The sequence below is a fragment of the Bacillus cereus group sp. BfR-BA-01381 genome, assembly GCF_022663555.1.
GTDB classification, from domain to species: Bacteria; Bacillota; Bacilli; order Bacillales; family Bacillaceae_G; genus Bacillus_A; species Bacillus_A pacificus.
Genome location: NZ_JAKUFR010000025.1, coordinates 1 through 55,604, shown reverse-complemented (window position 1 = coordinate 55,604; position 55,604 = coordinate 1). Strand labels below are relative to the sequence as shown.

Sequence of the window (55,604 nt, the reverse complement as noted above, 5' to 3'; positions counted from 1 at the left end):
ATACACCGCGTGCTAAAAAGGTTATTGAGTTGTCTATGGATGAAGCTCGCAAATTAGGCCATTCTTATGTTGGAACAGAACATATCTTACTTGGTTTAATCCGCGAAGGTGAAGGGGTAGCAGCACGTGTTTTAAATAACTTAGGTGTTAGCTTAAATAAGGCAAGACAACAAGTATTGCAACTTCTTGGAAGTAATGAAGCAAGTTCAGGTCATCAAGGTGGTTCTTCAACAAATGCAAATACACCAACACTTGATAGCTTAGCACGTGATTTAACAGTTGTTGCACGTGAAAATCGTTTAGATCCTGTTATTGGACGTGGTAAAGAAATTCAACGTGTAATTGAAGTTTTAAGTCGTAGAACAAAAAACAACCCTGTATTAATTGGGGAGCCTGGTGTAGGTAAAACGGCAATTGCAGAAGGATTAGCACAACAAATCGTAAATAATGAAGTTCCTGAAACTTTAAGAGATAAGCGTGTTATGACACTAGATATGGGTACAGTGGTAGCCGGAACGAAATACCGTGGTGAATTTGAAGACCGTTTGAAGAAAGTAATGGATGAAATCCGCCAAGCAGGAAATATCATTCTATTTATTGATGAACTTCATACATTAATTGGTGCAGGTGGCGCAGAAGGTGCTATTGACGCATCGAATATTTTAAAACCATCTTTAGCTCGTGGGGAATTACAATGTATTGGGGCGACAACGTTAGATGAATATCGCAAATATATTGAAAAAGACGCAGCTTTAGAGAGACGTTTCCAACCAATTCACGTTGATGAGCCAAGTTTAGATGAATCAACTCAAATTTTGAAAGGTTTACGCGATCGTTATGAGGCACATCACCGCGTATCTATTACGGATGATGCAATTGATGCAGCTGTAAAGCTTTCAGATCGTTATATTACAGATCGTTTCTTACCAGATAAAGCAATTGATTTAATTGATGAAGCTGCTTCAAAGGTTCGCTTACGCTCTTATACAACACCACCAAATCTAAAAGAGCTTGAAGTGAAGCTTGAGGAAATTAGAAAAGAGAAAGATGCAGCTGTACAAAGTCAAGAATTTGAAAAAGCTGCTTCGTTACGTGATATGGAACAACGCTTACGTGAGAAGTTAGAAGATACGAAGCGTCAATGGAAAGAGCAACAAGGAAAAGAAAACTCAGAAGTGACAGTAGAAGATATTGCAAATGTCGTTTCTACGTGGACTCGTATCCCGGTTTCTAAACTTGCACAAACAGAGACTGATAAATTATTAAACTTAGAATCGATTCTTCACGATCGTGTTATTGGTCAAGATGAAGCAGTAGTAGCTGTAGCGAAAGCTGTTCGTCGTGCTAGAGCAGGCTTGAAAGATCCGAAACGTCCGATTGGTTCATTTATTTTCTTAGGACCAACAGGTGTAGGTAAAACGGAGCTAGCAAGAGCGTTGGCAGAATCTATGTTCGGTGATGAGGATGCAATGATTCGCATCGATATGTCTGAGTACATGGAGAAGCATTCTACTTCTCGTTTAGTTGGATCTCCTCCAGGATATGTTGGATATGAAGAAGGTGGACAATTAACAGAAAAGGTTCGCCGTAAGCCATATTCAGTTGTCTTATTAGATGAAGTAGAGAAAGCTCATCCTGATGTGTTTAACATTTTACTACAAGTATTAGAAGATGGTCGCTTAACAGATTCTAAAGGGCGTACAGTTGATTTCCGTAATACAATTGTTATTATGACATCTAACGTTGGTGCAGAAGCGTTAAAACGTAATAAACATCTTGGATTTAACGTACAAGATGAGAGCCGCGATTATTCAGATATGAAAGGTAAAGTAATGGATGAGCTGAAAAAGGCATTCCGTCCAGAATTCTTAAACCGTATTGATGAAATTATCGTGTTCCATATGCTTGAGAAAAAACATATTCAAGAGATTGTAACACTTATGGTAAATCAGTTAGTAAATCGCTTAAAAGAGCAAGAAATTGAATTGCATTTAACAGAAGGAGCGATTTCGGCTATTGCTGATAAAGGGTTTGACCGAGAGTACGGTGCTCGTCCGCTTCGTAGAGCAATTCAGAAACATGTAGAAGATAGACTATCGGAAGAACTTTTAAAAGGTGCTATTGAGAAAGGACAAAAAGTTATCTTTGATGTTGAAGGAGAATCATTTGTCATTCATAGTGCTGAAAAGGTAAAATAAGTATAGACAAACTAAGAGGGCTACGAGATAGCCCTCTTTCTTGTACGACAAGGATAAATTGTTTATAGATGAAAGTGAAGTGAGATATAAAACGATATGGCTAAAAAGAAAACAAAATTCACATGTCAAGAGTGTGGGTATCAGTCGCCAAAATATATGGGGAAATGCCCTGGATGTGGTCAATGGAATACGCTTGTTGAAGAGATGGAACCGGTTGTATCATCAAGGCGCCTTAATTATGCCAATGCAATTCAAACAGAAGTAACAAAACCAAGACGTCTAACAGAAGTGGAAACAAAGTCTGAGGCGCGTATTGAAACAAAATTTCAAGAATTTAACCGTGTACTTGGTGGCGGGATTGTAGATGGATCCTTAGTACTGATTGGTGGAGACCCCGGGATTGGAAAATCAACGTTACTGTTACAAATATCATCGCAATTAGCAGATTCTTCATATGATGTCCTATATATATCGGGTGAAGAATCAGCAAAACAGATTAAACTGCGTGCGGATCGTTTACATGTAAATGGTAGTAATCTATTTGTTGTATCAGAGACGGATTTACAGCGAATTGCAACACATATTGAAGAGGTGAACCCAGCCTTTGTTGTTATTGATTCTATTCAAACAATACATCTACCTGAAGTAACATCAGCGCCGGGAAGTGTGGCACAAGTTCGTGAATGTACAGCGGAATTAATGAAACTTGCAAAAACGAAAGGAATCCCTATTTTTATCGTTGGACATGTGACAAAAGAGGGAGCGATTGCAGGACCTCGTATGTTAGAACATATGGTCGATGCAGTTCTTTACTTTGAAGGAGACCGTCATCATACATACCGCATTTTGCGAGCAGTAAAGAATCGTTTTGGTTCTACGAATGAAATGGGTATTTTTGAAATGAAAGAGCTTGGCCTTGCAGAAGTATTAAACCCTTCTGAAATTTTTCTTGAGGAAAGACCAGTTGGGGTTGCAGGATCAACAGTGGTTGCCTCAATGGAAGGAACAAGACCAGTTTTAGTAGAAATACAAGCATTAATCTCCCCTACTAGTTTTGGAAACCCTCGAAGAATGGCAACGGGAATTGATCATAACCGTGTATCGCTTATTATGGCAGTGCTAGAAAAAAGAACAGGCTTATTATTGCAAAATCAGGATGCATATTTAAAAGTAGCAGGTGGTTTGAAGTTAGATGAACCAGCAATTGATTTAGCTGTCGCTTTAAGTATAGCTTCAAGTTTTAGAGATAAATCTACGGCACCAACCGATGCGGTAATAGGAGAAGTAGGATTAACTGGAGAAATAAGAAGAGTATCAAGAATTGAACAACGTGTACAAGAAGCAGCTAAATTAGGATTTCAACGCGCTATTATTCCTAGAAAAAATTTGGGAGGATGGACAATTCCAGATGGGATTGAGGTAGTTGGTGTATCTAATTTAGGAGAAGCGCTTCGTTTGACATTAGGAGGCTAGGCTATGGAAGAAAACAAGCAACGTGTCAAAAGTATGATTAATATTTTACAACTTGTGGCCCCAGGAACACCACTGCGCGAAGGGATAGATAATGTACTTCGCGCACAAACAGGGGGATTAATTGTTCTTGGATATAATGAGCAGATTAAAAGTATTGTTGATGGAGGTTTTCATATTAATTGTGCATTTTCTCCGGCTAGTTTATACGAATTAGCAAAAATGGATGGGGCACTTATTTTAAATGAAACTGGAAGTAAAATTTTGATTGCGAACGCACAGTTAGTTCCAGAGTCATCTATCGACTCTATTGAGACAGGTATGCGCCACCGAACAGCGGAGCGTGTAGCAAAGCAGACTGGTAGCCTTGTTGTGGCTATTTCACAAAGACGTAATGTAATTACACTATACCAAGGGAATTTACGTTATACACTAAAAGATATAGGTGTTATTTTAACAAAGGCAAACCAGGCTATTCAGACGTTAGAAAAATATAAGGCTGTATGGAATGATGGGATTACGAATTTGGGCATTCTAGAATTTGAAGAGGTTGTTACAATGTCCGAGGTGGTTCATGTTTTACATAGTGTTGAAATGGTACTACGTATTAAAAATGAAATATTGAGCTATATTCATGAATTGGGAACAGAAGGTAGGTTAATTCGTTTGCAACTTACGGAACTACTAGCCGACTTAGAAGCAGAGGCAGCGCTATTAATTAAAGATTACTATCAAGAAAAAACACAAGACCATCATCAAATTTTGAAAAAGTTACAAGAGCTTGCGAATACACAACTTCTAGAGGATAGTGATTTAGTTAAATTGCTCGGATATCCGGGACAAACGAGCTTAGAAGAAAGTGTGACGCCGAGAGGATACCGAATCACAAGCAAAATTTCGCGTGTTCCACCACTTATCATTGAAAATTTAATTAATCGATTTAAAACCTTGCAGGGTGTTTGTCGTGCAACTATTAATGAATTAGATGATGTGGAAGGAATTGGAGAAGTCAGGGCGAAGAAAATACGAGAAGGCCTAAAAAGAATTCAAGAGCATCTCTATATGAGTAGACACAATTAAGAATATTACATTGATTCCATAATATAACGACACTAGAACATTTTTGGTATATGATATGATATATTGGTAAATAAAACTATTTATAAAAAAACACGTCCGCTTTTGCATTCGGCGTTTTGATTAGCGAAACAATGGTTAATAATGAGTAGGAGGTGGTTGGATGTTAAAACGGATTGTACAGCTCTTCTTTTTAGTAATCGGGGGAGCGTTAGGGATTTACTTAATCCCAAAAGTTATTAATGTATTAGACATCGGTGCCGTTCCTTTATTGGAAGGATCGTATGTTCGTGCAATTATTGGTGCAATTATTTTATTTTTAACAACATTTTGGCTTGTAGATTATATTGTTCAACTTATTAAGCATATTGAAGAGGCTCTTGTAAAGGCGCCTGTAGCAGATGTTTTATTTGGTACATTAGGGTTAATCTCTGGGCTTATTGTTGCGTATTTAATTTTAATACCAATTCGTGAATTTACAATTCCAGTTATTAGTACAGTGTTGCAAGTGTTCTTTACTCTTTTACTAGGATATTTAGGATTCCAAGTAGGGTTTAAAAAGAGGAATGAATTGCTAGGATTATTTACATTACCACAACGTGGGAAGAAGAAAAATAATAATAGTGAGAATGAAGAACCAGAAAATGAGGTAGAAGAATCTTTAGCGCATTGGAAAATTCTTGATACAAGTGTAATTATCGATGGACGTATTGCTGATATTTGCCAAACAAAGTTTTTAGAAGGAACAATTGTCATTCCACAATTCGTGTTAGAAGAACTTCAACATATTGCCGATTCTTCTGATGCTTTAAAACGTAATCGTGGTCGTAGAGGATTAGATATTTTAAATCGTATTCAAAAAGAGATGCCGATTCCGGTAGAAATTTATGAAGGCGATTTCGATGATATTCAAGAAGTGGATAGCAAACTTGTAAAGTTAGCGAAAATCACTGGTGGAACGGTAGTAACGAATGACTTCAACTTAAACAAGGTCTCTGAATTACAAGGGGTAACGGTGTTAAACATTAACGATTTAGCTAATGCAATTAAACCTGTTGTACTCCCAGGTGAAGAACTAAGTGTTTATGTTGTAAAAGATGGAAAAGAACAAAATCAAGGTGTGGCATATTTAGATGATGGCACAATGATTGTAGTAGAAGATGGTAGAGAATATGTAGGCTCACAACTCGATGTACTCGTTACGAGTGTGTTACAAACATCGGCGGGGCGTATGATTTTTGCCAAACGTAAATTATTAGAAAAAGCATTATAAGTAGAGGATTATTAATATGTATACATTAATTATTCCAGCAGCGGGTCAAGGAAAGCGGATGGGTGCTGGCAAAAATAAGTTGTTCTTACTTATTAATGAAGTACCGATTATTGTGCATACGTTACGTGCTTTTGAAAAGGATAGAGCATGTAAAAATATTATTATGGCAATTAATGAAGAAGAGCGTCCGTATTTTGAAGAGTTAATGCAGAAGTATCCGGTTAAAAAGCCAGTGCAATTTATTCAAGGTGGAGCTGAAAGACAAGATAGTGTATATAACGCGATTCAGCATACGAGTGATGTTGAGTATGTTCTTGTACATGACGGTGCGCGCCCGTTCGTAACGAATAAAGTGATTCAAGATGTATTAACTGCAGCAGAAAAATATGGAGCTTCCATTTGTGCGGTGCCAGTGAAAGATACTGTTAAGAAAGTAGAGCAGGGTGTTGTTGTAGAAACAGTAGAAAGATCTCAGCTTAAAGCTGTACAAACACCTCAAGGGTTCTCTGTTTCTCTTTTGTTAGAAGCTCATAGAAGTGCGAAACAGAGTTGTTTTCTTGGTACAGATGATGCAAGTCTGGTAGAACGTATCGGGAAGCAAGTAGGTGTAGTAGAGGGGAGTTACTATAATATTAAGGTGACGACTCCAGAGGATTTACTAATTGCTGAAAGTTTTCTTCACGTTCAAAAGAAATGATAGCAATGATTATAGCGAAGAAAAGCTCGGCAACAGCCGGGCTTTTCTTTATAAGGATAGCGATATAATATAGAATCATAAAGCTCAGTAGTTTAGCTCGAGGAGGATGTAAAAAATGTTTCGAATTGGACAAGGTTTTGATGTACATGAATTCGCAGAGGGTAGACCGTTAATTATTGGTGGGGTTACAATTCCTCATGAGAAAGGATTAATCGGTCACTCCGATGCAGATGTATTGTTACATACAATCGCGGACGCATGTTTAGGTGCAATTGCAGCAGGAGATATAGGAAAACATTTCCCTGATACAGACCCTGCCTTTAAAGATGCTGATTCAGCTGTATTGTTGCAAAAGGTTTGGGAATTTGTGCGTGAACAAGGTTATGAATTAGGGAATTTAGATTGTACAATTATTGCTCAAAAGCCAAAAATGGCACCACATATTGAAAGTATGCGTAAACGCATTAGTGAACTATTAGAAACGTCTATTGATAATATCAATGTAAAGGCAACAACAACAGAAAAATTAGGATTTACAGGTAGAGAAGAAGGAATTGCTTCTCAAGCAGTTGTTTTATTACATAAAAAATAATGGTTTTTAATTCGTAAGATGGATAATCACATTTTTTTGGTGTACAATTATAGAATGTGTTGACATTAAGAATGGAAGGTGTACCAATTATGGAAAAGCAAGTGAGAGTGCGCTATGCGCCAAGTCCAACAGGACACTTACATATCGGAAATGCGCGTACGGCATTATTTAATTATTTATTTGCTCGTCATCAAGATGGTAAGTTTATTATTCGTATTGAAGATACTGATGTAAAACGTAATGTTGCTGGTGGAGAAGAAAGCCAATTAAAATACTTGAAATGGCTCGGTATGGACTGGGATGAAGGTGTTGATGTTGGTGGTGAATTTGGACCATATCGTCAAACAGAGCGTTTAGATATTTATAAAAAGTTATATGAAGATTTATTAGAGCGTGGTTTAGCTTACAAATGTTATATGACAGAAGAAGAACTAGAAGCAGAACGCGAAGGGCAAATTGCTCGTGGTGAAACACCTCGTTACGCAGGTAACCACCGTGATTTAACTGAAGCGCAAGTGAAAGAATTTGAAGCTGAGGGACGTATTCCAAGTATTCGTTTCCGTGTACCAGCTGACCGTGATTACACATTTAAAGATATTGTAAAAGATGAAGTTGCATTCCATTCAAATGATTTCGGTGATTTCGTTATCGTGAAAAAAGATGGGATTCCAACTTATAACTTTGCAGTAGCAGTAGATGATCACTTAATGGAAATTACACACGTGCTTCGTGGTGATGACCATATTTCAAACACGCCAAAACAAATGATGATTTATGAAGCTTTCGGTTGGGATATTCCACAATTCGGTCATATGACTTTAATTGTAAATGAAAGCCGTAAAAAATTAAGTAAGCGTGATGAATCTATTATTCAATTTATTGAGCAATATAAAGAGCTTGGATATCTTCCAGAAGCAATCTTTAACTTTATTGCATTACTAGGTTGGTCGCCAGTAGGAGAAGAAGAAATCTTCTCTCAAGAAGAGTTTATCAAAATGTTCGATGCAGCTCGTTTATCAAAATCACCTGCATTATTTGATTCTCAAAAACTAAAATGGATGAACAACCAATATATGAAAAAGCAAGATTTAGATACGGTGGTAGAATTAAGCTTACCGCATTTAGTGAAGGCTGGACGTATAGGTGAAACTTTAAGTGAACAAGAACAAGCTTGGATTCGTGATGTAATTGCGTTATATCATGAACAAATGAGCTTTGGAGCTGAAATTGTAGAGCTTTCTGAAATGTTCTTCAAAGATCATGTTGATTATGAAGAAGAAGGACAAGAAGTATTAAAAGGTGAACAAGTACCAGAAGTACTTCGTGCATTTGCTGGTCAAGTAGAAGCACTAGAAGCTATGGAACCGGCAGCAATTAAGGCTGCTATTAAAGCAGTTCAAAAGGAAACAGGTCATAAAGGTAAAAACTTATTTATGCCAATCCGTGTTGCAACTACTGGTCAAACACACGGCCCAGAGCTTCCTAATGCTATTGCACTTCTTGGAAAAGAAAAAGTTTTAAATCGTCTTCAAAAAGTAATTGGTTAACATTTTCTAGGTTTAGAAATATAATAAGTATACTTAAAACCTAATAAGGAAAAGCGACGAGAAGGAGAAGTAGAAAATCAGGCTTTTTACAGAGAGAACCACCTTAGGCTGGAAGTGGTTTATAAGCGGGTTTTTGAAATGCCCCTTCGAGTCTTCTGCTGAACAGCAAATGGTTTTGCGAAACGTCTTAGGACATAAAGTAAGCAGAAGCGGTGTACACCGTTATCAGAGATGAGTTTGAGGCTTTTTTTAGCCTAAACAGAGTGGAACCGCGCTTATAAGGCGTCTCTGTCAATATGACAGAGGCGTCTTTTTTTATACCGTAAAATTGGGTATGAGTGTAAGTTTTATCCACGTGTATAAAGATTTAGGGGGATAAGTAGGGAGTTAGTTCACTTGAAAAAGCAGCCCATAAAGGGGAGGGAACGTCGATGTTTAAGAGGCTTCGGGAAGATATTGAAGTCGTTTTTGAACAGGATCCAGCGGCAAGAAGTTATTTCGAAGTCATTTTGACTTACTCTGGATTACATGCAGTTTGGGCCCATCGAATTGCACATGCTTTTTATAAAAAGAATTTCTTCTTTATTGCACGTTGGATCTCACAAGTTAGTCGTTTCTTTACTGGCATTGAGATTCATCCAGGAGCAACAATTGGTCGTCGTTTTTTCATTGACCATGGAATGGGGGTTGTAATTGGAGAAACGTGCGAAATTGGTGACAATGTAACGATCTATCAAGGAGTTACATTAGGTGGTACGGGTAAAGAAAAGGGAAAGAGGCACCCTACAATTCAGGATAATGTATTAATTGCAACAGGTGCTAAAGTACTAGGTTCTATTACAGTTGGAGAGAATTCTAAAATTGGAGCAGGTTCTGTCGTATTAAAAGAAGTCCCTGCACATTCTACAGTTGTAGGTATACCTGGCCGAGTCGTTATTCAAAATGGAGTAAAGATCGGTCAAGAATTAAATCATTCCGACCTTCCAGATCCAATTTTTGATAAATTAAAGGTCATGGAAGTAGAACTTGATAAATTGAAAAAACAACTTGAAGTAAAGGTAGAAAGGAAGGATAAAAATGACTATTCACATTTATAATACGTTAACGCGTCAAAAGGAAGAATTTACTCCATTAGAAGAAAATAAGGTAAAGATGTATGTATGCGGACCTACAGTGTATAACTATATTCACATCGGGAATGCAAGACCACCTATGGTATTTGATACAGTGCGCCGTTATTTAGAATATAAAGGGTACGATGTGCAGTATGTATCTAACTTTACCGACGTAGATGATAAATTAATTAAAGCAGCAAATGAGTTAGGTGAAGATGTGCCGACAATTGCGGACCGTTTCGTGGAAGCGTACTTTGAAGATGTAACGGCATTAGGTTGCAAACATGCAACAGTTCATCCGCGTGTAACAGAAAATATGGATATTATTATTGAGTTTATTCAAGAACTTGTGAATAAAGGATATGCATATGAATCAGAAGGGGATGTGTACTTTAGAACGAAGGAATTCGAAGGGTACGGTAAGTTATCGCATCAACCGATCGCGGACTTACGTCACGGTGCGCGTATTGAAGTAGGAGAAAAGAAACAAGACCCTCTTGATTTTGCTCTATGGAAAGCTGCGAAAGAAGGAGAAATCTTCTGGGAAAGCCCTTGGGGTCAAGGTCGTCCAGGCTGGCATATCGAATGCTCGGCAATGGCGCGTAAATACTTAGGGGACACAATTGATATTCACGCTGGTGGTCAAGACTTGGCATTTCCTCATCATGAGAATGAAATCGCGCAGTCTGAGGCGTTAACAGGAAAAACATTTGCACGTTATTGGATGCACAATGGATATATTAATATTAATAATGAGAAAATGTCTAAGTCACTTGGGAACTTCATTTTAGTTCACGATATCATTAAGCAATATGATCCGCAGTTAATTAGATTCTTTATGTTATCAGTACATTATCGTCACCCAATTAATTTCAGTGAAGAGTTATTACAAAGCACAAATAACGGACTGGAAAGAATTAAAACAGCTTACGGTAATTTAAAACACCGTATGGAAAGTAGTACGGATTTAACAGATCATAATGAGAAATGGTTAGCTGATCTGGAAAAATTCCAAACTGCATTTGAAGAAGCGATGAATGATGACTTCAATACTGCTAATGCAATCACTGAGTTATATAATGTAGCAAATCATGCAAATCAATATTTACTGGAAGAACATACGTCTACAGTGGTAATTCAAGCGTACGTAAAACAACTTGAAACATTATTTGATATTTTAGGGTTAGAATTAGCGCAAGAAGAGTTACTAGATGAAGAAATTGAGGCACTTATTCAAAAACGTATTGAAGCTCGTAAAAATCGTGATTTTGCATTATCAGATCAAATTCGCGATGATTTAAAAGATCGTAATATTATTTTAGAAGATACCGCTCAAGGTACAAGATGGAAAAGAGGATAAGAATGATTGATGCAAAGCAATTAAACAGCTTAGCGTTAGCATATATGGGTGATGCGGTATATGAACAATATATCCGCTATCACCTACTTCAAAAAGGGAAGGTTCGTCCTAATCAGTTGCATCGATTAGGGACAAGCTTTGTTTCGGCAAAAGCACAGGCGAAAGTTGTTTATCATTTATTAGAGACAGCATTTTTAACTGAGGAAGAAGAAGCAGTACTAAGAAGAGGGCGTAATGCAAATTCAGGTACTGTTCCGAAAAATACAGATGTACAAACATATCGACATAGTACAGCCTTTGAAGCGTTAATTGGCTATCATCACTTATTAAATAATCGTGAAAGATTAGACGAAATTGTATATAAGGCAATTGCTGTTCTAGAAGAAAAGGAAGGGGGCATATCATCATGAGTAGTGAATATATTATCGGACGTAACCCTGTAATTGAAGCGTTACGATCAGGGAGAGATATTAATAAAATTTGGATCGCAGAAGGTGCTGCCAAAGGACAAGTACAAATTGTACTAGCACTAGCGAAAGAAAATAAGATTATTTTACAACATGCACCAAAAAAGAAGTTAGATCAATTAGTTGAGGGCAACCATCAAGGTGTAATTGCTCAAGTGGCCGCATATCAATATGCTGAGTTAGAAGATTTATTCAAAGTAGCAGAGAAGCGTAATGAAGATCCGTTCTTCTTAATTCTAGATGAAATTGAAGACCCGCATAACCTAGGTTCTATTATGCGTACTGCGGACGCAACAGGAGCTCATGGAATTATAATTCCGAAAAGAAGAGCTGTGGGACTTACTGCATCAGTTGCGAAAGCGTCTACTGGGGCAATTGAATATATTCCTGTTGCACGCGTAACGAATTTATCTCGTACAATCGATGAATTAAAAGAACGTGGACTTTGGATTGCTGGTACAGATGCAAAAGGGAAAACGGATTACCGTAATTTAGATGGTAAAATGCCAATTGGATTAGTAATTGGAAGTGAAGGAAAAGGTATGAGTCGTATTATTGGTGAAAAATGTGATTTCTTAATTACTTTACCGATGGTTGGTAAAGTTACATCCTTAAATGCTTCAGTGGCCGCAAGTTTGTTAATGTATGAGGTATATCGTAAACGTAACGAAATTGGTAAATAGAAAATGAACGATATTTTAATCGTTGACGGTTACAACATTATTGGAGCTTGGGGAGACTTGAAGAAACTACGGGATGTAGATTTGCAGTCATCAAGAGATGCATTGATTGATAAGATGGCGGATTACCAAGGTTACACAGGGACAAAGGTAATGATAGTTTTTGATGCTTATACAGTCCACGGTATTGAAAAAAAGATGAAACAATCGCGTGTGGAAGTTATATTCACGAGGAAGAATCAAACGGCAGATGAAAAGATAGAGCAACTTGCAATTGAACTTAGAAATATAAATACACAAATATATGTTGCGACTTCTGATTATACGGAACAATGGGTTATATTTGCTCAAGGTGCGCTCCGGAAATCTGCGCGGGAATTAGAGTTGGAAGTACAAGCGATGGAGCAACAAGTAAGAAGACGTACACAAGACACAAAAGAAAAGCAACCTGCCATGCGAAAGATATTTAGTAAAGATATTACAGAAAAGTTAGAAAAATTAAGAAGAGGAGAGCGTTGAAGCATTGACGCTCTTTGTCTTTTTACTGTATAATATTTCTAAATAAATAGCGGTCGGAGGGATCAAGGTGGAAGTAGGCTTCGTAAGTGTAGGCGACGTTACATTTCGTGATTTAGAAGATGAGGCAATCGTTGAGTTAGTTCGAAAAGGTAATACTGACGCTCTAGAATATTTGATTCACAAATATAAGAACTTTGTTCGCGCGAAATCGAGATCTTATTTCTTAGTGGGTGCCGATCGAGAAGATATTGTTCAAGAAGGTATGATTGGATTGTTTAAAGCGATTCGTGATTATAAGGAGGACAAGCTGTCTTCATTCAAAGCATTTGCTGAACTGTGTATCACTCGACAAATTATTACCGCTATTAAAACAGCAACCAGGCAAAAGCATATTCCGTTAAATTCATATGTGTCTTTAGATAAACCGATTTATGACGAGGAATCTGATCGGACATTATTAGATGTTATTTCGGAAGCGAAAGTAACTGATCCTGAAGAAATGATTATAAGTCAGGAAGAATATACAGACATAGAATCTAAAATATCTGAATTATTAAGCGATTTAGAAAGAAAAGTGCTTTCTTTATATCTAGACGGCCGTTCTTATCAAGAGATTTCGGAACAGTTAAATAGACATGTGAAATCTATTGATAACGCTTTACAGAGAGTAAAACGGAAATTGGAACGATATATGGAAATGAGAGAGAGTACCACTTTAAATTCATAACAAGTACTACAGGTGTAAAAAATCACCTGTTTTCTTTTTGTAGGGAGTACAAAAGGCATGACATTGACATTGTCTTTTATTGTATGATACATTTTTAGGGACATAATGTTACAAGGTTGGTGTAACTAATGAGGAAAAAAGTTGTACTCTCATGTGAAGAGTGTAAAAATCGAAACTACTCTACGATGAAAGATACGAGCTCAGTAGAGCGACTTGAAATAAAGAAATTTTGTAAAACATGCAATCAGCATACAGTTCACAAGGAAACAAAATAAATAATTGAAATAATACACTGGAGGTCCCGTAGATGCGTTTAACGAACTTTTTCGGCGATGTAGGTCGCGAAATGAAAAAAGTAAGTTGGCCTAAAAAAGATGAATTACTCCGTTCAACAGCGACTGTTATCGCTACAGTTGTCTTCTTTGCGATTTTCTTCGCAGTTGTTGATATGGGCATTTCTTCTTTAATTCGGTTAATTCTTGGTTAATTCTTGAATAAGAAGCACTTATCCATGATATAATGTTATTTATAAGAACTGTGTAAAAGCCCGGTGAACGGGTTTTTTCATTTGCGCAAAAAAATGTACGTCAGGGAGGGAAGGACGCTCGTCCTAAATGAATGGAAAAAAGTTGGTATGTTGTCCATACTTATTCTGGATATGAAAATAAAGTAAAAGCAAACCTAGAGAAACGTGTAGAATCAATGGGTATGCAAGATAAAATTTTCCGTGTTGTTGTCCCGGAAGAAGTAGAAGTAGAAATGAAAAACGGTAAAGAAAAATTAATGAAAAGAAAAGTGTTCCCAGGTTATGTATTAGTAGAATTAATCATGACTGATGACTCTTGGTATGTTGTACGTAACACACCAGGTGTAACTGGGTTCGTTGGTTCTTCTGGTTCTGGATCTAAACCATCACCTCTATTAGAAGAGGAAGTTGTTACCATTATGAAACATATGGGAATGGACAACGAAGTGGTTGATTTCGACTTTGAACTTCATGAGACAGTACGTGTAAATGAGGGACCATTCGCAGATTATACAGGTGCTATCGAAGAAATTGATGTGGAGAAGAAGAAGGTTAGCGTGCTTGTGGACATGTTTGGTCGCGAGACTCCAGTTGAACTTGACTTCCATCAAATTGAAAAATTATAAAATGAAACTTGAAATGAATTGTAAAAAGTGATAATATCTTTTAAGTCAGTACGTCTTCGTTATCGGAGACGTTTTTTGAAAGATTTTATCCTTAGAGATAAAATATGACGTGGGAGGGCAAATCACTGTCCAATTGACCACATCACGGACTTAAGGAGGTGTGTCTCGTGGCTAAAAAGGTAATTAAAATGGTAAAGCTTCAAATTCCTGCAGGTAAAGCTAACCCAGCTCCACCAGTTGGTCCAGCATTAGGACAAGCAGGTGTTAACATCATGGGCTTCTGTAAAGAGTTTAACGCTCGTACAGCAGATCAAGCTGGTCTTATCATCCCTGTTGAAATTACGGTATTTGAGGACCGTTCATTCACTTTCATTACTAAAACTCCTCCTGCTGCTGTTCTTCTTAAGAAAGTAGCTGGTATTGAGTCTGGTTCTGGTGAACCAAACCGTAATAAAGTGGCAACTGTTAAGCGTGATAAAGTACGCGAAATCGCTGAAACTAAAATGCCTGACCTAAACGCTGCTAGCGTAGAAGCTGCAATGCGTATGGTTGAAGGTACTGCACGCAGTATGGGCATCGTTATCGAAGACTAATTCGATTTGTTTTTTAAAAAAGGTTGCGGGTCTGGAATTCCAATTCGCAACCTTTATTATCGTAAATGATTATCGTTTTTAAATAAATGGGTGGCGCGCATCCTCAGGTTATACCTGAAAATAAGCGTAAACGTGGGAGGTTATTCCGCTAAAACCACATTCGAGGAGGAAATAAAAATGGCTAAAAGAGGTAAAAAGTACGTAGAAGCTGCAAAGCTTGTTGATCGTGCAGCTGCTTACTCTGCAACAGAAGCAGTAGAATTAGTAAAGAAAACAAACACAGCTAAATTTGATGCAACTGTAGAAGCTGCATTCCGTTTAGGTGTTGACCCTAAGAAAGCTGACCAACAAATCCGTGGTGCAGTTGTTCTTCCACACGGTACTGGTAAAGTACAACGTGTATTAGTATTCGCTAAAGGTGAAAAAGCTAAAGAAGCTGAAGCTGCTGGAGCTGACTTCGTAGGCGATGCTGATTACATCGGTAAAATCCAACAAGGTTGGTTCGATTTCGATGTAGTAGTAGCAACTCCTGACATGATGGGTGAAGTTGGTAAACTTGGTCGCGTATTAGGACCTAAAGGTTTAATGCCAAACCCTAAAACTGGAACAGTTACTTTCGATGTAACTAAAGCTGTTAACGAAATCAAAGCTGGTAAAGTTGAATACCGCGTTGATAAAGCTGGTAACATCCACGTTCCAATCGGTAAAGTATCTTTCGAAGATGCTAAATTAGTAGAAAACTTCAGAACAATCGCTGACACTTTACAAAAAGTTAAGCCAGCTGCTGCAAAAGGTACTTACATGAAGAACGTAACAGTTGCTTCTACAATGGGACCTGGCGTACGTGTAGACGTTTCTACATTAGCGTAAATTTTGGAAGTTGACTTCATAAAGAAGTTTTAATATAATCATTTATGTTGTGAATTTAATTAGTGTACCGTAGACAGTAGGTGTCAATAGACTTAATTCCCTACCTAGGTGTTAATATACGAAGCGGAATTTTTTTCTGTGACTATATGCCTCCATGTCTACAAGTTGGGCATGGAGGTTTTTAGTGCACTTTCGGTACATCTTCTATATAATCTACAGGAGGTGTAATAACATGAGCAAAGTAATCGAAACTAAACAACAAGTTGTAACTGAAATCGCGGACAAACTTCGCGCTAGTAAATCTACAATCGTTGTTGACTACCGTGGTTTAACAGTTTCTGAAGCAACAGAATTACGTAAGCAATTACGTGAAGCTGGCGTTGAGTTCAAAGTTTACAAAAACTCTCTAACTCGTCGTGCTGCAGAATCTGCTGAAATGGCTGAGTTAAATGAATTCTTAACAGGACCAAACGCAATCGCGTTCAGTAACGAGGATGTAGTTGCTCCTGCGAAAGTATTAAACGACTTCGCTAAAGATCATGAAGCTTTAGAAATTAAAGCGGGCGTAATCGAAGGTAAACTTGTAACACTTGATGAGGTTAAAGCTATCGCTACTCTTCCATCACGTGAAGGCTTACTTTCTATGCTTCTTAGCGTTCTTCAAGCTCCAATCCGTAACCTTGCACTTGCTACTAAAGCAGTTGCAGACCAAAAGGAAGAGCAAGGCGCTTAATTTTTTAAAAGATAATTACGTATTATCGATAAAACAATACAAACCTATTTAAGGGAGGATATTTACAATGACTAAAGAACAAATCATTGAAGCAGTTAAATCTATGACTGTATTAGAACTTAACGACTTAGTAAAAGCTATCGAGGAAGAATTCGGCGTAACTGCTGCTGCTCCTGTAGCTGTTGCTGGTGGCGCTGGAGAAGCTGCTGCTGAGAAAACTGAATTTGATGTGGAACTAACTAGCGCTGGTGCACAAAAAATCAAAGTTATCAAAGTTGTTCGTGAAATCACTGGTCTTGGCTTAAAAGAAGCTAAAGAATTAGTTGACAACACTCCAAAAGTAATCAAAGAAGCTGCTGCTAAAGAAGAAGCTGAAGAAATCAAAGCTAAACTTGAAGAAGTTGGCGCTGCTGTAGAAGTTAAGTAATTAACTTTTGATGCTTTAAAAAAAGCTCGCTCTCATGCGAGCTTTTTTTTTAACTGTAAAGAAAAGAGGTGGCCATATGGCAGACCATTATTTTTCTAACGACCCTTCTAGTAAAAGTGATCGTAAGCGATGGGAATTTGCGCTTCGTGGATCTCAATTTACTTTCTTATCTGACCGTGGGGTGTTCTCGAAAAACGAAGTGGACTTTGGTTCTCGTCTTTTAATTGAAGCGTTTCAAGTGCCAGATATTAAAGGTGATATATTAGACGTAGGTTGTGGATATGGACCAATTGGTTTATCGTTGGCGAAAGAGTTTCAAGACCGTAAAGTTCACATGGTGGATGTGAATGAAAGGGCACTTGAGCTTGCGAAAGAAAATGCCGCTAACAACAGAATTGGAAATGTGCACATTTTTCAAAGTAGCGTCTATGAAAATGTAGATGGTATGTATGCTGCTATTCTATCTAATCCTCCAATTCGTGCAGGTAAAGATATCGTGCATGAGATTTTAGAAAAAGCTGTAGAACATTTAGTTCCAGGCGGAGAGTTGTGGATTGTTATTCAAAAGAAACAAGGGGCACCATCTGCGCTGAAGAAACTAGAAGAAGTATTTTCTGAAGTCGAAGTTGTAGAAAAGAAAAAAGGATATTATATCATAAAATCAAAAAAACGTTGACGGTTATTTTTGGCTATGTTAACATTATACAATGCCAATATATGATTTTCTGCGTTGAGAAAGATGTATATTTTTGTTTCTCTTGGAAAAGATAGTAAAATCAGCAGATTATGAAACAGAATGATGGTTTTCTTATAGAAGCCATTTTTCTTTTTTGAACAGGTAGAAAGACTCAACGTATTTATCTTTAAGAGAAAAAAGACTACGCTAAATAGCAGTAGTTGTATTTATTTGTGATTTTGCACAAATTTTTTTGTGCATTTATAATACTCATGATTTGAGGGGTGAAGCAGTTGACAGGTCAACTAGTTCAATACGGACGCCACCGCCAACGAAGAAGTTATGCCCGTATTAGTGAAGTATTAGAGTTACCAAATCTTATCGAAATTCAAACCTCTTCTTATCAGTGGTTTCTTGATGAGGGTTTGCGAGAAATGTTCCAAGACATTTCTCCGATTGAAGACTTTACGGGAAATCTATCGCTTGAATTTATCGACTACAGCTTAGGTGAACCTAAATACTCTGTAGACGAATGCAAAGAGCGTGATGTGACGTATGCAGCACCACTTCGTGTAAAAGTGCGTCTAATCAACAAGGAAACTGGTGAAGTAAAAGAACAAGATGTGTTCATGGGAGATTTCCCACTCATGACAGAGACTGGAACATTCGTAATTAACGGTGCAGAACGTGTTATCGTTTCCCAGTTAGTTCGCTCTCCAAGCGTATACTATAGTGGCAAAGTGGATAAAAACGGAAAACGTGGTTTTACTGCTACTGTAATTCCAAACCGCGGAGCTTGGTTAGAGTATGAGACAGATGCTAAGGATGTTGTATATGTGCGTATTGACCGTACGCGTAAACTTCCTGTAACTGTTTTGTTACGCGCATTAGGGTTTGGCTCTGATCAAGAAATCACCGAGCTTTTAGGTGATAACGAATACTTAAGCAACACATTAGAAAAAGACAACACAGATAGCACAGAAAAAGCATTGCTTGAAATTTATGAGCGTCTACGTCCTGGTGAACCACCAACAGTAGAAAATGCTAAGAGCTTACTTGTGTCTCGTTTCTTTGATCCAAAGCGCTACGATTTAGCAAATGTAGGTCGCTACAAGATCAACAAAAAGTTACACATTAAAAACAGATTGTTTAATCAACGTTTAGCTGAAACATTAGTGGATCCAGAAACTGGTGAAATTTTAGCGGCAGAAGGAACAATCTTAGATCGTCGTACACTTGATCGCATTTTACCTTACTTAGAGAAAAACATTGGATTCAAAACAGCGAAACCAATGGGTGGAGTGGTAGAAGGCGATGTTGAGCTGCAATCTATTAAGATTTATGCTCCTGAGTCAGAAGGCGAGCGCGTAATTAATGTAATTGGTAATGCAAACATTACTCGTGATGTAAAACACATCACACCAGGTGATATCCTTGCTTCTATCAGTTACTTCTTCAACTTACTATACAAAGTAGGGGATACAGATGATATCGACCACTTAGGAAACCGTCGTCTGCGTTCTGTTGGAGAACTATTACAAAATCAATTCCGTATCGGTCTTTCTCGTATGGAACGTGTTGTTCGTGAGAGAATGTCGATCCAAGATACAAATGCAATTACACCACAGGCATTAATTAATATTCGTCCTGTTATTGCATCTATTAAAGAGTTCTTCGGAAGTTCTCAGTTATCTCAGTTCATGGACCAAACAAATCCATTAGCAGAGTTAACTCACAAACGAAGATTATCTGCATTAGGACCTGGTGGTTTAACGCGTGAGCGCGCAGGCTTTGAAGTACGTGACGTTCACTACTCTCACTATGGTCGTATGTGTCCGATTGAAACACCAGAGGGACCAAACATCGGTTTGATTAACTCATTATCTTCGTTCGCGAAAGTAAATGAGTTTGGTTTCATTGAAACACCATACCGTCGTGTTGACCCAGAAACTGGTCTTGTAACAGGGCATGTTGATTATTTAACAGCAGATGAAGAAGATAATTATGTTGTAGCCCAAGCGAATATGAAATTATCTGAAGAAGGAGAATTCCTTGATGAAGATATCGTAGCTCGTTTCCGTGGTGAAAACATTGTCACAAATAAAGAACGTATCGACTACATGGATGTATCACCAAAACAAGTAGTGTCGGCAGCGACAGCTTGTATTCCGTTCTTAGAAAACGATGACTCTAACCGCGCACTTATGGGAGCGAACATGCAACGTCAGGCGGTTCCGTTAATGAATCCGGAATCTCCGATTGTAGGTACAGGTATGGAGTACGTATCAGCAAAAGACTCAGGTGCTGCAGTAATCTGTAAACACCCTGGTGTTGTTGAACGCGTAGAAGCACGTGAAGTTTGGGTACGTCGCTATGTAGAAGTTGACGGTCAAACAGTAAAAGGCGACTTAGATCGCTACAAAATGCAAAAATTCATTCGTTCTAACCAAGGAACTTGCTACAACCAACGTCCAATCGTAAGTGTTGGAAATGAAGTTGTAAAAGGTGAAATCCTTGCGGATGGTCCTTCTATGGAATTAGGTGAACTAGCACTTGGACGTAACGTGCTTGTTGGCTTCATGACTTGGGACGGTTATAACTACGAGGATGCAATCATTATGAGTGAGCGCCTTGTAAAAGATGATGTGTACACTTCTATTCATATTGAAGAATATGAGTCAGAAGCTCGTGATACGAAGCTTGGACCAGAAGAAATTACACGTGACATTCCAAACGTTGGGGAAGATGCATTACGCAACCTTGACGAGCGCGGTATCATTCGCGTTGGTGCGGAAGTAAAAGATGGAGATTTACTTGTTGGTAAAGTAACACCTAAAGGTGTAACAGAATTAACAGCTGAAGAACGTCTATTACATGCTATCTTTGGAGAAAAAGCGCGTGAAGTACGTGATACATCACTACGTGTACCACACGGTGGTGGCGGTATTATCTTAGACGTAAAAGTATTCAACCGTGAAGATGGCGACGAATTGCCACCAGGCGTGAATCAACTTGTGCGTGCATATATCGTTCAAAAACGTAAAATTTCTGAAGGTGACAAAATGGCCGGACGTCACGGTAACAAAGGTGTTATCTCTCGTATTTTACCAGAAGAAGATATGCCTTACTTACCAGACGGTACGCCAATCGATATCATGTTAAACCCATTAGGGGTACCATCTCGTATGAATATCGGTCAGGTATTAGAGCTTCATCTTGGTATGGCAGCAAGATACCTTGGCATTCACATTGCAACACCAGTATTCGATGGTGCTCGTGAGGAAGATGTTTGGGGCACAATTGAAGAAGCTGGTATGGCAAATGACGCGAAAACAATCCTGTATGACGGACGTACTGGTGAACCATTCGATAACCGTGTATCTGTTGGTGTCATGTATATGATCAAACTTGCGCACATGGTTGACGATAAACTTCATGCTCGTTCTACTGGACCATACTCACTTGTAACGCAGCAGCCTCTTGGAGGTAAAGCTCAGTTCGGTGGACAGCGTTTCGGTGAGATGGAGGTTTGGGCACTTGAAGCTTATGGTGCTGCTTATACTCTTCAAGAAATCTTAACAGTGAAGTCTGATGATGTTGTTGGACGTGTTAAGACGTATGAAGCAATTGTTAAAGGCGAAAATGTTCCAGAACCAGGCGTTCCTGAATCATTCAAAGTATTGATTAAAGAGCTGCAAAGTTTAGGTATGGACGTTAAAATGATGTCTAGCGACGATACAGAAATTGAAATGCGTGATACGGAAGATGACGATGATCATCAATCAGCAGATAAATTGAATGTCGAAGTTGAGACAACTAAGGAATAATTGGGATAACCTGTAGACTAAAAGGGAGGTAGGCCCCTTGATAGATGTAAATAACTTTGAATATATGAAGATTGGACTTGCTTCACCTGACAAGATTCGTTCTTGGTCATACGGTGAAGTTAAGAAACCAGAAACAATTAACTATCGTACGTTAAAGCCTGAAAAAGATGGCTTGTTCTGTGAGCGTATTTTCGGACCACAAAAGGACTGGGAATGTCATTGCGGAAAATACAAACGTGTACGTTATAAAGGTGTAGTTTGTGATCGATGTGGTGTTGAAGTAACGCGTGCGAAAGTGCGTCGTGAACGTATGGGTCATATCGAATTAGCTGCTCCTGTATCTCATATTTGGTATTTCAAAGGTATCCCGAGCCGCATGGGACTTGTCTTAGACATGTCCCCTCGCGCGCTTGAAGAAGTAATTTATTTCGCTTCTTATGTTGTAACAGAAAGTGGAGATACACCACTTGATAAGAAGCAATTACTTTCTGAAAAAGAATACCGTGCATATCGTGATCGATATGGTAGCACATTCCAAGCTGCTATGGGTGCAGAAGCGATTAAAAAGCTATTACAAGACATCGATTTAGATAAAGAAGTAGACTTCTTAAAAGAAGAATTAAAAACAGCACAAGGACAACGCCGTACTCGTGCTATTAAACGTCTAGAAGTATTAGAAGCATTCCGTAACTCTGGAAATGAGCCATCTTGGATGATCTTAGATGTTCTACCAGTAATCCCACCAGAACTACGCCCAATGGTACAGTTAGATGGTGGACGTTTTGCTACTTCTGACTTAAACGACTTATACCGTCGTGTAATTAACCGTAACAACCGTTTAAAACGTCTATTGGACTTAGGTGCACCAAGCATTATCGTTCAAAACGAAAAACGTATGTTACAAGAAGCTGTAGACGCATTAATCGATAATGGTCGTCGTGGCCGTCCAGTTACTGGACCGGGTAACCGTCCATTAAAATCACTATCTCACATGCTTAAAGGTAAACAAGGACGTTTCCGTCAAAACTTATTAGGTAAACGTGTTGACTACTCTGGTCGTTCTGTAATCGTTGTAGGACCGAACTTAAAGATGTATCAATGTGGATTACCGAAAGAGATGGCGCTTGAACTGTTCAAACCTTTCGTAATGAAAGAGTTAGTTGAAAAAGGATTAGCACACAACATTAAGAGTGCGAAACGTAAAATCGAGCGTGTACAACCTGAAGTTTGGGACGTTTTAGAATCTGTGATTAAAGAACATCCAGTACTTCTAAACCGTGCACCAACACTTCACCGTCTTGGTATTCAGGCGTTTGAACCTACATTAGTAGAAGGTCGCGCAATCCGTCTTCACCCACTTGTATGTACTGCATACAACGCGGACTTTGACGGTGACCAAATGGCCGTTCACGTACCTTTATCATCAGAAGCACAAGCAGAAGCTCGTCTTCTTATGTTAGCGGCACAAAACATCTTGAACCCGAAAGACGGTAAACCAGTTGTTACTCCATCTCAGGATATGGTATTAGGTAACTACTACTTAACGCTTGAGCGTGAAGGCGCAATCGGTGAAGGTATGGTCTTCAAAGATGCGAACGAAGCATTACTTGCATACCAAAATGGATATGTACATCTTCATACACGTGTTGCAGTAGCTGCAAGCGCAGTAAACAACGCAACATTTACTGAAGAGCAAAAGAGTATGCTTCTATTAACAACAGTTGGTAAATTAATATTTAACGAAATCTTACCAGAGTCGTTCCCTTATATTAATGAACCAACAAATTCAAACCTTGAAAAAGAAACACCAGCGAAATATTTCGTTGAAAAAGGTGCGAACATTAAAGAGATTATTGCTAGTCGCGAAGAAGTGGCGCCATTCAGCAAGAAAATCCTTGGTAACATCATTGCGGAAGTGTTTAAACGTTTCAAAATTACAGAAACGTCTCGCATGCTTGACCGTATGAAAAACTTAGGATTCAAGTACTCTACAAAAGCTGGTATTACAGTTGGGGTATCTGACATTCTTGTATTAGGTGAAAAAGATGAAATTCTCCACGAAGCACAAGCAAAAGTAGATAATGTAATTAAACAATTCCGTCGCGGTTTAATCACGGAAGAAGAACGTTACGATCGCGTTATCTCTATTTGGAGTAATGCAAAAGATGTTATCCAAGGAAAACTGATGAAATCCTTGAATAAACGCAACCCAATCTTCATGATGAGTGATTCCGGTGCCCGTGGTAACGCATCGAACTTTACTCAGCTTGCTGGTATGCGTGGTCTGATGGCCAATCCATCTGGTCGTATCATCGAACTTCCAATCAAATCAAGTTTCCGTGAAGGTTTAACAGTACTTGAGTACTTCATCTCTACGCATGGTGCGCGTAAAGGTCTTGCCGATACAGCACTGAAAACTGCCGATTCTGGTTACTTAACACGTCGTCTTGTTGACGTTGCACAAGATGTAATCGTTCGTGAAGATGATTGTGGAACAGATCGCGGTTTATTAATTGGTGCGATTAAAGAGGGTAATGAAGTTATTGAGTCACTATATGATCGTCTTGTTGGACGTTTTGCAAGAAAAACTGTAAAACATCCTGAAACAGGTGAAGTATTAGTTGCTGAAAATCAATTAATTACTGAAGATATCGCTCATATCGTTGAAAATTCGGGTGTTGAAACTGTAAACATTCGTTCAGCGTTTACGTGTAACACTCGCCACGGTGTATGTAAGAAGTGTTACGGTCGTAACTTAGCAACTGGAACAGACGTAGAGGTAGGGGAAGCGGTAGGTATTATCGCAGCTCAATCTATCGGTGAGCCAGGTACACAGTTAACGATGCGTACGTTCCATACAGGTGGGGTTGCCGGAGATGATATCACTCAAGGTTTACCTCGTATCCAAGAGATCTTCGAAGCTCGTAATCCGAAAGGTCAGGCTGTTATCAGTGAAATCGACGGTGTTATCGCAGCGATCAACGATGTTAAAGATCGCCAAGAAGTGGTTGTACAGGGTGAAGTTGAAGCTCGTACGTATGCTATTCCTTACGGTGCTCGTCTGAAAGTAATTCCAGGACAGAAAATTAGCCACGGTAAAGAGTTAACAGAAGGTTCTATTGATCCGAAAGAATTACTAAAAGTAACGGACATTACGGCAGTTCAAGAATACTTATTACGTGAAGTTCAAAAAGTATACCGTATGCAAGGGGTAGAAATTGGTGACAAACACGTAGAAGTAATGGTACGCCAAATGTTACGTAAAGTACGTGTAAGTGATGCAGGTGAAACAGATGTATTACCAGGAACATTACTAGATATCCATCAGTTTACTGATGCGAATGCGAAGGTGTTACTACAAGGTAAACAACCAGCAACAGCTAGACCTGTTCTACTTGGTATTACAAAAGCTTCACTTGAAACAGATTCATTCTTATCTGCAGCATCGTTCCAAGAAACAACTCGTGTCTTAACTGATGCAGCGATTAAGGGTAAACGTGATGAGCTTCTAGGATTGAAAGAAAATGTTATTATCGGTAAACTTGTTCCTGCTGGAACAGGTATGAATCGTTATCGCAAAGTGGATCTTGTTAAAACAACACAAGATGACATGAATGTAGAAAACGATGAAGTTTATGTGGAACAGTAAAATTTTCCGTCGTAAATTTTGTATAAAAACAGTTAATCCTAGTTGACATTGTATGAGTCAAAATGTTACTATAAGCAAGGTTGCTCCTGAACGATGCTTTGGAGGATATTTATATGTCTTATCAAAAAGTGTCAAATGCTGAAAATGTGGTCGTTGGTCATAAACGCACATTGGAAGCAATCAAAAATGGTATAGTTAAAGAAGTTGTCATTGCAGAAGATGCTGATATGCGGTTAACCCATGTTATCATTCGTACTGCATTGCAACATAACATACCCATAATAAAAGTTGAATCAGTTCGTAAACTTGGAAAAGTTGCGGGGATTCAAGTGGGAGCTTCAGCAATAGGAATAATAAGTTAAAACTGTTTTTGTGAGGAGAGAGCATTTGCTCTCCCTTGCAAAAACTTTGTTTTCAACTAATAATGAACCACCTGGATATGTGGTCATACAAACATGCGAAGGGAGGATAATCAAATGCCTACTATTAACCAATTAGTGAGAAATGGTCGTACTGATAAAGTATGGAAATCTAAATCACCTGCGTTAAACAAAGGTTTTAACTCTTTAAAGAAAAAATCAACTGATATCTCTGCACCTCAAAAACGTGGTGTATGTACTCGTGTTGGTACAATGACTCCAAAGAAACCTAACTCAGCGTTACGTAAATATGCTCGTGTTCGTTTAACAAATGGTATTGAGGTAACAGCATACATCCCAGGTATCGGTCACAACTTACAAGAGCACAGCGTAGTATTAATTCGCGGTGGTCGTGTAAAAGACTTACCAGGGGTACGTTACCACATCGTTCGTGGTGCGCTTGATACAGCTGGTGTTGACAAGCGTATGCAAGGCCGTTCTAAATACGGTACTAAAAAGCCAAAAGCGGCTAAGAAATAATAACTTTTTAATGAAAGGAGGAACTCAATATGCCTCGTAAAGGACCTGTTGCAAAACGTGACGTGTTACCAGATCCAATGTACAATTCGAAACTAGTAACACGCCTTATCAACAAAATGATGGTTGACGGTAAAAAAGGTAAATCTCAAACAATTCTTTATAATGCGTTCGATATCGTAAGCGAACGTACTGGTAAAGAGCCAATGGAAGTATTCGAGCAAGCTCTTAAGAACATTATGCCTGTTCTTGAAGTACGCGCTCGTCGTGTTGGTGGTGCTAACTACCAAGTTCCAGTTGAGGTTCGTCCAGAACGCCGTACAACTTTAGGTCTTCGTTGGTTAGTAAACTACGCTCGTCTTCGTGGTGAAAAAACTATGGAAGAGCGTCTTGCTAACGAAATCTTAGATGCAGCTAACAACGCTGGTGCATCTGTTAAGAAACGTGAAGACACTCATAAAATGGCAGAAGCTAACAAAGCATTTGCTCATTACCGTTGGTAGGATTCAACGTAAAATAAATGTAAGCATAAACCGCTTTATTTGTCGCTTATGGAAGTGTGGAGAGGGAGAATGCCTCTCCCTTTCGTTGGGCGCTCGTTTTACATAATGAGAGTACTGGACATACTGACATGTGTAACAATATAAAGTGGCTTTTTTGCTACTTAAAATAAAAAATCCAATCCATATATGGAAGGAGCAAGACACCAAATGGCAAGAGAGTTCTCTTTAGAAAACACTCGTAATATTGGTATCATGGCTCACATCGATGCTGGTAAAACAACAGCTACTGAGCGTATTCTGTACTACACAGGACGTATTCACAAAATCGGTGAAACTCACGAAGGTGCATCTCAGATGGACTGGATGGAGCAAGAGCAAGAGCGTGGTATCACAATTACTTCTGCTGCAACTACAGCACAATGGAAAGGTCACCGTGTAAACATCATTGACACTCCAGGTCACGTAGATTTCACAGTAGAAGTAGAACGTTCTTTACGCGTACTTGATGGCGCGGTAGCAGTACTTGATGCACAATCTGGTGTAGAACCACAAACAGAAACTGTTTGGCGTCAGGCTACTACTTACGGCGTACCTCGTATCGTATTCGTTAACAAAATGGATAAAATCGGTGCAGACTTCTTATACTCTGTAGGAACAATCCACGATCGTTTACAAGCAAACGCACACCCAATTCAGTTACCAATCGGTGCTGAAGATGAGTTCAATGGTATCATTGACCTTGTTGAAGAATGTGCTTACATGTACGGTAACGATTTAGGAACAGACATTCAACGTGTTGAAATTCCTGAAGAGCATAAAGAACTAGCTGAAGAATACCGTGGAAAACTTATTGAAGCGGTAGCTGAGCTTGATGAAGAAATGATGATGAAGTACCTAGAAGGTGAAGAAATCACTGTAGAAGAGCTTAAAGCTGGTATCCGTAAGGCTACAACTTCTGTAGAATTCTTCCCAGTAATCTGTGGTTCTGCATTCAAAAACAAAGGTGTTCAAATTCTGTTAGACGCAGTTATCGACTACCTACCATCTCCATTAGATGTACCTGCTATTAAAGGTACTCTTCCGGATACAGATGAAGAAGTAGAACGTAAGTCTAGCGATGAAGAGCCTTTCTCAGCACTAGCATTCAAAATCATGACTGACCCTTATGTTGGTAAGTTAACGTTCTTCCGTGTGTACTCTGGTGTGTTAAACTCTGGATCATACGTGAAAAACTCAACTAAAGGTAAGCGTGAGCGTGTAGGTCGTATCCTACAAATGCATGCTAACAGCCGTGAAGAGATTTCAACAGTTTACGCTGGTGATATCGCTGCTGCTGTAGGTTTAAAAGATACTACTACTGGTGATACTCTTTGTGACGAGAAGAGTCTTGTTATCCTTGAGTCTATGGAATTCCCAGAGCCAGTTATCTCTGTAGCTATCGAACCAAAATCAAAAGCTGACCAAGATAAAATGGGTACAGCATTATCTAAGCTTTCTGAAGAAGATCCAACATTCCGTGCTCACACTGACCAAGAAACTGGCCAAACAATCATCGCTGGTATGGGTGAACTTCACCTTGATATCATCGTTGACCGTATGCGCCGTGAATTCAAAGTTGAAGCAAACGTTGGTGCTCCTCAGGTAGCATACCGTGAAACTTTCCGCGCTGCTGCGAAAGTTGAAGGTAAGTTCGCTCGTCAATCTGGTGGTCGTGGACAATTCGGTCACGTTTGGATTGAGTTTGAACCTAACGAAGAAGGTAAAGGATTCGAATTCGAAAACAAGATCGTCGGTGGTGTTGTTCCACGTGAATACATCCCAGCTGTAGGCGCAGGTCTTGAAGATGCACTTAAAAATGGTGTACTTGCTGGATATCCAGTAGTAGACATTAAAGCTGCATTAGTTGACGGATCTTACCATGATGTCGATTCATCTGAGATGGCGTTCAAAATCGCTGCATCTATGGCACTTAAAGCTGCGGTTTCTAAATGTAACCCAGTAATTCTTGAGCCAATGATGAAAGTTGAAGTTGTAATTCCTGAAGAGTACATGGGTGACATTATGGGTGACGTAACATCTCGTCGTGGACGTGTAGAAGGTATGGAAGCTCGCGGTAACGCTCAAGTTGTTCGCGCTATGGTTCCACTTTCTGAAATGTTCGGTTATGCAACGTCATTACGTTCTAACACTCAAGGACGCGGAACATTCTCTATGGTGTTTGACCACTATGAAGAAGTACCAAAGTCTGTTTCTGAAGAAATTATCAAAAAAAATAAAGGTGAATAATTGATTTTTATCGATTCTTCACGTATAACTACTTATGTAAGCTTAGAAAGTGGGACGCAAGTTTCACTTTCTAGCCTAAATATAAAATAACCTATATAAACTAAGGAGGAATTTAGAATGGCTAAAGCTAAATTCGAACGTTCTAAACCCCATGTTAACATCGGTACAATCGGCCACGTTGACCATGGTAAAACTACATTAACTGCTGCGATCACTACAGTACTTGCAAAAGCTGGTGGTGCTGAAGCACGCGGATACGATCAAATCGATGCTGCTCCAGAAGAAAGAGAGCGCGGTATCACAATCTCAACTGCACACGTTGAGTACGAAACTGAAACTCGTCACTATGCACACGTTGACTGCCCAGGTCACGCTGACTATGTTAAAAACATGATCACTGGTGCTGCTCAAATGGACGGCGGTATCTTAGTAGTATCTGCTGCTGATGGCCCAATGCCTCAAACTCGTGAGCACATCCTTCTTTCTCGTCAAGTAGGTGTACCTTACATCGTTGTATTCTTAAACAAATGCGACATGGTAGACGACGAAGAATTATTAGAATTAGTAGAAATGGAAGTTCGCGACCTATTATCTGAATACGGATTCCCAGGCGACGACATTCCTGTAATCAAAGGTTCTGCTCTTAAAGCTCTTCAAGGAGAAGCTGATTGGGAAGCAAAAATCATTGAATTAATGGCTGAAGTTGATGCTTACATCCCAACTCCAGAACGTGAAACTGACAAACCATTCTTAATGCCTGTAGAGGACGTATTCTCTATCACAGGTCGTGGTACAGTTGCTACTGGTCGTGTTGAGCGCGGTATCGTTAAAGTTGGTGACGTAGTAGAAATCATCGGTCTTGCTGAAGAAAATGCTTCTACAACTGTAACTGGTGTAGAGATGTTCCGTAAACTTCTTGACCAAGCTCAAGCTGGAGACAACATCGGTGCTTTACTTCGTGGGGTTGCTCGTGAAGACATCCAACGTGGACAAGTACTTGCAAAAAGCGGTTCTGTAAAAGCTCACGCTAAATTCAAAGCTGAAGTTTTCGTATTATCTAAAGAAGAAGGTGGACGTCACACTCCATTCTTCGCTAACTACCGTCCTCAGTTCTACTTCCGTACAACTGACGTAACTGGTATCATCCAATTACCAGAAGGTACTGAAATGGTAATGCCTGGTGACAACATCGAAATGACTATCGAACTTATCGCTCCAATCGCTATCGAAGAGGGAACTAAATTCTCTATTCGTGAAGGTGGACGTACAGTAGGTTACGGTGTAGTTGCTACTATCGTTGAGTAATCTTAACTGATATAAAAAACCCCGAGGGATTTTCCCTTGGGGTTTTTGTTTGCATTTATATAATAAACAAAATGATTATTTCATGTTTTGACGAGTTTCTTCTATAGTAATGTGAAATCACTAAAACCTAAACCCAGAAACTGTAAAATGAATTCTGCTAGATGAAAACTTGAAATTCTTTAAAGTGCCATGTATAATAGCAAAAGTAGAGAAAAGCAGATGCAAACAAAAAGATGCTTGCATCTAGACGAATAACATTGTATAATAGACAATGTTGGTCTTTGACTGCGATGAAGTGGAAGGTTGCTGACACACCCGGCCGCTTTGCCATGGCATGGTGTGGGGAAATTTCCATGGAGAAGGTCTATTTTAGAAATAGGCGAACGAAGGAGGGAAAATAATGGCAAAAGAAAAAATTCGTATCCGTTTAAAAGCTTACGATCACCGTATTCTTGATCAGTCAGCTGAGAAAATTGTAGAAACAGCTAAGCGTTCTGGGGCAACAGTTTCTGGTCCGATCCCATTACCAACTGAAAAAACTGTTTACACAATTCTTCGTGCTGTTCATAAGTACAAAGATTCTCGTGAGCAATTCGAAATGCGCACGCACAAACGTCTAATCGACATCGTGAGTCCTACTCCACAAACAGTAGATTCATTAATGCGTTTAGACTTACCATCTGGTGTAGATATCGAAATCAAACTATAATTTATATAACTTAAAAATGTAGGAGGTGTAACTCATGACCAAAGGAATCTTAGGAAGAAAGATCGGTATGACTCAAGTATTTGCTGAGAACGGTGAGTTAATCCCAGTAACAGTTATCGCTGCTAATCCAAACGTTGTTCTTCAAAAGAAAACAACTGAAACTGATGGCTACAACGCAATTCAGTTAGGATTTGAAGATAAGCGTGAAAAGTTAACTAACAAACCTGAACAAGGCCACACTGCTAAAGCATCTACAACTCCTAAGCGCTTCATTCGCGAAATCCGCGATGCAGACGTGGACGGATTAGAGGTTGGTCAAGAGGTAAAAGTTGACGTATTCGCTACAGGTGAAATCGTTGATGTAACAGGAATTTCTAAAGGTAAAGGTTTCCAAGGTGTTATCAAACGCCACGGACAATCTCGCGGACCTATGTCTCATGGTTCTCGCTATCACCGTCGTCCAGGTTCAATGGGCCCAGTTGCTCCGAACCGTGTATTCAAAGGCAAAAAACTTGCTGGACGTATGGGTGGAGACCAAGTTACTATCCAAAACTTAGAAATCGTTCAAGTTGACACTGAGCGCAACTTATTACTAGTAAAAGGTAACGTTCCAGGTGCTAAGAAATCTCTTGTAGTTGTTCAAGGCGCTGTGAAGGTTAGCAAATAATTCACAATAGGAAGGAGGAATTCCAATGCCAAAAGTTACTGTATATAACCAAACTGGTTCACAGGTTGGTGAAATCGAATTAGCTGAAGCTATTTTCGGTATCGAACCAAATGAAGCTGTACTTTTCGAAGCTGTAATGATGCAACGTGCATCTTTACGTCAAGGTACACACAAAGTAAAAACTCGCTCTGAAGTTCGCGGTGGTGGTCGTAAACCATGGCGTCAAAAAGGAACTGGACGTGCTCGTCAAGGGTCTATCCGCTCTCCTCAATGGCGTGGTGGTGGTACGGTATTCGGACCTACACCAAGAAGCTATGCGTACAAACTTCCTAAGAAAGTTCGTCGTTTAGCAATCAAATCTGCATTAGCTACTAAAGTAGTTGAGAACAACATTGTAGTTCTTGAAGACCTAGTGTTAAATGCACCAAAAACAAAAGATATGCTAGCAGTACTTAAAGGATTAACTGTTGAGAAGAAAGCTCTTATCGTAACTGCTGATGCAAACGAATCTGTAGAGTTATCTGCTCGCAATATCCCTGGAGTAACAGTAATCACTGCTGATGGCGTAAACGTTTTAGACGTGCTTCATCATGATAAGCTAATCATGACAAAAGCGGCAGTGGAAAAAGTAGAGGAGGTGCTTGCATAATGAGAGATCCTCGTGATATCATTAAGCGCCCAGTTATCACTGAACGTTCTATGGAAATGATGGCTGAAAAAAAATACACGTTCGATGTGGACGTTAAATCTAATAAAACAGAAGTTAAAGATGCTCTAGAAGCGATCTTTGGTGTTAAAGTAGAAAAAGTGAACATCATGAACTACAAGCCGAAAGCAAAACGCGTTGGTCGTCACGCTGGTTTTACTAGCCGTCGTCGTAAAGCAATCGTTAAGCTAACTGCTGACAGCAAAGAAATCGAAATCTTCCAAGGCGTTTAATTCTTACTAAAGAAGGAGGGAAATTGAGATGGGAATTAAAAAGTATAATCCAACTACTAACGGTCGTCGTAACATGACTACGAATGATTTCGCTGAAATCACGACTGACAGACCCGAAAAGTCTTTACTTGCTCCTTTAAGCAAAAAGGCTGGTCGTAATAACCAAGGTAAAATCACTGTACGTCATCAAGGTGGCGGACATAAGCGTCAATACCGTATCATCGACTTCAAACGTAACAAAGATGGAATTCCAGGACGCGTTGCTACGATCGAATACGATCCAAACCGCTCTGCGAATATCGCATTAATTAACTACGTTGACGGTGAAAAACGTTACATTCTTGCTCCTAAGAACTTAGAAGTAGGTATGGAAATTATGTCTGGCGCTGAAGCTGACATTAAAATCGGTAACGCATTACCATTAATCAACATTCCAGTAGGTACTGTTGTTCATAACATCGAGCTTAAACCAGGTCGTGGTGGACAATTAGTTCGTTCTGCTGGTACATCTGCACAAGTACTTGGTAAAGAAGGTAAATACGTTCTTGTACGTTTAACTTCTGGTGAAGTGCGTCTTGTATTATCTGCTTGTCGTGCAACTGTAGGTCAAGTTGGTAACGAGTCACACGAACTTATCAAGATCGGTAAAGCTGGTCGCTCTCGCTGGTTAGGTAAGCGCCCAACTGTTCGTGGTTCTGTAATGAACCCAGTTGATCACCCACACGGTGGTGGTGAAGGACGTTCACCAATCGGACGTAAGTCTCCAATGTCTCCATGGGGTAAACCAACTCTTGGATTCAAAACTCGTAAGAAAAATAAAGCGTCTGACAAATTCATCGTTCGTCGTCGTAAAAAATAATGGGATTGTAGTACGGTTCACTTTAAGAACCGTACGGCAATCACGAAGGGAGGCACCAAAATGGCTCGTAGCTTGAAAAAAGGACCATTTGTCGATGATCATTTAATGAGTAAAATTGCAAAGCTAAATGAAACTGAGCAAAAGCAAGTTGTTAAAACTTGGTCTCGTCGTTCAACGATCTTCCCTCAGTTCATCGGTCACACAATCGCTGTATATGACGGTCGTAAACATGTACCTGTATATGTTACTGAAGACATGGTAGGCCACAAGTTAGGTGAATTCGCACCAACTCGTACGTATAAAGGTCATGATGCTGACGATAAGAAAACTAGAAGATAATGAGAGGAGGCACTTCAATGCAAGCTAAAGCAGTAGCGAGAACAGTTCGTATTGCTCCTCGTAAAGTTCGTTTAGTTGTAGACTTAATCCGAGGTAAGCAAGTGGGTGAAGCGATTGCTATCCTTAACCACACACCAAAAACTGCTTCTCCAGTTGTAGAAAAAGTTTTAAAATCTGCAATCGCAAATGCAGAGCACAATTATGAAATGGACATCAACAGCCTAGTTGTTGAGAAAGTTTTCGTTGACGAAGGTCCAACGTTAAAACGTTTCCGTCCACGTGCAATGGGTCGTGCAAGCCAAATTAACAAACGCACAAGCCACATCACAGTTGTGGTATCAGAAAAGAAGGAGGGATAATCGATGGGTCAAAAGGTTAATCCAATTGGTCTTCGTGTCGGCGTTATCCGTGACTGGGAATCTCGTTGGTTCGCTGAGAAAGATTACGCTACATTATTACATGAAGACATCAAAATCCGTGAGTACATTAATGTACGCTTAAAAGATTCTGCTGTTGCTAAAGTAGAAATCGAACGTGCAGCAAATCGTGTAAATGTTACAATTCACACTGCAAAACCTGGTATGGTAATTGGTAAAGGTGGTACTGAAGTTGAAGCACTTCGTAAAGCTCTTAACCAATTAACAGGCAAGCGTGTACACATCAACATTTTAGAAGTTAAGAGAGCTGATCTTAACGCTAAATTAGTAGGCGAAAACATCGCTCGTCAATTAGAAAACCGTGTATCATTCCGTCGTGCACAAAAGCAAGTTATTCAACGTGCTATGCGTGCAGGTGCTAAAGGTATTAAAACACAGGTTTCTGGTCGTCTTGGCGGAGCTGATATCGCTCGTGCAGAATCTTACAGTGAAGGAACTGTTCCACTTCATACACTTCGCGCTGATATTGACTATGCAGCAGTTGAAGCTGATACAACATACGGTAAATTAGGCGTAAAAGTATGGATCTACCGTGGAGAAGTCCTTCCTACAAAAAAGAAAGCTTCTGAGGAAGGAGGAAAATAATATGTTAATGCCAAAACGCGTAAAATATCGTAGAGAGCATCGTGGTAAAATGCGTGGTCGTGCTAAAGGTGGAACTGAAGTAGCTTTCGGTGAATTCGGTTTACAAGCACAAGCTGCTTCATGGATTACAAACCGTCAAATCGAAGCTGCTCGTCGTGCAATGACTCGTTACATGAAACGTGGCGGTAAAGTATGGATTAAAATTTTCCCTTCTAAACCTTACACTGCAAAACCTCTAGAAGTACGTATGGGTTCCGGTAAAGGGGCACCAGAAGGCTGGGTAGCAGTAGTAAAACCTGGGAAAATTATGTTCGAAATCGCGGGTGTATCTGAAGAGGTAGCACGCGAAGCATTACGTCTTGCAGCTCACAAGTTACCTGTGAAATGTAAATTCGTAAAACGTGAAGAAAATGGTGGTGAATCTAATGAAAACTAATGATATTCGTGAATTAACCACTGCCGAAATCGAAACAAAAGTTAAAGCTTTAAAGGAAGAGTTGTTTAATCTTCGCTTCCAACTTGCTACAGGACAATTAGAGAATCCAACTCGCATTCGTGAAGTGCGTAAGGCAATTGCTCGTATGAAAACTGTAGTTCGTGAAAGAGAGATCGGAATTAATCGATAAATTGAGGGGAGGTTTGCATAGTGAGCGAACGTAACCAACGCAAAGTTTATACTGGTCGTGTAGTGTCTGACAAAATGGACAAAACGATTACAGTTTTAGTTGAAACTTACAAAACTCATTCCTTGTACGGAAAACGTGTTAAGTATTCTAAGAAGTACAAAGCCCATGATGAGCAAAACCAAGCGAAACTTGGCGATATCGTAAAAATCATGGAAACTCGCCCGCTTTCTGCTACTAAGCGTTTCCGTTTAGTTGAAATCGTTGAAGAAGCGGTTATTATCTAAATAGACGAATCGGAATTTTTAGTCCGAAGGGAGGTTTCATAACATGATCCAACAAGAATCTCGTTTGAAAGTTGCTGACAACTCTGGTGCACGTGAACTTTTAACAATTAAAGTATTAGGCGGCTCTGGTCGTAAATATGCTAACATTGGTGACATTATCGTTGCTACGGTAAAACAAGCAACACCAGGTGGCGTTGTTAAAAAAGGTGACGTTGTTAAAGCAGTAGTAGTACGTACGAAGAGCGGTGCTCGTCGTCCGGATGGTTCTTACATCAAATTTGATGAAAACGCAGCGGTTATCATTAAAGACGATAAGAGCCCACGTGGTACTCGTATCTTCGGACCAGTAGCTCGTGAATTACGTGATAGCAACTTCATGAAGATCGTTTCTTTAGCTCCAGAAGTTCTATAATTTAAGGTATTGCCTTGCTAAGGAGGTGCAGAATTAAGATGCATGTAAAAAAAGGTGATAAAGTACAGGTAATCACTGGTAAAGACAAAGGAAAACAAGGCGTTATCCTTGTGGCTTTCCCAAAGCAAAACCGTGTTATCGTTGAGGGTGTCAATATCGTTAAGAAGCACTCTAAGCCATCTCAATTAAATCCACAAGGTGGAATTATTACTAAAGAAGCACCTATTCACGTTTCTAACGTTATGATTTTAGATCCGAAAACAGGTGAACCTACTCGCGTAGGCTTCAAAGTAGAAGATGGTAAAAAAGTTCGTATTGCAAAAAAATCTGGTGAATTATTAGATAAATAATTTTCTTAAGAAAGGAGGTCACTTCATTGAATCGCCTTAAAGAGAAGTTCCAAAAGGAAATTACTCCTGCTCTAGTGAGCAAGTTTAACTATAAATCTGTAATGCAGGTACCAAAAATCGAAAAGATCGTAATCAACACTGGTGTTGGTGACGCGGTATCTAACTCAAAAGCGTTAGACAACGCAGTAGAAGAATTAACACAAATCACAGGTCAAAAACCTGTTGTAACTCGTGCTAAAAAATCAATCGCTGGTTTCCGTCTTCGTGAAGGTATGCCAATCGGTGCGAAAGTAACTTTACGCGGCGAGCAAATGTATGAGTTCTTCGACAAATTAGTATCAGTTTCTTTACCACGTGTACGTGATTTCCGTGGTGTTTCTAAGAAATCATTCGATGGTCGTGGAAACTATACATTAGGTGTTAAAGAGCAACTTATTTTCCCTGAGATTGATTATGATAAAGTAAGCAAAGTCCGCGGTATGGACATCGTAATCGTTACTACAGCGAAAACTGATGAAGAAGCTCGTGAACTTTTAACACAATTCGGTATGCCATTCCAAAAATAATGGAAGCCAACGCTAAGTAGAGGAGGCGAAAACGTGGCTAAAAAATCTATGATAGCGAAACAAAAGCGTACTCCTAAGTTTAAAGTACAAGAGTATACACGTTGCGAACGCTGCGGTCGTCCGCATTCTGTATACCGCAAATTTAAACTTTGCCGTATTTGTTTCCGTGAACTTGCATATAAAGGTCAAATTCCTGGTGTTAAAAAAGCTAGTTGGTAAAACCCACAAATGGGAAGGAGGTAAAACACATGGTGATGACAGATCCAATTGCAGACATGCTTACTCGCATCCGTAATGCGAACATGGTACGTCATGAGAAATTAGAGGTTCCTGCTTCTAAAATCAAAAAAGAGATCGCTGAACTTTTAAAACGTGAAGGTTTCATTCGTGATGTAGAATACATCGAGGATAACAAACAAGGTATCCTTCGTATTTTCCTGAAATATGGTGCAAACAATGAACGTGTAATCACTGGATTAAAACGTATCAGTAAACCTGGCTTACGCGTTTACGCTAAAGCTGACGAAGTACCACGTGTACTTAACGGATTAGGTATCGCTCTTGTTTCTACATCTAAGGGAGTAATGACAGACAAAGACGCTCGTCAATTACAAACTGGTGGAGAAGTAGTAGCATACGTTTGGTAATATATATTTAAAACGAACGGAGGTGTGACCACATGTCTCGTATTGGTAAAAAGATTCTTGAAATCCCTGCAGGTGTTACTATTACAGTTGCAGAAGACAATACTGTAACAGTAAAAGGCCCTAAAGGTGAATTAACTCGTACTTTCAATGCTGATATGCTTATCAAAATTGAAGAGAATACATTAACAGTTGAGCGTCCATCTGAACAGAAGGAACACCGTGCATTACACGGTACAACTCGTGCTTTAATCGGAAACATGGTTGAAGGTGTAACTGAAGGTTTCGCACGCGGACTTGAATTAGTCGGTGTTGGTTACCGTGCTCAAAAACAAGGTGATAAACTTGTATTAAGCGTAGGTTATTCTCATCCAGTAGAAATGACTCCGGAAGCAGGTCTTGAAGTTGAAGTACCTGCACCAACTAAGATCGTAATCAAAGGTATCGACAAGCAACGTGTTGGCGAATTTGCTGCTAACATCCGTGCTGTACGTGCTCCTGAACCTTACAAAGGTAAAGGTATTCGTTACGAAGGCGAAGTTGTTCGTCGTAAAGAAGGTAAAACTGCTAAGTAAACCCGTTAGGTGAGAGAAAGGAGTGACAAGAATGATCACTAAAGCTGATAAAAATGCGACTCGTAAGAAAAGACATGCGCGTGTACGTGCTAAGCTTACTGGTACTGCAGAACGTCCACGTTTAAACGTGTTCCGTTCTAACCAACATATTTACGCTCAAGTTATTGATGATGTAAATGGTGTAACGTTAGTAAGTGCATCTACTCTTGATAAAGACCTTGCTCTTAACGGTACTAGCAATATTGAAGCTGCTACGAAAGTTGGAGAATCAGTTGCTAAGCGTGCTGTAGAGAAAGGCGTTAAAGAAGTAGTATTTGATCGCGGTGGTTACTTATACCATGGCCGTGTTAAAGCTCTAGCTGAAGCTGCTCGTGAGGCTGGATTACAATTTTAATGGTCAAAGGAGGGAAAATTGATGCATCGCATTGACCCAAGTAAATTAGAACTTGAAGAACGTGTAGTTACGATAAATCGTGTCGCGAAAGTTGTTAAGGGTGGTCGTCGTTTCCGCTTTGCTGCACTAGTTGTAGTTGGCGATAAAAACGGTCATGTTGGATTCGGTACTGGTAAAGCACAAGAGGTACCAGACGCAATCCGCAAAGCTATCGAAGACGCTAAGAAAAACTTAATCGCTGTACCATTAGTTGGTACAACAATTCCACACACAATCAACGGTCATTTTGGCGCTGGTGAAGTATTCTTAAAGCCTGCTGCTGAGGGTACTGGTGTTATTGCTGGTGGACCTGTTCGTGCGGTCCTTGAATTAGCAGGTGTACAAGATATTCTTTCGAAATCTCTTGGTTCTAACACACCAATCAACATGATTCGCGCTACTGTGAACGGATTAAGCGAACTTAAGCGCGCTGAAGATGTTGCAAAATTACGCGGTAAATCTGTAGAAGAGCTACTAGGTTAAGGAGGGAAAACAAATGGCGAAAAAGTTAGAAATTACCCTCACTCGTAGTGTAATTGGTCGTCCACAAGATCAACGTGCGACGGTAGAAGCTTTAGGTCTTAAAAAGTTGAATTCAACTGTAGTTAAGGAAGAAACTCCTGCTATTCTTGGTATGATCAACAAAGTTTCTCACCTTGTAACTGTAAAAGAAGCTTAAGGATAACTCATTAATATAAGGAGGTGCCTGGGAATGAAACTTCATGAATTAAAACCTGCAGAAGGTTCTCGTAAAGTACGTAACCGTGTCGGTCGTGGTATCGGTTCTGGTAACGGTAAAACTGCTGGTAAAGGTCATAAAGGACAAAACGCACGTTCTGGCGGCGGTGTTCGTCTTGGCTTCGAAGGTGGTCAAACTCCATTATTCCGTCGTTTACCAAAACGCGGCTTCACAAACATTAACCGTAAAGAGTTTACTATTGTAAACTTATCAACGTTAAATCGTTTTGAAGATGGTACAGAAGTAACACCTGAATTATTGCTGGAAACTGGCGTTATCAGCAAATTAAACGACGGTGTTAAAATTCTTGCAAGCGGCGCAGTAGAGAAAAAACTAACTGTTAAAGCGCACAAGTTCTCTTCAAGTGCTAAAGAAGCAATTGAAGCAGCTGGCGGATCAGTTGAGGTGATCTAATGTTTCGTACAATCTCCAACTTTATGCGCGTTGCTGAGATAAGACGTAAAATATTATTCACTTTAGCGATGTTAATCGTATTCAGGATTGGCACGTTTATCCCCGTGCCATTTACAAATGGAGACGTACTGAAGGCACAAGATCAATTAAATGCTTTAGGTATTCTAAATACATTTGGCGGTGGAGCCTTGAAAAACTTCTCCATCTTTGCGATGGGAATCATGCCGTATATTACAGCATCCATCATCGTGCAATTATTGCAGATGGATGTTGTTCCTAAATTTTCGGAATGGGCGAAGCAAGGTGAAATGGGCCGTCGTAAATTAACGCAATTCACGCGTTATTTTACAATTGTTCTTGCGTTTATTCAGGGGTTTGGTATGTCAATCGGTTTTAACGGTATGGTAGGTGGACAATTAATTTTGAATCCTGGTTGGAGCACTTATTTATACATTGCTACGGTACTGACTGCTGGTACTGCATTTTTAATGTGGTTAGGTGAACAGATTACAGCTAAAGGTGTAGGTAATGGTATTTCCATCCTAATCTTCGGTGGTATTGCCGCAGCGATCCCAAGTGTTATATCTCAAGTGTATCAGCAACAGTTTCAAAATATCGGAGATCAATTGTTCATGAGTATCGTTAAAGTTGCATTGATCTTACTAGCTGTGCTAGCAGTTATTGTGGGTGTTATTTTCATTCAACAGGCTGTTAGAAAGATCCCAATTCAATATGCGAAGCGTGTAACAGGAGGAAATGGTGGTTATGCTGGAGCACAAAACACACATTTACCGCTTAAGGTAAATAGTGCTGGTGTTATTCCAGTAATTTTTGCTGTTTCATTCTTAATTACGCCTCCGACTATTGCACAGTTCTTCCCGAAACATGATGTATCGCAGTGGATTATTGCAAACTTTAACTATTCTCACCCAGTGGGAATGATCATATATGTTGCGCTCATTGTAGCCTTCACATATTTCTATGCGTTTGTTCAGGTTAATCCAGAGCAAATGTCAGAGAATCTAAACAAACAAGGTGGATATGTTCCAGGTATTCGTCCGGGTAAGAATACAGAACAATATCTAACAAAAATCTTGTATCGTTTGACCTTTGTAGGATCAATTTTCCTAGCAGCGATTGCAATCTTACCAGTTATCTTTACGAAGCTGGGAAATCTTCCTCCATCTGCACAGATCGGTGGAACGAGTATGTTAATCGTTGTCGGCGTTGCTTTAGAAACAATGAAGCAACTAGAAAGCCAACTGGTAAAACGCCATTACAAAGGGTTTATCAAGCAGTGAGTAAGTGGGAAGTATTGTCTTCCCTACATGCTCATGTACTCTGAGGGGGAACAAGGATGAACTTAATTTTAATGGGGCTTCCTGGTGCTGGTAAAGGTACACAAGCCGAACAGATTGTTGCCAAGTATAACATCCCTCACATCTCAACAGGAGATATGTTCCGTGCAGCTATGAAGGCTGAAACTGAAATGGGTTTACAAGCAAAATCCTTTATTGATAAAGGTGCACTTGTTCCAGATGAAGTTACAATCGGAATCGTTCGTGAACGTTTAAGCCAAGAAGACTGCGTAAGAGGCTTCTTATTAGATGGTTTCCCACGAACAGTTGCACAAGCATCAGCTCTTGAAGAGATTATGAAAGATCTTGGCAAAAAAATCGACTATGTTTTAAACATTAATGTGGATTCAGGGTTGTTATTAAAGCGCCTTACAGGCCGTCGCATTTGTAAAGAGTGCGGTGCGACTTACCACTTAGAATTCAATCCGCCAGCAAAAGCTGACGTGTGCGATAAATGTGGTGGCGAATTATATCAACGCTCTGATGACAATGAAGAAACTGTAGCAAATCGCTTAGATGTAAATATTAAGCAAACTAAACCTTTGCTTGATTTCTACGAGGAGCTTGGTTACTTACAAAGCATTAATGGTGAGCAAGATATCAATAAAGTATTTGCTGATATCGATGTTCTCATCGGAGGCTTAGCGTAATGATAATCTGCAAAACTCCTCGCGAGATAGAAATCATGCGAGAAGCTGGCAGGATCGTTGCTTTAACTCATCAAGAGTTAAAACAGCACATTACTCCAGGAATTACAACGAAAGAGCTCGATCAAATAGCGGAAAAGACGATTCAAAAATATGGTGCTACGCCATCTTTTAAAGGATACAACGGATTTCCGGGGAGCATATGTGCTTCTGTAAATGAAGAGCTTGTACACGGAATTCCAGGGAAGCGCAAGCTCAAAGAGGGCGATATCATCAGTATCGATATTGGTGCGAAATACAATGGGTACCATGGAGATTCTGCATGGACGTATCCAGTTGGAAACATTTCTGAATCTGTTCAAAAGCTACTTGATGTCACAGAAAAATCGTTGTATCTTGGTCTAGAACAAGTAAAACCAGGCGAGAGATTATCAAATATCTCACATGCGGTTCAAACCCATGCTGAAGAGAATGGATTCTCGATCGTTAGGGAGTATGTTGGTCACGGAATCGGGCAAGACTTACATGAGGACCCTCAAATCCCGCACTATGGTCCACCAAATAGAGGCCCTAGATTAAAGCCGGGAATGGTCATCTGTGTTGAGCCGATGGTGAATCAAGGAAGACGATATGTAAAAACACTATCTGATGACTGGACAGTGGTAACGGTAGATGGTAAATGGTGTGCCCATTTTGAGCACACGATTGCTCTTACAGAAGCAGGATACGAAATCCTTACCACTTTATAAGTAGCTGGCTCTCCGGGATTTCAGAGCAGTGTAAAATGTTACTGATTTGATGAAGGGAGAACTATTGAATGGCTAAAGATGATGTAATTGAAGTCGAAGGTACCGTTCTTGAAACGTTGCCAAATGCTATGTTCAAAGTAGAATTAGAGAATGGGCATGTCGTATTGGCTCACGTTTCTGGTAAAATCCGTATGAACTTCATTCGTATTTTACCAGGAGACAAAGTTACGGTAGAATTATCTCCGTACGATTTAAATCGTGGTCGTATTACGTACCGTTTTAAATAATATAGCACTCCGTAATCTTTAAGGAGGTTCGAGACATGAAAGTAAGACCGTCAGTTAAACCAATCTGCGAAAAATGTAAAGTTATTCGTAGACGTGGAAAAGTAATGGTTATTTGTGAAAACCCTAAACATAAACAAAAACAAGGTTAATCAGAAGGAGGTGCATTCGTAATGGCACGTATCGCAGGTGTAGATATTCCTCGAGACAAACGCGTTGTTATTTCTTTAACTTACGTATTCGGCATTGGTCGCACAACTGCTGAAAAAATTCTTGCAGAAGCAGGTATTTCTGAAGAAACACGAGTTCGTGATTTAACGGAAGACGAATTAGGACGTATCCGTGATATCATCGATCGTATTAAAGTTGAGGGAGACCTTCGTCGTGAAGTATCTCTTAACATCAAACGTCTAATGGAGATCGGTTCTTACCGTGGTCTTCGTCACCGTCGTGGTTTACCAGTTCGTGGTCAAAACTCTAAAAACAATGCTCGTACACGTAAAGGTCCACGTCGTACAGTAGCAAATAAAAAGAAATAATAAGTAAAGGAGGTTGAACTAACAATGGCACGTAAAACAAACACTCGTAAAAAACGTGTGAAAAAGAATATTGAAGCTGGTGTAGCTCATATTCGTTCTACTTTCAACAACACAATCGTAACACTTACAGATACTCACGGTAACGCACTTTCTTGGTCTAGTGCTGGTGCACTTGGTTTCCGTGGATCTCGTAAATCTACTCCATTCGCTGCGCAAATGGCTGCTGAAACTGCTGCTAAAGCTGCAATGGAACACGGTTTAAAAACTTTAGAGGTTACTGTTAAAGGTCCTGGTGCTGGTCGTGAAGCTGCAATTCGTGCTCTTCAAGCTGCAGGTCTAGAAGTAACAGCAATTAGAGATGTTACTCCAGTTCCTCATAATGGATGTCGTCCACCAAAACGTCGTCGTGTGTAATTTTTCTGTATAGAATTTTCCCTTTTGTCTATAATGGATATGATGCATTATCGAGAAATTTCGTACAGAAACATCGCTTGTTGTGCACAATCGGGAACTGCCTAAGGGGGACTTTCGGTTAGACAGGGGTTATACCTTTGTTTAACCGGGGTTTCGACGTTTTGAAGGAGGGTTTAGTTAATGATTGAAATCGAAAAGCCGAAAATCGAAACGGTTGAACTTAACGAAGATGCTAAATATGGTAAATTCGTAATTGAACCGCTTGAGCGTGGATATGGTACTACGTTGGGTAACTCCTTACGTCGTATTCTTTTATCTTCACTCCCTGGTGCCGCTGTTACTGCTATCCAAATCGATGGCGTATTACATGAATTTTCAACAGTTGAGGGCGTAGTAGAAGACGTTACAACGATCATCTTAAACTTGAAAAAGTTAGCTCTTAAAATCTACTCTGAAGAAGAGAAGACGTTGGAAATTGATGTGCAGGGCGAAGGTATTGTCACAGCTGCTGATATTACTCACGATAGTGATGTAGAAATCTTAAATCCAGATTTACACATTGCAACGTTAGCAAAAGATGCGCATTTCCGCGTGCGTTTAACTGCAAAGCGTGGCCGTGGGTATACGCCAGCTGATGCAAATAAAAGCGAAGATCAACCAATAGGAGTAATTCCTATTGATTCTATTTATACTCCAGTATCACGTGTGACTTACCAAGTGGAAAAGACACGTGTCGGACAAGTGGCTAATTATGATAAGCTTACGCTTGATGTATGGACGGATGGAAGCATCGGGCCAAAAGAAGCTATCTCTTTAGGTGCCAAAATCTTAACTGAGCATTTAAATATCTTTGTTGGTTTAACTGATGAAGCACAAAATGCTGAGATTATGGTCGAGAAGGAAGAAGATCAAAAAGAGAAAGTTCTTGAGATGACTATCGAAGAACTAGACCTTTCTGTTCGTTCTTATAATTGCCTAAAACGTGCAGGAATTAATACTGTACAAGAGCTTGCGAACAAAACAGAAGAAGATATGATGAAAGTTCGTAACTTAGGACGTAAATCCTTAGAAGAAGTTAAACATAAACTTGAGGAATTAGGTTTAGGTTTACGTAAAGACGACTGAGGATTTAAACCCATCAACAAAGGAGGGAACTACGAATGGCATACAGAAAATTAGGCCGTACAAGTGCGCAACGTAAAGCTATGTTACGTGACTTAGCTACTGATTTAATTATCAACGAGCGCATCCAAACGACAGAAACTCGTGCAAAAGAACTTCGTTCTGTAGTGGAAAAAATGATCACTTTAGGTAAACGCGGAGATCTTCATGCTCGTCGTCAAGCAGCAGCTTTCATTCGCAATGAAGTAGCTAACGCTGAGACTGGTCAAGATGCACTTCAAAAACTATTCGCTGATGTAGCTCCACGCTATGCTGAGCGCCAAGGCGGATACACTCGTATTGCAAAAATTGGTCCACGTCGCGGAGACGCAGCACCAATGGTAATTATCGAGTTAGTATAATGATAATTAAAAGGGCAGGACAGTTCTTTTCAAGAAACTGGTCATGGCCCTTTTTTTTAAATATAAAAATAGGCTTACTTGGCGAAGGAAAGGGTGCCTTGTATTGAAAAAAGAGAAACTTCGGACAGAAAATATATCATTTCAATATCCTGGTGCAGCCACTTATGCATTAAAAGATGTTTCTTTCTCCTTATATGAAGGAGAATGGGTATCTGTTATTGGACAAAACGGTTCTGGGAAGTCTACACTTGCAAAATTATTGAATGGTTTGTTTTTGCCGGAAGCAGGGACAATTACAGTAAATGATGCAATGATTTTGTCAGAGGAAACGGTATGGGATGTTCGAAAACAAATTGGGATGGTATTTCAAAATCCGGATAATCAATTTGTTGGAACAACAGTGCAAGATGACGTTGTCTTCGGTTTAGAGAATATCGGAATGCCAAGAGAGCAGATGGTAGAAAGATTAGATCAGGCCTTACGACTAGTCCGTATGGAAGATTTTCTTAATGATGAGCCTCATTCTTTATCTGGTGGGCAAAAGCAGCGAGTAGCAATAGCAGGCGTTTTAGCACTTCAGCCATCTATTTTGATATTAGATGAAGCAACGTCAATGCTAGACCCTCAAGGGAGACGTGAAGTGGTAGAAACGGTTAGACAACTTGTTAATGAAAAAGGTATTACCGTGTTATCAATTACGCACGATTTAGAAGAAGCGGCACAATCAGACCGTGTTATTATTTTAAATAAGGGAGAGATATTAGAGGAAGGGACTCCAGAACAAATTTTTAAGTCCTCTCATATGCTCCAAGAAATTGGATTAGATGTACCATTTTCAGTGAAAATAGCAGAATTATTAAAAAGAAATGAAATTCTCTTGCAAAATACGCATCTTACAATGGAAAGCTTGGTGAACGAACTTTGGAGATTACATTCCAAAAAGTAGAACATCGTTATCAATATAAAACTCCATTTGAAAGACGCGCACTTTATGATGTAGACGTGTCGTTTCCAAGTGGGGGCTATTATGCCATTATCGGTCATACTGGTTCAGGTAAGTCGACGATGATTCAACATTTAAATGGTTTATTGCAGCCGACAAATGGCACAGTTCAAATTGGTGAACATTTCATTTCGGCAGGAAAGAAAGAAAAAAAGCTAAAGCCACTACGTAAAAAGGTAGGGGTTGTCTTTCAATTCCCAGAACATCAGTTGTTTGAAGAGACTGTGGAGAAAGATATTTGCTTCGGCCCTACTAATTTTGGTGTATCTGTAGAAGAAGCGAAGCAAAAAGCAAGAGAGGCAATTGAACTTGTAGGGTTAGAACCAGAACTGTTAGCACGTTCACCATTTGAGTTAAGTGGTGGGCAAATGAGGCGTGTTGCGATAGCAGGCGTATTAGCGATGGAACCCGAAGTGCTTGTATTAGATGAACCTACAGCAGGACTAGATCCAAAAGGGCAAAATGAACTTATGGAGATGTTTTATAAGCTACATAAGGAGAAAGGCCTTACAGTTATCCTTGTAACGCATAATATGGAGGATGCTGCTAAATATGCCGAGCAGATTGTAGTCATGCATAAAGGAACGGTCTTTTTGCAAGGAAGTGCAGAGGAAGTATTTTCACATGCTGATGAACTAGAGAAAATTGGCGTGGATCTTCCTATGTCTTTAAAGTATAAACGTGCAATTGAAGAGAAGTTTGGCATTTCAATCCCAAAGGCTACCTTATCTTTAGAGGATCTTACTCATGAAGTTGTGCAGGTGTTACGAAAAGGTGGTCATGAATCATGCAGCAGTTGATTATTGGAAGGTATATTCCAGGGAATTCTCTTATTCATCAACTTGATCCACGTACGAAGCTGCTGATTGTCTTTTTATATGTATTTGTTGTTTTCTTAGCAAATAATGCGATTTCATATGGATTTTTATTTTTATATGCACTCATTGCTTTATTTTTTGCAAAAGTGCCGATTCGTTATGTACTTTCGGGCTTAAAACCAATTCTATGGATTTTTCTTTTTACATTTTTCCTGCATATTTTTACAAATAAAGAAGGGGAAGTACTATTCCAGCTTGGTTGGTTTTCGATACATGAAAAAGGATTAGAGCAAGGAATATACATTTCTATACGATTCTTCGTTATTATTTTAATGACGACATTATTAACGTTAACGACGACACCCATTGAGATTACAGATGGTTTGGAGACGTTATTAAAGCCGTTGAAGCGTATAAAAGTTCCTGTTCATGAAATCGCATTAATGATGTCAATTTCTCTTCGTTTTATTCCGACATTAATGGATGAAACGAGTAAAATAATGAAGGCACAATCGTCACGTGGTATTGATTTTGCAGGGGGACCGATAAAAGATAGGATGAAAGCTATCATTTCACTACTCGTTCCTCTATTTATCAGTGCTTTTAAGCGTGCAGAGGACCTAGCAATTGCTATGGAAGCCCGTGGATATCAAAGTGGCGAAGGACGTACTAAATTCAGGCAACTACGCTGGAAAACAAGCGATACAGTAACGATTATAAGCTTACTTTGTTTAGCTTGTATTTTGGCATGGGTGCGATCGTAATGGAGAATAAAGAAATGGATAGAATAAAATGTACGGTTGCATATGATGGCATGCACTTTTGTGGTTATCAAATTCAACCGCAGCATCGTACTGTTCAACAAGAAATAGAGAAAGCTTTACAGAAATTGCATAAAGGGGAACTTGTCCGTGTTCAGGCATCGGGCAGAACAGATTCTACTGTTCATGCTAAAGGACAAGTCATACACTTTGATACACCGTTGTCTCTTGAAGAGTGGCAATGGAACAATGCATTAAACACAATGTTACCAGATGATATTGTTATCACACAGGTAGAGAAAAAAACAGAAGAATTTCATGCACGTTACGGTGTCGAGAGAAAAGAATATCGTTATCGTGTATTATTATCAAAGACTGCGGATGTATTCCGTAGAAATTACGTATATCAATATCCATATCCGCTCGAAATAAACGCTATAAGAAAAGCGATTCCTTATTTTATTGGAACGCATGATTTCACTTCTTTTTGTTCGGCAAAAACTGACAAAAAAGATAAAGTGAGAACAATTTATGAAATCGAGCTAATTGAGCAAGACGATGAATTAATTTTTCGTTTTGTAGGTAATGGATTTTTATATAATATGGTCAGGATTATTGTTGGTACGTTACTGAGCGTAGGGCAAGGAAAGCTTGATCCGGATAGCATTCCAGAGATTTTAGCAAAACAAAATCGTCAGTTTGCTGGAAAGATGGCTCCTGGTCATGGGCTTTATTTATGGCAGGTAAACTATAACAACTAATCCTGGTGTAACATTTGCTTGACATTAGAAACTCAAAAGTATATCATAACATATGGTATTGTTTCTAAAACCACGATTAGCCCCGGAAGGAAATCGTGTTTAAGATAAACAATAGATTTTTTCTATGGAAAAGATAACGAGGAGGGAAACACATGCGTACGACTTTTATGGCAAAAGCTAACGAAGTTGAGCGTAAATGGTATGTGGTTGATGCTGAAGGTCAAACTTTAGGTCGCCTTGCTAGTGAAGTAGCATCCATTTTACGTGGTAAAAACAAACCTACATTTACACCACACGTTGACACGGGTGATCATGTAATTATTATTAACGCTGAGAAAATTCATTTAACAGGTAATAAATTAAACGATAAAATTTACTACCGTCACACTAACCACCCAGGTGGACTTAAACAAAGAACAGCTCTTGAAATGCGTACAAACTACCCTGTACAAATGTTAGAGCTTGCAATTAAAGGCATGCTTCCAAAAGGACGCTTAGGCCGTCAAGTTTCTAAGAAACTAAACGTGTATGCTGGAGCAGAGCATCCACACCAAGCACAAAAACCAGAAGTTTACGAACTTCGCGGATAATCAATTAAAGGAGGGCTTACTTTGGCACAGGTTCAATACTATGGCACTGGACGTCGTAAGAGTTCAGTAGCGCGCGTACGCCTAGTTCCAGGCGAAGGACGCGTTATCATTAACGGTCGTGATTTTGAAAACTATATCCCATTTGCTGCATTACGTGAAGTAGTGAAACAACCTCTAGTTGCAACAGAAACTTTAGGTAACTACGATGTACTTGTAAACGTAAATGGTGGTGGATACACTGGTCAAGCTGGTGCTATTCGTCACGGTATTTCTCGCGCTTTATTAAAAGCTGATCCAGAATACCGTCTAACACTAAAACGTGCAGGTCTATTAACTCGTGACGCACGTATGAAAGAGCGTAAAAAATACGGTCTTAAAGGCGCACGTCGTGCACCTCAGTTCTCAAAACGTTAATTTTTGCGAACTACAAACCCCAACCATTTTGGTTGGGGTTTTTTTATGTTTCATTCCTCTTTTGTAATTTTTGTAGTTTGGAATATTTTAGTGCTATCCTCTCGCGTATGCTTCTTCTTTAGAAGTTTAGACTAATACGTATTAGGGAGGTTTATAAGTACTATGAATGTCATTGTCAGCTTACAAGAAAAACAAAAAGAAAAGCAGTTGAAATATGAGCGGAAGATGCTGCGGGAATTATCATTAAAAACATTACGTTCAAATATTAGAGATGCCTTTCAGATGCAGGAACTTCATCGTCAGTATGAAGATTACTGCATTGAATTAGGGATAGAATCGTATTTATTAGGAGCGAGATATAGTAAATTTGGCTATTATGGCGAATCGTTCTTTGATGTGAAATATAGGGCCTTAGAAGAAGAGCAACAATTAACGGAAACACTATTTCAATTTTTAACGAGCATGACTATGCGAGAAATTAAGTTACAAGATGAGGAATTACTCTTTGAATCTTGCCAGCAGTTTATCGGCTTATGGTGGCAGGAAGGATATGAAAAAGGTGAAAGAAGATATCGATTAAAGCTTCATTAAGACAAGCATAAACTTTCCTCTTGTCCCATATAAGTAATTAGAGGGACTAGCTGGAGGAGGAAAGGTATGAAGAGAATTCGAATTATCTCTTTTGCACTCGCTGCGGTTATTTTGTTTTTTTTAGTCAAACAAGAATTTCAAATTACAAAATCGTGGCGGGCTTGGAATTTACCCTTATCAGGGAAAGTAATCGTATTAGATGCTGGGCATGGTGGACCAGACGGAGGGGCTGTTGGTGGCAAGGATATTGTAGAAAAAGATATTACGCTTGAGATTACAAAGAAGGTGCAAGATTATTTACAAGAGCAAGGTGCGCTAGTTATTTTAACACGTGAGGGAGATTATGATTTAGCACAGAAAGATACAAAGTCATATAGTAGACGTAAAGCAGAAGATTTAAAAAAACGTGTAGAGATTATTAATAAACCCGATGTAGACTTTTTTGCAAGTATCCATTTAAATGCTTTAACTAGTAGTGGATCAAAGGGCGCACAAACGTTCTATTACCGTTCTTCAATTGAAAATGAACGTGCTGCGAAATTTATACAAGCTGAGTTGAGAACGAGTTTAGAGAATACAAATCGTTCTGCTAAAACAATTTCTCATGTGTATTTATTAAAGTATGCGAAAACACCAGGCGCTTTAATTGAAGCTGGCTTTTTATCGAATGTAAATGAAAGGTATATGTTAAATTCGGAGAAATATCAGCAAAAGGTAGCGGCTGCAGTATATCGTGGTATATTACGTTATTTCACGGAAAAAGGAAATCCTCCAGAATAAGGAGGATTTTTTTGCGTTTCTCTCGTTAACGAAGTTTTCCGAAAATATGTTATACTGGAAATGTAAACGCATTTATTTCAAAAGTAAAGAGAGATATATTTAATTAACATTATGTTATTTTTCATACAGGGGGCTGGGCTAATTATGGTAACGAAAGAGCAAGTAGTGGAAGCGTTAGAAGGGATTGTAGATCCGTTTTTACATAAAACGTTAAAAGAAACAGGGGCAATTAAAGAGGTGACAGTCAAGCCTGAGAAGGAACATGTAAGTGTTAAAATTGCAATCGTAAAAACCGGTACAGCGGAACAAATGCAATTGCAATCTGGAATTGTAAAGTTAGTGAAAGAACTAGGAGCAGCAACAGTAGGGCTTCGCTTTGCAGAATTTACAGAAGAGGAATTAGCTCAGTTTGCACCAGAACAAGAAGAAGAGCAAACTGAATCTTTATTGTCACCAAATTCGAAAACGACATTTTTAGCAGTGGCGAGTGGAAAAGGTGGAGTAGGGAAATCAACAGTTTCTGTTAATCTTGCTATTGCTCTAGCTCGTCTAGGGAAAAAAGTTGGTATCATTGATGCCGATATTTATGGTTTTAGCGTACCTGATATGATGGGGATAGAAAAACGCCCTGTAGTAAGAGGAGATAAAATCATTCCAGTGGAGCGTCTAGGTGTAAAGGTAATCTCAATGGGGTTCTTTGTAGAAGATAATGCACCGGTTATTTGGAGAGGACCTATGCTTGGGAAAATGTTAAATCATTTCTTCACAGAAGTAGAATGGGGCGATTTAGATTATTTAGTTTTAGATTTACCACCAGGTACAGGTGATGTTGCGCTAGACTTACATTCGATGCTACCAGCTTGTAAAGAGATTATTGTCACAACACCGCATCCAACAGCGGCATTTGTAGCAGCACGTGCTGGAGCAATGGCTTTACGTACAGAACATAGTATTCTTGGTGTTGTTGAGAATATGGCTTATTTTGAAAGTAAAACAACTGGCGAAAAAGAATATGTGTTTGGAAGAGGTGGAGGAGATAAATTAGCTACAGAACTTCAAACAGAAGTACTTGGCCGAATCCCGCTTCAACAACCTGATTGGAATAAAGAAGATTTTGCGCCGTCAGTATATGAAGATACGCATACGACAGGTCTTATTTACCGCACAATAGCTGAAACGGTAATTGATAAAACAACTGTTGCGCAAAAATAAAATAATAATGAGTGGATGATACATATATTGTCCACTCATTATTATCGTTATTATTTTTACTGCTGTTCCTTTTTACCTTCTTGGGAACCACCTTCACCGCCGGCTTCCTTTTTATCAGAACCACTTTTTTCGGCTTTTTGGACACCTTTACTAATAATATCAATCATCTTAGCTTGGAAGAGTGGGCTTTCAGCAGTTTCTGTTAGTACTTGTTGTAAATATTGACGGTATTCTTTGCTCTTCATCGTTTGTAACATCATTTTTTCTACTTCAGGGTTTTTCATAATTTCCATGACGCCTGCTTGGTATTCAGGGTCTTTTAGTAATGTTTTCATTAAGGCTGTTTGTTCTTTTCCCATACTTTTAGCGAATTTCGATGAGAACTCAGGGTCTTTAAAGAGCTTTTCCCAGAATTGTTGCCCTTTATCGGATACCATTGCATCTTCAATCGTTTTCTTTACTACTGTTTCATCTAGTATGAGTGCTTGTTTCATTTTTTCATCAGTTAACACATCTTGAATGGCTTTCTTACCTTGATCGGTTTTTAAAATATCAACAATCATTTTCTTCGTTTGATCATAATCAAGTTCGGACTTTGCTTCTTTTTCTTGTGCACATGCTACAAGTACAAGAAATAGAAAAGAAGAAGTCAAAACGAGCAGCATCCGTTTCATAAGTTGGAACTCCTTTCAGCACAGTTCTCTCTTTTTAATATAAATATCTTTAAGGAATTTATACATGAACATGGCTAGCTTTTTGAAATTGTCATTGATACAATTTAATTAGAAATATAAGGATAATGGGGGATGTGTTGTGAATAGCCGCAAGTGGGTACGACTATTTTTTACGACGTTGTTTCTTGGTGGGGTTAGTACAGTCATTATTGGATTTGTTTTAGAGTGGGACAAGTACGCTAAATTTTTTCAAAATTCCGACGGAAAGGAAATTTTGGCAGTTTCCTTCTGGTTGATGGGTGTAGGATTTATTTTTAGTGTGATAAGTCAAATGGGGTTCTTTGCTTATTTAACAATCCACCGTTTTGGACTAGGAATGTTCCGATCGTCTTCTTTATGGAATATAGTCCAGCTCTTCTTTATTGCATTCGTTTTATTTGATTTTGTGTATTTAAGATCGGTATTGATTGCAAATGGGGAAGTTTCATTAGGGAATAACATACTTGTTGCTGGTGTGTTATTTATGTTTGGTGCCATCGTTGCTTATATAAAAAGTAAGGAAACGAATAAAAAGGCATTTGTACCAGCTTTGTTTTTTATGGTCGTTGTAACAATTCTTGAGTGGGTACCAGCACTTCGAATTAATGATACAGATTGGTTATATTTAATGGTGATACCACTTTTATTATGTAATGCATATCAGTTACTTATATTACATCGTTTAATTGGAAAGACGAGTAAGTCGGCCTAATTAAGTGAGTTTTACGCAGGGTAGTTGTACGAATGAAAATAGCGGGTTAAAAAAGCTCTATTACCTGAATGAAAGGTAGTAGAGCTTTTTATGTGTAAAAAATTATTGAACATCTTTACTTTTTGTACTTGTGTTGGAAATAAGTTGTGATACGGATATTTGCTCATAGCCGTCACTCTTTAATTTCTGTAGAAGCAGTGGTAAAGCTTTATTTGTTTGAAGAGCAGAATCGGATGCATGTAATAAGACGATATCTCCACCTTTTAAATTATTAGAGACGGTGGAAACGATATTGTTTACGCCAGGGTTTTTCCAATCGTTTGAGTTATTACTCCAATGAACGACAGTGTATCCGAGTGATTCTGCTATTTTAAGTGTTGCCTTGTTAAAGTCTCCACTAGGTGGACGCAATAGTTTAATTTGTTTCACACCGAGTTTTGTAAAAACATCTTGTGCTCGCAGAAGATCTTTTCGTATTTCATTTGCCTCTAGAGAAGTGTAGGACGTGTAATTATAACCCATACTACCGATTTCATGTCCATCTTTTATGATGCGTTCAACAACATCAGGGTGTCTTTCTGCCCATGCAGCAGAAAGGAAGAAGGTTGCATTCTTAATATCTCTTTCTTTAAGTGTATCAAGGATTGGAATTGCTTTTTTGTCTCCCCAACTAATATCAAACGTGAATGCAACTTGTTTTTTAGAGGTGTCGCCTTTGTAAATAACTTTAGGTCCTGTAGCGGTTGAGAAAGCAGACTCGTGTGAATATGTTTTCAAAAAGAGTAGCCATGCTGTAAATAAGGAAAGTATCACTATTAAGCTAATGTGTTTAAAGTTTCTTTTACTCGTAATAAAAAAGAAAAACATAATATTACGCCCCTTTGTCCAATCCTTTTCAGTTACATATATGCTGTAAATATAAAAAAGAGAACAAGGGATTAATATCGTAAGTAGTGGATATAATGGATGGTAGGATTTTGTTAAATGAAAATGGGCTTAAGGTTTATTGCTCTGGAAGAAATGATTGAGGTGATGATTTGCTTGGGTTTATGTTAACGAAAGAAGAGAAAAAAGAAATGGAATATATATTGAAGAGAGAGTTAGAAGAACTTTTATTTGATTTTGAAGATGAACGTATTCATGACGTTGTAAAAAAGGCAATGGAAGAAAGATATAAAATCATTTTTTGTTTGTTTCGAAGAGTCGCTAATGCAGAGGAATGTATTCGTTATGTAAGAAAAAGAACTTTTTATTAAAAAGTGTTGACGTTGATAGATATTATATGATAAATTAATAACCGTCGCTGATGCGGAAATGCAAAAAACGACAAAAAAGAAATTGAAAAACTTAGTTGACATTGAAAAACGAAGATGTTAACATAAGGAAGTCGCAAATGAGCGACCAAGTAGTTCTTTGAAAACTGAACGAAACAAACAACGTGAAACGTCAATTTTTATTTTAGATGCTAGACAAACTAACTTTATTGGAGAGTTTGATCCTGGCTCAGGATGAACGCTG

The 55,604-nt window shown here is 39.0% G+C and carries 71 protein-coding genes and 2 other annotated features (1 of these 73 running past the window's edge); of the genes, 69 read left to right on the top strand and 2 right to left on the bottom strand.

The window, feature by feature from the left end; genetic code table 11:
• The 67 genes from clpC to MR079_RS10955 form a co-directional block, all read left to right on the top strand.
• Positions 1-2,198: the 3' portion of an ATP-dependent protease ATP-binding subunit ClpC gene (gene clpC / locus MR079_RS11285; protein WP_000971179.1), read on the top strand. It extends 238 nt beyond the left edge of the window; only the last 2,198 of its 2,436 coding nucleotides appear in the window; its start codon lies beyond the left edge, outside the window; its stop codon occupies positions 2,196-2,198.
• 96 nt (positions 2,199-2,294) lie between these two features.
• Complete coding sequence (gene radA / locus MR079_RS11280; protein WP_001085212.1) at positions 2,295-3,671, top strand: DNA repair protein RadA; 1,377 nt, start codon at positions 2,295-2,297, stop codon at positions 3,669-3,671.
• 3 nt (positions 3,672-3,674) lie between these two features.
• Entirely contained in the window at positions 3,675-4,748 is a 1,074-nt protein-coding gene (gene disA, locus MR079_RS11275) for a DNA integrity scanning diadenylate cyclase DisA (protein ID WP_000392168.1), read from the top strand.
• A 160-nt stretch (positions 4,749-4,908) separates the two neighbouring features.
• Positions 4,909-6,018, top strand: coding sequence for a PIN/TRAM domain-containing protein (locus MR079_RS11270; RefSeq protein WP_000919684.1), 1,110 nt, complete (start codon positions 4,909-4,911; stop codon positions 6,016-6,018).
• A gap of 16 nt (positions 6,019-6,034) precedes the next feature.
• Complete coding sequence (gene ispD / locus MR079_RS11265; protein WP_242293993.1) at positions 6,035-6,715, top strand: 2-C-methyl-D-erythritol 4-phosphate cytidylyltransferase; 681 nt, start codon at positions 6,035-6,037, stop codon at positions 6,713-6,715.
• A 115-nt stretch (positions 6,716-6,830) separates the two neighbouring features.
• Positions 6,831-7,307 (top strand): 2-C-methyl-D-erythritol 2,4-cyclodiphosphate synthase, encoded by a 477-nt coding sequence (gene ispF / locus MR079_RS11260; RefSeq protein ID WP_242293992.1) that lies wholly within the window; start codon positions 6,831-6,833, stop codon positions 7,305-7,307.
• Positions 7,308-7,396: 89 nt separating this feature from the next.
• Positions 7,397-8,854 (top strand): glutamate--tRNA ligase, encoded by a 1,458-nt coding sequence (gene gltX / locus MR079_RS11255; protein WP_000415154.1) that lies wholly within the window; start codon positions 7,397-7,399, stop codon positions 8,852-8,854.
• A 47-nt stretch (positions 8,855-8,901) separates the two neighbouring features.
• Positions 8,902-9,147 (top strand) — a binding site (T-box leader).
• A gap of 138 nt (positions 9,148-9,285) precedes the next feature.
• Complete coding sequence (cysE, locus tag MR079_RS11250; protein WP_000476500.1) at positions 9,286-9,951, top strand: serine O-acetyltransferase; 666 nt, start codon at positions 9,286-9,288, stop codon at positions 9,949-9,951.
• The gene (cysS, locus tag MR079_RS11245; protein WP_048553561.1) at positions 9,932-11,329 is read left to right on the top strand and encodes a cysteine--tRNA ligase; all 1,398 of its coding nucleotides are present in this window, start codon (positions 9,932-9,934) and stop codon (positions 11,327-11,329) included. Before cysE ends, cysS begins: the two co-directional genes overlap by 20 nt.
• 2 nt (positions 11,330-11,331) lie before the next feature.
• On the top strand, positions 11,332-11,739 hold the full coding sequence (locus MR079_RS11240; protein WP_242293991.1) for a Mini-ribonuclease 3: 408 nt from the start codon (positions 11,332-11,334) through the stop codon (positions 11,737-11,739).
• Complete coding sequence (rlmB, locus tag MR079_RS11235) at positions 11,736-12,479, top strand: 23S rRNA (guanosine(2251)-2'-O)-methyltransferase RlmB (protein ID WP_000093759.1); 744 nt, start codon at positions 11,736-11,738, stop codon at positions 12,477-12,479. The genes MR079_RS11240 and rlmB overlap by 4 nt, the downstream gene beginning before the upstream one ends.
• Positions 12,480-12,482: 3 nt before the next feature.
• Positions 12,483-12,995, top strand: coding sequence for an NYN domain-containing protein (locus MR079_RS11230; RefSeq protein WP_000997883.1), 513 nt, complete (start codon positions 12,483-12,485; stop codon positions 12,993-12,995).
• 67 nt (positions 12,996-13,062) lie between these two features.
• Positions 13,063-13,722 (top strand): RNA polymerase factor sigma-70, encoded by a 660-nt coding sequence (locus MR079_RS11225; RefSeq protein WP_098151008.1) that lies wholly within the window; start codon positions 13,063-13,065, stop codon positions 13,720-13,722.
• Positions 13,723-13,850: 128 nt separating this feature from the next.
• On the top strand, positions 13,851-13,997 hold the full coding sequence (gene rpmG, locus MR079_RS11220) for a 50S ribosomal protein L33 (protein ID WP_002070160.1): 147 nt from the start codon (positions 13,851-13,853) through the stop codon (positions 13,995-13,997).
• Positions 13,998-14,029: 32 nt separating this feature from the next.
• Positions 14,030-14,209 (top strand): preprotein translocase subunit SecE, encoded by a 180-nt coding sequence (gene secE / locus MR079_RS11215; protein WP_001241321.1) that lies wholly within the window; start codon positions 14,030-14,032, stop codon positions 14,207-14,209.
• Positions 14,210-14,340: 131 nt separating this feature from the next.
• Entirely contained in the window at positions 14,341-14,874 is a 534-nt protein-coding gene (gene nusG, locus MR079_RS11210; RefSeq protein WP_000415794.1) for a transcription termination/antitermination protein NusG, read from the top strand.
• Between the two features lie 167 nt (positions 14,875-15,041).
• Entirely contained in the window at positions 15,042-15,467 is a 426-nt protein-coding gene (gene rplK / locus MR079_RS11205) for a 50S ribosomal protein L11 (RefSeq protein WP_001085872.1), read from the top strand.
• A 177-nt stretch (positions 15,468-15,644) separates the two neighbouring features.
• A complete protein-coding gene (gene rplA / locus MR079_RS11200) occupies positions 15,645-16,337 on the top strand; it encodes a 50S ribosomal protein L1 (RefSeq protein ID WP_002020168.1) in 693 nt (230 codons plus the stop codon).
• 49 nt (positions 16,338-16,386) lie between these two features.
• Positions 16,387-16,530 (top strand) — a sequence feature (ribosomal protein L10 leader region).
• A 39-nt stretch (positions 16,531-16,569) separates the two neighbouring features.
• Entirely contained in the window at positions 16,570-17,070 is a 501-nt protein-coding gene (gene rplJ / locus MR079_RS11195; RefSeq protein ID WP_000048716.1) for a 50S ribosomal protein L10, read from the top strand.
• 67 nt (positions 17,071-17,137) lie between these two features.
• On the top strand, positions 17,138-17,497 hold the full coding sequence (gene rplL / locus MR079_RS11190; RefSeq protein ID WP_000159736.1) for a 50S ribosomal protein L7/L12: 360 nt from the start codon (positions 17,138-17,140) through the stop codon (positions 17,495-17,497).
• A 76-nt stretch (positions 17,498-17,573) separates the two neighbouring features.
• Entirely contained in the window at positions 17,574-18,173 is a 600-nt protein-coding gene (locus tag MR079_RS11185; RefSeq protein ID WP_029439121.1) for a class I SAM-dependent methyltransferase, read from the top strand.
• 293 nt (positions 18,174-18,466) lie between these two features.
• Positions 18,467-22,000, top strand: coding sequence for a DNA-directed RNA polymerase subunit beta (gene rpoB, locus MR079_RS11180; RefSeq protein WP_000147555.1), 3,534 nt, complete (start codon positions 18,467-18,469; stop codon positions 21,998-22,000).
• Positions 22,001-22,037: 37 nt separating this feature from the next.
• On the top strand, positions 22,038-25,649 hold the full coding sequence (gene rpoC, locus MR079_RS11175; protein WP_000567937.1) for a DNA-directed RNA polymerase subunit beta': 3,612 nt from the start codon (positions 22,038-22,040) through the stop codon (positions 25,647-25,649).
• 113 nt (positions 25,650-25,762) lie between these two features.
• Positions 25,763-26,011: a ribosomal L7Ae/L30e/S12e/Gadd45 family protein gene (locus MR079_RS11170; RefSeq protein ID WP_087951330.1), complete on the top strand. Its 249-nt coding sequence runs from the start codon at positions 25,763-25,765 to the stop codon at positions 26,009-26,011.
• A 114-nt stretch (positions 26,012-26,125) separates the two neighbouring features.
• Positions 26,126-26,548, top strand: coding sequence for a 30S ribosomal protein S12 (gene rpsL / locus MR079_RS11165; protein ID WP_001142340.1), 423 nt, complete (start codon positions 26,126-26,128; stop codon positions 26,546-26,548).
• A gap of 29 nt (positions 26,549-26,577) precedes the next feature.
• Entirely contained in the window at positions 26,578-27,048 is a 471-nt protein-coding gene (gene rpsG / locus MR079_RS11160) for a 30S ribosomal protein S7 (RefSeq protein ID WP_001137493.1), read from the top strand.
• Between the two features lie 207 nt (positions 27,049-27,255).
• Complete coding sequence (gene fusA, locus MR079_RS11155) at positions 27,256-29,334, top strand: elongation factor G (protein WP_000090372.1); 2,079 nt, start codon at positions 27,256-27,258, stop codon at positions 29,332-29,334.
• 117 nt (positions 29,335-29,451) lie between these two features.
• The gene (gene tuf, locus MR079_RS11150) at positions 29,452-30,639 is read left to right on the top strand and encodes an elongation factor Tu (protein WP_001029614.1); all 1,188 of its coding nucleotides are present in this window, start codon (positions 29,452-29,454) and stop codon (positions 30,637-30,639) included.
• A gap of 400 nt (positions 30,640-31,039) precedes the next feature.
• Complete coding sequence (gene rpsJ / locus MR079_RS11145) at positions 31,040-31,348, top strand: 30S ribosomal protein S10 (RefSeq protein ID WP_001040596.1); 309 nt, start codon at positions 31,040-31,042, stop codon at positions 31,346-31,348.
• 34 nt (positions 31,349-31,382) lie between these two features.
• Positions 31,383-32,015 carry a 50S ribosomal protein L3 gene (gene rplC, locus MR079_RS11140; protein ID WP_000160207.1) on the top strand — a complete coding sequence of 211 codons (633 nt, stop codon included), beginning with the start codon at positions 31,383-31,385 and terminating at the stop codon, positions 32,013-32,015.
• 25 nt (positions 32,016-32,040) lie between these two features.
• Positions 32,041-32,664 carry a 50S ribosomal protein L4 gene (gene rplD / locus MR079_RS11135; protein WP_001127258.1) on the top strand — a complete coding sequence of 208 codons (624 nt, stop codon included), beginning with the start codon at positions 32,041-32,043 and terminating at the stop codon, positions 32,662-32,664.
• Positions 32,664-32,954: a 50S ribosomal protein L23 gene (rplW, locus tag MR079_RS11130; protein ID WP_001205558.1), complete on the top strand. Its 291-nt coding sequence runs from the start codon at positions 32,664-32,666 to the stop codon at positions 32,952-32,954. Before rplD ends, rplW begins: the two co-directional genes overlap by 1 nt.
• 28 nt (positions 32,955-32,982) lie before the next feature.
• A complete protein-coding gene (rplB, locus tag MR079_RS11125; RefSeq protein WP_000511580.1) occupies positions 32,983-33,813 on the top strand; it encodes a 50S ribosomal protein L2 in 831 nt (276 codons plus the stop codon).
• Positions 33,814-33,873: 60 nt separating this feature from the next.
• Entirely contained in the window at positions 33,874-34,152 is a 279-nt protein-coding gene (rpsS, locus tag MR079_RS11120) for a 30S ribosomal protein S19 (RefSeq protein WP_000124453.1), read from the top strand.
• 17 nt (positions 34,153-34,169) lie between these two features.
• Positions 34,170-34,511 carry a 50S ribosomal protein L22 gene (gene rplV, locus MR079_RS11115; protein WP_001148025.1) on the top strand — a complete coding sequence of 114 codons (342 nt, stop codon included), beginning with the start codon at positions 34,170-34,172 and terminating at the stop codon, positions 34,509-34,511.
• Positions 34,512-34,514: 3 nt separating this feature from the next.
• Positions 34,515-35,174 (top strand): 30S ribosomal protein S3, encoded by a 660-nt coding sequence (rpsC, locus tag MR079_RS11110; protein ID WP_000529956.1) that lies wholly within the window; start codon positions 34,515-34,517, stop codon positions 35,172-35,174.
• A gap of 1 nt (position 35,175) precedes the next feature.
• Entirely contained in the window at positions 35,176-35,610 is a 435-nt protein-coding gene (rplP, locus tag MR079_RS11105) for a 50S ribosomal protein L16 (protein WP_000928971.1), read from the top strand.
• On the top strand, positions 35,600-35,800 hold the full coding sequence (gene rpmC / locus MR079_RS11100; protein WP_000855718.1) for a 50S ribosomal protein L29: 201 nt from the start codon (positions 35,600-35,602) through the stop codon (positions 35,798-35,800). Before rplP ends, rpmC begins: the two co-directional genes overlap by 11 nt.
• 20 nt (positions 35,801-35,820) lie before the next feature.
• A complete protein-coding gene (gene rpsQ / locus MR079_RS11095; RefSeq protein ID WP_000004106.1) occupies positions 35,821-36,084 on the top strand; it encodes a 30S ribosomal protein S17 in 264 nt (87 codons plus the stop codon).
• Between the two features lie 43 nt (positions 36,085-36,127).
• On the top strand, positions 36,128-36,496 hold the full coding sequence (gene rplN / locus MR079_RS11090; RefSeq protein WP_000615912.1) for a 50S ribosomal protein L14: 369 nt from the start codon (positions 36,128-36,130) through the stop codon (positions 36,494-36,496).
• A gap of 38 nt (positions 36,497-36,534) precedes the next feature.
• Positions 36,535-36,846: a 50S ribosomal protein L24 gene (rplX, locus tag MR079_RS11085; RefSeq protein WP_000558200.1), complete on the top strand. Its 312-nt coding sequence runs from the start codon at positions 36,535-36,537 to the stop codon at positions 36,844-36,846.
• A 26-nt stretch (positions 36,847-36,872) separates the two neighbouring features.
• A complete protein-coding gene (gene rplE / locus MR079_RS11080) occupies positions 36,873-37,412 on the top strand; it encodes a 50S ribosomal protein L5 (protein WP_001080831.1) in 540 nt (179 codons plus the stop codon).
• 33 nt (positions 37,413-37,445) lie between these two features.
• On the top strand, positions 37,446-37,631 hold the full coding sequence (gene rpsN, locus MR079_RS11075) for a 30S ribosomal protein S14 (RefSeq protein ID WP_001085700.1): 186 nt from the start codon (positions 37,446-37,448) through the stop codon (positions 37,629-37,631).
• A 29-nt stretch (positions 37,632-37,660) separates the two neighbouring features.
• Positions 37,661-38,059: a 30S ribosomal protein S8 gene (rpsH, locus tag MR079_RS11070; protein WP_000245511.1), complete on the top strand. Its 399-nt coding sequence runs from the start codon at positions 37,661-37,663 to the stop codon at positions 38,057-38,059.
• A gap of 32 nt (positions 38,060-38,091) precedes the next feature.
• Positions 38,092-38,631: a 50S ribosomal protein L6 gene (gene rplF / locus MR079_RS11065; protein ID WP_000086558.1), complete on the top strand. Its 540-nt coding sequence runs from the start codon at positions 38,092-38,094 to the stop codon at positions 38,629-38,631.
• Positions 38,632-38,662: 31 nt separating this feature from the next.
• Entirely contained in the window at positions 38,663-39,025 is a 363-nt protein-coding gene (rplR, locus tag MR079_RS11060; protein ID WP_000628816.1) for a 50S ribosomal protein L18, read from the top strand.
• Between the two features lie 21 nt (positions 39,026-39,046).
• On the top strand, positions 39,047-39,547 hold the full coding sequence (gene rpsE / locus MR079_RS11055) for a 30S ribosomal protein S5 (RefSeq protein WP_000554646.1): 501 nt from the start codon (positions 39,047-39,049) through the stop codon (positions 39,545-39,547).
• A 13-nt stretch (positions 39,548-39,560) separates the two neighbouring features.
• Positions 39,561-39,743: a 50S ribosomal protein L30 gene (rpmD, locus tag MR079_RS11050; protein WP_001085234.1), complete on the top strand. Its 183-nt coding sequence runs from the start codon at positions 39,561-39,563 to the stop codon at positions 39,741-39,743.
• Between the two features lie 33 nt (positions 39,744-39,776).
• A complete protein-coding gene (gene rplO / locus MR079_RS11045) occupies positions 39,777-40,217 on the top strand; it encodes a 50S ribosomal protein L15 (protein WP_000766083.1) in 441 nt (146 codons plus the stop codon).
• On the top strand, positions 40,217-41,518 hold the full coding sequence (gene secY / locus MR079_RS11040; RefSeq protein ID WP_000490114.1) for a preprotein translocase subunit SecY: 1,302 nt from the start codon (positions 40,217-40,219) through the stop codon (positions 41,516-41,518). Before rplO ends, secY begins: the two co-directional genes overlap by 1 nt.
• A gap of 56 nt (positions 41,519-41,574) precedes the next feature.
• Positions 41,575-42,225: an adenylate kinase gene (locus tag MR079_RS11035; RefSeq protein WP_001048996.1), complete on the top strand. Its 651-nt coding sequence runs from the start codon at positions 41,575-41,577 to the stop codon at positions 42,223-42,225.
• On the top strand, positions 42,225-42,971 hold the full coding sequence (gene map / locus MR079_RS11030) for a type I methionyl aminopeptidase (protein ID WP_000582539.1): 747 nt from the start codon (positions 42,225-42,227) through the stop codon (positions 42,969-42,971). Before MR079_RS11035 ends, map begins: the two co-directional genes overlap by 1 nt.
• A gap of 68 nt (positions 42,972-43,039) precedes the next feature.
• Positions 43,040-43,258, top strand: a complete 219-nt coding sequence (gene infA, locus MR079_RS11025; protein WP_001029884.1) for a translation initiation factor IF-1 — start codon at positions 43,040-43,042, stop codon at positions 43,256-43,258.
• Positions 43,259-43,293: 35 nt separating this feature from the next.
• On the top strand, positions 43,294-43,407 hold the full coding sequence (gene rpmJ, locus MR079_RS11020) for a 50S ribosomal protein L36 (protein ID WP_000868344.1): 114 nt from the start codon (positions 43,294-43,296) through the stop codon (positions 43,405-43,407).
• A 21-nt stretch (positions 43,408-43,428) separates the two neighbouring features.
• The gene (gene rpsM, locus MR079_RS11015) at positions 43,429-43,794 is read left to right on the top strand and encodes a 30S ribosomal protein S13 (RefSeq protein ID WP_000090788.1); all 366 of its coding nucleotides are present in this window, start codon (positions 43,429-43,431) and stop codon (positions 43,792-43,794) included.
• A gap of 24 nt (positions 43,795-43,818) precedes the next feature.
• Complete coding sequence (rpsK, locus tag MR079_RS11010) at positions 43,819-44,208, top strand: 30S ribosomal protein S11 (RefSeq protein ID WP_000101799.1); 390 nt, start codon at positions 43,819-43,821, stop codon at positions 44,206-44,208.
• A 180-nt stretch (positions 44,209-44,388) separates the two neighbouring features.
• Entirely contained in the window at positions 44,389-45,333 is a 945-nt protein-coding gene (locus MR079_RS11005; protein ID WP_000569643.1) for a DNA-directed RNA polymerase subunit alpha, read from the top strand.
• A 35-nt stretch (positions 45,334-45,368) separates the two neighbouring features.
• Positions 45,369-45,731, top strand: coding sequence for a 50S ribosomal protein L17 (gene rplQ / locus MR079_RS11000; protein WP_000331490.1), 363 nt, complete (start codon positions 45,369-45,371; stop codon positions 45,729-45,731).
• A gap of 103 nt (positions 45,732-45,834) precedes the next feature.
• Positions 45,835-46,677: an energy-coupling factor ABC transporter ATP-binding protein gene (locus tag MR079_RS10995; protein WP_242293990.1), complete on the top strand. Its 843-nt coding sequence runs from the start codon at positions 45,835-45,837 to the stop codon at positions 46,675-46,677.
• Positions 46,653-47,534 (top strand): energy-coupling factor ABC transporter ATP-binding protein, encoded by an 882-nt coding sequence (locus MR079_RS10990; protein WP_098669537.1) that lies wholly within the window; start codon positions 46,653-46,655, stop codon positions 47,532-47,534. Before MR079_RS10995 ends, MR079_RS10990 begins: the two co-directional genes overlap by 25 nt.
• A complete protein-coding gene (locus MR079_RS10985; protein WP_001186532.1) occupies positions 47,522-48,316 on the top strand; it encodes an energy-coupling factor transporter transmembrane component T family protein in 795 nt (264 codons plus the stop codon). The genes MR079_RS10990 and MR079_RS10985 overlap by 13 nt, the downstream gene beginning before the upstream one ends.
• Positions 48,317-48,330: 14 nt before the next feature.
• Complete coding sequence (gene truA / locus MR079_RS10980; protein ID WP_011039908.1) at positions 48,331-49,074, top strand: tRNA pseudouridine(38-40) synthase TruA; 744 nt, start codon at positions 48,331-48,333, stop codon at positions 49,072-49,074.
• A gap of 152 nt (positions 49,075-49,226) precedes the next feature.
• Entirely contained in the window at positions 49,227-49,664 is a 438-nt protein-coding gene (gene rplM, locus MR079_RS10975) for a 50S ribosomal protein L13 (RefSeq protein WP_001260793.1), read from the top strand.
• Between the two features lie 21 nt (positions 49,665-49,685).
• Positions 49,686-50,078: a 30S ribosomal protein S9 gene (gene rpsI / locus MR079_RS10970; protein WP_000079986.1), complete on the top strand. Its 393-nt coding sequence runs from the start codon at positions 49,686-49,688 to the stop codon at positions 50,076-50,078.
• 162 nt (positions 50,079-50,240) lie between these two features.
• Positions 50,241-50,669, top strand: coding sequence for a YbaK family protein (locus tag MR079_RS10965; RefSeq protein WP_001101006.1), 429 nt, complete (start codon positions 50,241-50,243; stop codon positions 50,667-50,669).
• Between the two features lie 66 nt (positions 50,670-50,735).
• Positions 50,736-51,449: an N-acetylmuramoyl-L-alanine amidase CwlD gene (gene cwlD / locus MR079_RS10960; protein ID WP_000822436.1), complete on the top strand. Its 714-nt coding sequence runs from the start codon at positions 50,736-50,738 to the stop codon at positions 51,447-51,449.
• Between the two features lie 144 nt (positions 51,450-51,593).
• On the top strand, positions 51,594-52,661 hold the full coding sequence (locus tag MR079_RS10955) for an Mrp/NBP35 family ATP-binding protein (RefSeq protein WP_000256608.1): 1,068 nt from the start codon (positions 51,594-51,596) through the stop codon (positions 52,659-52,661).
• A gap of 56 nt (positions 52,662-52,717) precedes the next feature.
• On the opposite strand, the gene gerD is transcribed toward MR079_RS10955, so the two are convergent.
• Positions 52,718-53,335: a spore germination protein GerD gene (gene gerD, locus MR079_RS10950; protein ID WP_000827521.1), complete on the bottom strand. Its 618-nt coding sequence runs from the start codon at positions 53,333-53,335 to the stop codon at positions 52,718-52,720.
• A 139-nt stretch (positions 53,336-53,474) separates the two neighbouring features.
• Here gerD and kbaA point away from each other — a divergent pair, with 139 nt between their 5' ends.
• Complete coding sequence (kbaA, locus tag MR079_RS10945; RefSeq protein ID WP_242293989.1) at positions 53,475-54,086, top strand: KinB signaling pathway activation protein KbaA; 612 nt, start codon at positions 53,475-53,477, stop codon at positions 54,084-54,086.
• Between the two features lie 102 nt (positions 54,087-54,188).
• Here the strand turns inward: kbaA and pdaB are convergent, their stop codons facing one another.
• Positions 54,189-54,953 carry a polysaccharide deacetylase family sporulation protein PdaB gene (gene pdaB / locus MR079_RS10940; protein ID WP_242293988.1) on the bottom strand — a complete coding sequence of 255 codons (765 nt, stop codon included), beginning with the start codon at positions 54,951-54,953 and terminating at the stop codon, positions 54,189-54,191.
• A gap of 170 nt (positions 54,954-55,123) precedes the next feature.
• On the opposite strand from pdaB, the gene MR079_RS10935 reads away from it, so the two are divergent.
• On the top strand, positions 55,124-55,342 hold the full coding sequence (locus tag MR079_RS10935) for a hypothetical protein (protein ID WP_000900296.1): 219 nt from the start codon (positions 55,124-55,126) through the stop codon (positions 55,340-55,342).
• The last annotated feature ends 262 nt before the right edge of the window (positions 55,343-55,604 follow it).

What these genes read in the sequence shown, in the direction of transcription:
- cysE (WP_000476500.1), top strand. Translation starts at nt 9,286, where the DNA reads ATGTTTAAGAGGCTTCGGGAAGATATTGAAGTCGTTTTTGAACAGGAT.
- rplC (WP_000160207.1), top strand. Translation starts at nt 31,383, where the DNA reads ATGACCAAAGGAATCTTAGGAAGAAAGATCGGTATGACTCAAGTATTT.
- rplF (WP_000086558.1), top strand. Translation starts at nt 38,092, where the DNA reads ATGTCTCGTATTGGTAAAAAGATTCTTGAAATCCCTGCAGGTGTTACT.
- ispD (WP_242293993.1), top strand. Translation starts at nt 6,035, where the DNA reads ATGTATACATTAATTATTCCAGCAGCGGGTCAAGGAAAGCGGATGGGT.
- MR079_RS11185 (WP_029439121.1), top strand. Translation starts at nt 17,574, where the DNA reads ATGGCAGACCATTATTTTTCTAACGACCCTTCTAGTAAAAGTGATCGT.
- nusG (WP_000415794.1), top strand. Translation starts at nt 14,341, where the DNA reads ATGGAAAAAAGTTGGTATGTTGTCCATACTTATTCTGGATATGAAAAT.
- pdaB (WP_242293988.1), bottom strand. Translation starts at nt 54,953, where the DNA reads ATGTTTTTCTTTTTTATTACGAGTAAAAGAAACTTTAAACACATTAGC.
- rplX (WP_000558200.1), top strand. Translation starts at nt 36,535, where the DNA reads ATGCATGTAAAAAAAGGTGATAAAGTACAGGTAATCACTGGTAAAGAC.
- rpmG (WP_002070160.1), top strand. Translation starts at nt 13,851, where the DNA reads ATGAGGAAAAAAGTTGTACTCTCATGTGAAGAGTGTAAAAATCGAAAC.
- gltX (WP_000415154.1), top strand. Translation starts at nt 7,397, where the DNA reads ATGGAAAAGCAAGTGAGAGTGCGCTATGCGCCAAGTCCAACAGGACAC.
- rpsG (WP_001137493.1), top strand. Translation starts at nt 26,578, where the DNA reads ATGCCTCGTAAAGGACCTGTTGCAAAACGTGACGTGTTACCAGATCCA.
- rplB (WP_000511580.1), top strand. Translation starts at nt 32,983, where the DNA reads ATGGGAATTAAAAAGTATAATCCAACTACTAACGGTCGTCGTAACATG.
- MR079_RS10955 (WP_000256608.1), top strand. Translation starts at nt 51,594, where the DNA reads ATGGTAACGAAAGAGCAAGTAGTGGAAGCGTTAGAAGGGATTGTAGAT.
- truA (WP_011039908.1), top strand. Translation starts at nt 48,331, where the DNA reads ATGGATAGAATAAAATGTACGGTTGCATATGATGGCATGCACTTTTGT.
- rpsK (WP_000101799.1), top strand. Translation starts at nt 43,819, where the DNA reads ATGGCACGTAAAACAAACACTCGTAAAAAACGTGTGAAAAAGAATATT.
- gerD (WP_000827521.1), bottom strand. Translation starts at nt 53,335, where the DNA reads ATGAAACGGATGCTGCTCGTTTTGACTTCTTCTTTTCTATTTCTTGTA.
- MR079_RS11270 (WP_000919684.1), top strand. Translation starts at nt 4,909, where the DNA reads ATGTTAAAACGGATTGTACAGCTCTTCTTTTTAGTAATCGGGGGAGCG.
- rplA (WP_002020168.1), top strand. Translation starts at nt 15,645, where the DNA reads ATGGCTAAAAGAGGTAAAAAGTACGTAGAAGCTGCAAAGCTTGTTGAT.
- rpmD (WP_001085234.1), top strand. Translation starts at nt 39,561, where the DNA reads ATGGCGAAAAAGTTAGAAATTACCCTCACTCGTAGTGTAATTGGTCGT.
- MR079_RS11170 (WP_087951330.1), top strand. Translation starts at nt 25,763, where the DNA reads ATGTCTTATCAAAAAGTGTCAAATGCTGAAAATGTGGTCGTTGGTCAT.
- MR079_RS11035 (WP_001048996.1), top strand. Translation starts at nt 41,575, where the DNA reads ATGAACTTAATTTTAATGGGGCTTCCTGGTGCTGGTAAAGGTACACAA.
- cysS (WP_048553561.1), top strand. Translation starts at nt 9,932, where the DNA reads ATGACTATTCACATTTATAATACGTTAACGCGTCAAAAGGAAGAATTT.
- rplJ (WP_000048716.1), top strand. Translation starts at nt 16,570, where the DNA reads ATGAGCAAAGTAATCGAAACTAAACAACAAGTTGTAACTGAAATCGCG.
- rpsJ (WP_001040596.1), top strand. Translation starts at nt 31,040, where the DNA reads ATGGCAAAAGAAAAAATTCGTATCCGTTTAAAAGCTTACGATCACCGT.
- MR079_RS10985 (WP_001186532.1), top strand. Translation starts at nt 47,522, where the DNA reads ATGCAGCAGTTGATTATTGGAAGGTATATTCCAGGGAATTCTCTTATT.
- rplO (WP_000766083.1), top strand. Translation starts at nt 39,777, where the DNA reads ATGAAACTTCATGAATTAAAACCTGCAGAAGGTTCTCGTAAAGTACGT.
- rplL (WP_000159736.1), top strand. Translation starts at nt 17,138, where the DNA reads ATGACTAAAGAACAAATCATTGAAGCAGTTAAATCTATGACTGTATTA.
- rplP (WP_000928971.1), top strand. Translation starts at nt 35,176, where the DNA reads ATGTTAATGCCAAAACGCGTAAAATATCGTAGAGAGCATCGTGGTAAA.
- rpmC (WP_000855718.1), top strand. Translation starts at nt 35,600, where the DNA reads ATGAAAACTAATGATATTCGTGAATTAACCACTGCCGAAATCGAAACA.
- rlmB (WP_000093759.1), top strand. Translation starts at nt 11,736, where the DNA reads ATGAGTAGTGAATATATTATCGGACGTAACCCTGTAATTGAAGCGTTA.
- rpsH (WP_000245511.1), top strand. Translation starts at nt 37,661, where the DNA reads ATGGTGATGACAGATCCAATTGCAGACATGCTTACTCGCATCCGTAAT.
- ispF (WP_242293992.1), top strand. Translation starts at nt 6,831, where the DNA reads ATGTTTCGAATTGGACAAGGTTTTGATGTACATGAATTCGCAGAGGGT.
- infA (WP_001029884.1), top strand. Translation starts at nt 43,040, where the DNA reads ATGGCTAAAGATGATGTAATTGAAGTCGAAGGTACCGTTCTTGAAACG.
- rplR (WP_000628816.1), top strand. Translation starts at nt 38,663, where the DNA reads ATGATCACTAAAGCTGATAAAAATGCGACTCGTAAGAAAAGACATGCG.
- radA (WP_001085212.1), top strand. Translation starts at nt 2,295, where the DNA reads ATGGCTAAAAAGAAAACAAAATTCACATGTCAAGAGTGTGGGTATCAG.
- rplN (WP_000615912.1), top strand. Translation starts at nt 36,128, where the DNA reads ATGATCCAACAAGAATCTCGTTTGAAAGTTGCTGACAACTCTGGTGCA.
- rpsC (WP_000529956.1), top strand. Translation starts at nt 34,515, where the DNA reads ATGGGTCAAAAGGTTAATCCAATTGGTCTTCGTGTCGGCGTTATCCGT.
- MR079_RS11240 (WP_242293991.1), top strand. Translation starts at nt 11,332, where the DNA reads ATGATTGATGCAAAGCAATTAAACAGCTTAGCGTTAGCATATATGGGT.
- cwlD (WP_000822436.1), top strand. Translation starts at nt 50,736, where the DNA reads ATGAAGAGAATTCGAATTATCTCTTTTGCACTCGCTGCGGTTATTTTG.
- MR079_RS11230 (WP_000997883.1), top strand. Translation starts at nt 12,483, where the DNA reads ATGAACGATATTTTAATCGTTGACGGTTACAACATTATTGGAGCTTGG.
- secE (WP_001241321.1), top strand. Translation starts at nt 14,030, where the DNA reads ATGCGTTTAACGAACTTTTTCGGCGATGTAGGTCGCGAAATGAAAAAA.
- rplM (WP_001260793.1), top strand. Translation starts at nt 49,227, where the DNA reads ATGCGTACGACTTTTATGGCAAAAGCTAACGAAGTTGAGCGTAAATGG.
- rplW (WP_001205558.1), top strand. Translation starts at nt 32,664, where the DNA reads ATGAGAGATCCTCGTGATATCATTAAGCGCCCAGTTATCACTGAACGT.
- MR079_RS11005 (WP_000569643.1), top strand. Translation starts at nt 44,389, where the DNA reads ATGATTGAAATCGAAAAGCCGAAAATCGAAACGGTTGAACTTAACGAA.
- rplQ (WP_000331490.1), top strand. Translation starts at nt 45,369, where the DNA reads ATGGCATACAGAAAATTAGGCCGTACAAGTGCGCAACGTAAAGCTATG.
- rpsS (WP_000124453.1), top strand. Translation starts at nt 33,874, where the DNA reads ATGGCTCGTAGCTTGAAAAAAGGACCATTTGTCGATGATCATTTAATG.
- rplV (WP_001148025.1), top strand. Translation starts at nt 34,170, where the DNA reads ATGCAAGCTAAAGCAGTAGCGAGAACAGTTCGTATTGCTCCTCGTAAA.
- rpmJ (WP_000868344.1), top strand. Translation starts at nt 43,294, where the DNA reads ATGAAAGTAAGACCGTCAGTTAAACCAATCTGCGAAAAATGTAAAGTT.
- tuf (WP_001029614.1), top strand. Translation starts at nt 29,452, where the DNA reads ATGGCTAAAGCTAAATTCGAACGTTCTAAACCCCATGTTAACATCGGT.
- MR079_RS10965 (WP_001101006.1), top strand. Translation starts at nt 50,241, where the DNA reads ATGAATGTCATTGTCAGCTTACAAGAAAAACAAAAAGAAAAGCAGTTG.
- map (WP_000582539.1), top strand. Translation starts at nt 42,225, where the DNA reads ATGATAATCTGCAAAACTCCTCGCGAGATAGAAATCATGCGAGAAGCT.
- rpsE (WP_000554646.1), top strand. Translation starts at nt 39,047, where the DNA reads ATGCATCGCATTGACCCAAGTAAATTAGAACTTGAAGAACGTGTAGTT.
- secY (WP_000490114.1), top strand. Translation starts at nt 40,217, where the DNA reads ATGTTTCGTACAATCTCCAACTTTATGCGCGTTGCTGAGATAAGACGT.
- rplD (WP_001127258.1), top strand. Translation starts at nt 32,041, where the DNA reads ATGCCAAAAGTTACTGTATATAACCAAACTGGTTCACAGGTTGGTGAA.
- fusA (WP_000090372.1), top strand. Translation starts at nt 27,256, where the DNA reads ATGGCAAGAGAGTTCTCTTTAGAAAACACTCGTAATATTGGTATCATG.
- disA (WP_000392168.1), top strand. Translation starts at nt 3,675, where the DNA reads ATGGAAGAAAACAAGCAACGTGTCAAAAGTATGATTAATATTTTACAA.
- rpsM (WP_000090788.1), top strand. Translation starts at nt 43,429, where the DNA reads ATGGCACGTATCGCAGGTGTAGATATTCCTCGAGACAAACGCGTTGTT.
- rpsL (WP_001142340.1), top strand. Translation starts at nt 26,126, where the DNA reads ATGCCTACTATTAACCAATTAGTGAGAAATGGTCGTACTGATAAAGTA.